Here is a 57,671-nt window from a genome sequence, read left to right as displayed (position 1 = left end):
AATGATGATGATGATGAAAACATAATAGAAAAAGTTAATTTTAAAAAAGATGAACTATTTTCAAATCAAGAATTAATATTCAGAGGTTCTGATCTACACAGAAAATTACAAAGTGTTTATAATCTATCACAAATAAAAAATATGATAGAAAATAATGAACTACCAAATTTATTCGATCAAATACCAATAGTACAGTTTGCATTCAATACCAAAAATAAAATAATTAAAAATGAATGGAGACTTGTAAAAAATTTCAAAATAAATGATAAAGATTATATGCTATTTGGAATTCCTGACAAAGTGATAATACATGAAAACAATATATATATTATAGATTATAAATATTCCAATTTAAATCAAAATATAGATAAATATAGATTTCAGATAAATTTTTATTTATACCTGCTAAAAGACTTTGGAATTCCAAAAAAAGGTTATCTTCTAAGTATTAAAGAAAATAACAAATTCATAGAAATAGATTATGACAAAAATATTGAACAAAAAATAATTGAACTAATAAAAAATAATGAATAATAATTAAGAAAAAATTAAGTGAAACCTAAGGGAAGCTTAAGTAAAAATCATTAAAATATAATAAAGCTAATAAAAATTCACAAACCCCAAAATTATCATCCAGCCAGTTAATTTCAAAAAGCCCTGCAAGTCTTTTAATTACTGGTAAAAAAGAGCAATTCTTAAGAATTGCTCTTTTTTTGCACTCTTTATGTTAATTTTATAATAAATATAAAAAAATAGTGGTAATTTCTAATTTAAAAGAATATAATTTATAATATATAAACATCATATTCAAAACATTGAGAGGAGGGATTATATTGAATGATCAAAAACCTTCAAAAAACTCAAAACCAACTGATTTAAGAAATATAATTGCCTTAATAATAACTTTGGCAGTAATTACAATAACTATAATAGTTGCAATATGTACTTTAACTCTTCCAGAAAAACCTGATTTTGATTTTATAGGACAAAGTTTATTGCCATTATGGGGTACTTGGCTTGGAACCGTACTAGCCTTTTATTTTGGAAAAGCTAATTTTGATTCAGTTGCTAAAACTTATGAAAATGTTATAAACAATTTAAGTTCAGAAGAAAAAATGGAAAAAATACCTGTAGACGATGTTATGACACCCATAAACAATATAACTCATATAGATTATGATGAAACGCAATTAAATAGAACTATATTAGAAATATTGAATGATAAATTATTTAGTGGATATAATAGATTTGTATTCTTAGAAAAAAACAACATATTCAAATATGTAATACATAGAAGTACGTTCACAAATTTTATAGCCGACAAATTGAGGGATGAAACTATTGATGTCAAAAAATTAACTCTCAAAAATTTTATCGATGAAAAAGATAAAAATGAATATATAAAAGATATGCTAGATAATTCTTATAACTTCGTTGCTTTAAATGATAATCTACTCGATGCGAAAAATGCCATGAAATCATTAAAAAATTGTGAAGATGTTTTTGTAACTAAAACAGGTAGAGGAACAGATCCTGTATTGGGACTAATCACAAATAATATAATAATAAAATTCAGCAAAATTTAAAAGGCCTTAAAGGCCTTTTTTTATTTTATTGATAATAAATTTTTTAAACTCATCATAATCAAGATTGATCAAGAAATTGTGATCAACTTTCTTTAAATCAGTATACCCCATATCTTTAAAAACAGATAATTCAAACTCAAATAGATCAAAATCTTCCCCATCTTTCTTTTTTATCTTTTCATTCTCAGTTAATTCATCCATGAGAACATTGATTCTATTGATCTTATCAATATTGACAACATCTGGATATTCTTCAATAATTTTTGAACTTATATCTTTTCCTTTTATTAAACTTTCTATATAATCTATATTTTGCATTATAAGGCTTTTATCAACAATTTTAGAATGAGTAGTTAAATAGATGACATCATCATAATCAAGTAAACATTCAAGACTACTCTTAAATCTTTTCAAATCATGATAGCCAATACAAGGAATAGGAACCTCAGCTAAATCACCTATATACATTATTCTATCTTTCTTATCAAAACAAACCGAATCTCCAATAGTATGGCCTGGCAAATAAAAAAATTCAATACTTTCAGAATCAAAAAATAACTTACTTTCGAAAGTTATATCTGGAAGTTTTAAAACAACATCACCATTTATAAAATCATAATTATATTTTAAATCATACTCTCCTTTAAATAAAATATCCTCTCTACAGGCTTCTGAAGATATTATTACAGAATTTTTGTCAAATATGCAATTACCCCATATATGATCCCAATCTGCATGAGAATTGAAAACAACTATTCTTCTATCAATAATTTCATATTTTAAATAATCTAAAACATATTTCATAGTATTAGGACCTGTTTGGGTATCGCAAATAAAAAAATAAGTCTCACCTTTTATTCCATAAACTATTGTATCAGTTAAAGTCGTTTCATATTCATTAAAATCAAATATATAACCTCGATTTCCAATTCTTTCAACATTCATTTAAAGCGCCCCCTAAAAAATATTATCATATTAATAATAACAGAAAAACTTAAAATAATATCTTTAAAATAAAATTTCTTTGATGTATAATAATATGTATATTTATTAATAGGAGTGATTTTAATGAAAGTTGAACTACTTGCACCTGCAGGTAATTTTGAATCTATGAAAGCTGCATTTTCAAATGGAGCTGATGCCGTTTATCTTGGTGGAAAATCTTTTAATGCAAGATCTTCTGCAAATAATTTTGATGATGATGAATTAAAAATGGCAATAAATTATGCCCATTTAAGAGATAAAAAAGTACATATTACATTCAATACATTAATAAATGACTTTGAAATCGATAAAGCAATAAAATATCTTGATTATATCTACTCAATAAATGCAGATGCAATAATAGTTCAAGATACAACTATAGCCTATATAATAAAAAATAGATATCCAGATCTTCCAATACATGCGAGTACTCAAATGTCTGTACACAACACTCAAACAGCTAAATTATTAAAAGAAGCCGGTTTTACAAGAATAATACCCGCTAGAGAAACATCATTAAGGGATATAGAAAATATAATAAACAATGTAGATATAGAAATAGAAACATTCATTCATGGAGCTTTATGTGTAAGTTACTCTGGTCAATGTCTAATGAGCAGTTTAATAGGTGGAAGAAGTGGAAATAGAGGAAAATGTGCCCAACCATGTAGAATGCAATATTCACTTGTAAAATTAAAAGAAGATAAAATAATAAAAGATGCTTATATACTTTCAACTCGTGACTTAAACACAATAGATAAAATACCTCAATTAATAAAAAGTGGTATAAAATCTTTTAAAATTGAAGGAAGAATGAAAAAACCACAATATGTAGCGACTGTAGTAAATGCTTATAGAAAAGCTATCGATTCATATTATGAAAACACAAATAAACTTTCAAACAAAGATATAGAGGATATCACTCAAATATTCAATAGAACCTTTACAAAAGGATATACTTTCAATGAATATGGAAATGAAATAGTAAACACAAATAGACCAGATAATAGAGGCTTAGAATTAGGCAGAACAATTTCTTATGATAGCTATAAAAAACTTTTAAAAATAAAATTAATAAGAGAATTAAATCTAAAAGATGGCATAGAAGTTATAGATCCTATAAATACAAACAAAGGAACTCGTATAGATAAAATCTATATAGATGATAAAGAAGTTCAAAATGCACAAAAAGATGAAATAGTTGAAATACCTTTCAAATTTTTTATGGACAAAAATTTAATTATAAACAAGACATACGATGAAAAACTAAATGATAAAGCAAAAAAAAGTTATGATGAAGATTTAAAAGTACCTTTAAATATAGAAATGACAATAATAAAAAATAATCCCATAGAATTAATTTTAAAATACAAAAATTTAAAAATAAATCAAAAAAGTGATTTTATAGTTGAAAAATCAGAAAAAAAACCTACTTCAAAAGAAAATATTGAAAAAAATATCTCTAAACTTGGAAACACACCTTATTTCGCAAACAGTATAATAATAAAAGGCGATGAAGATATATTCATACCAATATCTAAAATAAATGAATTGAGAAGAAATGCCATAGAAGAACTCGACAAAAAAAGATTATCTTATTCAAAAGAAATTAAAAATTTTAATCTTATAAAAAAATCAAGATCTGAAAATGCCTTAGAATTAAACATGAGCATAATAAATCCAGAACAGTTTATAAATAATGATAGAGGAAATACTTATTTATATAATTTCAAAAACTATAACTTAAAAGAAAATACAATTCCAGCATATTCCAGAATAACAGAAAATGATGAAATAGAAGAAATAAAAAAACAAAATATAAATTCAGATAAAATCATGGTTGGAAATCCAGGACTAATAAACATATTCAAAAACAAACAAATAATACTTGATTATTCTTTTAACATATTCAATAGTTATTCACACAAAATATGGAACAATGAAAACATCAAAAAAATAACTTTATCACCAGAAATGAATATTTATCAAATGCAAAGATTTGTAGAAAACACCGACATAGACTATGAAGTAATAATTTATGGAAGAATACCAGCAATGATAAGTAAATATTGTGCAATATCAAGTCAATCAGGTCCAGATAAACCAAAATGCAACTTATGTAAGGAAAGTGACTATTCTTTAATAGATAAAAAATATTATGAATTTCCAATAATAACAGACTTAAAATGTAGAATGCATGTATTAAATTCATTCCCATTAAACTTATACAATAAAATAAATGAAATGAAAGAAAAAGGCATAAAAAAATACAGATTATTCTTTACAAATGAAAAAAAATCCGAAATAGAAAAAACTTATTCATTATTCTCTGATTTAATATTCAATGAAAATTATAATTTAGAATATGAAGAAGAAATATTGGCAAGCACAACAAAAGGACATTACTTTTCTGATATATAAATCCATAAATATTTTTTGTTAATTAAAGATAAAAATAAAGGCTAAAATATGTTATAATATATTTAAGATAATATTAAAATATTATTATAATATGAGGAGCGGATAAAAATGACCTCCGGAGATGTTTTAGCCATAATGCAAGAAAGAGGCACAGAACAAAACAAAAAAATATATATAAAACATGGTTCTGGAAATAAAACTTTGGGTGTAAGTTTTAAAGATATAAAAGAAATTCAAAAAAATATAAAAAAAGACCATGAATTATCTTGGGAGCTTTGGAAAACAGAAATACCTGATGCTCAAATACTGGCAACTATGATAGCCGATCCTAAACTAATGACTGAATATCAAATAAACAAATGGATAAAAGATATAAATTATTATGTACTTGCTGATTATTTTTCATCATTAATATCAAGAACACCTTTTTGGATGAAAAAAGTAAAACAATGGACAAATTCAGAAAAAGAATATATAAGAAGATGTGGATATGGAATAATATCAAATTACTGCAAAAATTCTAAAGAAAAAGATATAGACTTTCTAAAAGCTTATTTGATAAAAATAGAAGCTGAAATACATAATTCAAAAAATCGAGCCAAAGAAATGATGAACAATGCTTTAATCTCAATCGGTTTTTTTACTCCAGAGTTAAAAAATATGGCCATTGAAGCTGCAAAAAAAATCGGCAATATCGAAATAGATCATGGTGAAACAAAATGTAAAACTTACAATGCCTTTGAATATCTTACAAAAAAAGAAAAATTTAAAAAATTTAAAAACTAAGGGTTTAAAACCCTTAGTTTTATTTTTATATTGACTTATCATATACTATGTTATAAATAGTGAAATTTAATCATTTATTAACTTCAAATATAAAAATAGCCTTGACCTTATAGTTACTATAATGTTTATAATCATATAGGAAATTAAATTAAGAAATTAAGGAGTGATTAAATGGAAAAGATTTTTGGTCAAAAATGGACTTTTACAAAATTCAGTAAATTCGTTTTTCCATCAATTCTAACACTAATATTCATAGCATTATATGGTATGGTTGATGGAATATTTATATCAAGATACGTTGGTAAAGAAGCTCTTGCGGGACTAAATATGGTATTACCGGTAGTATCTACAAGTCTTGCACTCGCATTGATGCTTTCAGCTGGAACAAACACGATAATAGCCATAAAACTTGGAGAAAAAAAAGAAAAAGAAGCCCGTGAACTTTTTACTTATTCTATTTTTCTAACTATAATAACGGGTTTTATAATGGCTGTTTTAACGATTTTATTCATAGATCAAATATTAGGTCTATTGGGGGTAAATGAAAAACTCTATGAATACAGTAAAACTTATATAATGATATATGCAATATTTTTTCCAATATATGTTCCAAAAATATTTTTTGAATATGCAACGAGAACAGATGGAAATGCAGGATATTCATTATTTTTATGTGTAATAGGTGGAGTTATAAATATAATACTCGATTATTTATTCATAGGCGTATATGGTTGGGGAATAGCTGGGGCAGCTTGGGGAACTGTTTTAGGTCTATTATTTGCTTTTATAGCAGGATTTTTATATTTTTTAAAACCCAAAATATTAAAATTATCAAAATTTAAATTTAATTTCAAATTCATAATCGAAAGTATTTACATAGGAGCTTCAAACTTTGTAAATCAATTCTCTATAAGTATTGCTACTCTCTTATTTAACAATATAGCTTTAAAATACTATGGTGAACTCGGTGTTGCTGCAATATCAATAATAATGTATATAAACTTCATGGTATTTTCTGTAATGATAGGTATGTCAACGGGTATGCAACCAGTCATAAGTTATAATTTTGGTTCTAAAAACTATGACAATATAAAAAGAGTGATAAATTTTGCAATGATAATAGGTTTCACATTTGCAATAATAAGTTTTTTATTCACTTATTTTTATAATTCATTGATAATAAACCTATTCTCAAAAGACGATCCGGCTCTAAAAAATTTAGTAGAACATGGATTTAAATTTATATCATTTGCATATTTATTTAGTGGGTTTAATATAATAAATGCTTCTACATATGCAGCTTTAAAAGAAAGTTTAAAATCCATAATAATATCTATAAACAGAAGTTTAGTATTTATAGTTATGGGATTAATAATAATGACAAATCTTTTTGAAGCAGATGGTTTATGGTTAACAACTGCCTTTGCAGAATTCATAACTTTTATAACAAGTTTATTATTCATGATAAAAGATGTTCAAAATTCTAAAATATTTAAAAACAAACAAATAATATACTCAACAAAAAAATGAGATTATCTAAAAAAGATAATCTCATTTCTCATAATTTTGAAATTGGTAATGCTTTATACTGCATAAAATCTTTTTTACCTGATTTTATAGCCTTCTTAGGACAATAAGAAATACATCTCATACAACTTTGACAATTATCCATTATTTTAGGATAATCTTCTTTTATTATATTAGAAACTGGACATATTCTTGAACATAATCCACAATTTATACATTCATTTTCATCTATATGAAGTTTTAAAAATTTTTGCATAAAATTCCATATCCATTTACTATTTGCAACAGGAATAAACATATCTGTCAAAAATTTATTCTTCGGTATATCTTTATTTTGATTTATAACTTTTTCTAAAAAATCTTTTAATTTATCTATAGCTTTTGTTTTTATACTATTATTCTTTAACTCATCTATACTTTTAGGAACTAAATTACTTGGCATTGTTATTTCTTTTATTCCTAAAATATTATATCCCTTTTTAGAAAATTCATTTTTAATATATTTTGGAACACCACTATATGGACCAGCAAGTGTAGTAAAAACAAAAAAATTAAACTTTCCAATTGGTAATTCCTCTATAAACTCTCTAACAAAAGGATATGTAGTATGAACCGCCACGGGAAAAGCTATACAATTAATATCATCTTCATTCAAAAAAGATACATCCTTTAAGTTTTCTAACTTAAATTTATTTATTGTATAATCTTTTTCTTCAAAAAAAGAAATCGTTTCATCTACCAATGTCTTAGTATTTCCAGTTCCAGAAAAATAAATTATATTCAATACTTTTTTATCCATAAATCATCTCCAAATTTTTTATACTCAAAATACCATTATTGCATAAAAATTATTATAATATTATTAAAAAAATTAGTGATAAGTAAATAATTTGTTATAATAATTATTAAAAGGGGGAATTATTTTGAAAATAAAAGTTGACAGACTTTCTTCATTTGCAGAAACAATCAATGGTGGAAACCCTGCTGGTATAGTATTAAATGCAGATAACTTTGATGAAAAAAAGATGAAGTTAATTGCTAAAAATATTGGATATTCAGAAACTGCATTTGTTTCTAATTCAAATAAAGCAGATTTTAAAATAAGATTTTTTACTCCAAAAGAAGAAGTAAATCTATGTGGCCATGCAACAATTGCTGCTTTTTCACTTTTAATAAAAGAAAAAATAATATCTCAAGGTAAATATACTCAAGAAACAAAAGATGGTATATTAGAAATTGAATGTAATAAAAACTCTGAAATCTTTATGAATCAAAATCTTCCAAATTTCCAAGAAAAATTGAATCAAGAATTAATAACAAATGCATTAAACATAGATAAAAATGAACTTTTAGAAGATATACCAATAGAGATAGTATCGACTGGATTAAATGACTTAATGATACCTATAAAATCTTTAGAGGCATTAAATCAAATAACTCCAAATATGAAAAAAATAGAAAATATTTGTAATCAAAATAATATTGCAAGCTTTCATTTATTTTGTATTCCAAAAAATGAATTTCATGCATCTTCAAGAAATTTTGCTCCACATCTTGGAATACCAGAAGAATCAGCAACTGGTACTGCAAGTGGTGCATTGGGATGTTATTTAATAAAACATAAAATATATGAAGCAAATAAACAATTATTATTTCAACAAGGTTTGAGTATGAATAAACCATCAAAAATAAAAGTAATAATAGAAAAAACAACAACAATAAATGCAGTAAAAGTAGGAGGTAAAGCTATATACTTAGATTCTATATATATGTAAAATAAATAATAAACCTCCAAAGTAGTTTTATAATTTTTATAAATTATAATCCACTCTGGAGGTATTATTTTTAAATCTTATACATCTATTATCCTATTGTTTTTTCTTCTTTTTCAAGAATATCTACAAACTCTGAATAATCTATCAAATCAACTTTAGAAGTACTTTCATCATAACCTCTACTCAAAAAATCATCTTTTAAAACATATTTTTTACCTTTTATTTCATTCACTTTTTCATCCCTTGCCCAAAAAGCTCCATTTTGAATAAATACGACAGAATCATCTGATTTTGTATTAGATATGAGAATTTTTGCAGCAGGATTATCAAGACCATGCTTTACCAATACTAGTGCCATTTAAAACACCTCACATAAAGATTACATTATCAAAAGAATGAAAAAAATCATTTAATTCTTCTTCTTTCATTATTTTTGCATTAAAATTTTCATCTATATCAGAAACACCAAATTTTTCAAAATGTTCTTCAACTCCAAAAACTTCCGTTTCATATCTTTTCACAAATCTATGAACCATACTTATAGGAAGCAACCCAAGAGTTTCAGGTTTTGTATTCTTACTTAAAGATATACTTGCTTCATCAACAAATAAAACTGATGGTTCTATATCTTCTCCATACATACCAAACGCTGTTCTGAAAGCTTCATTAGTCCAAATCGATCCAACTGGCGCCTGATAGACAACAAATAATATTTTTTTATCCATTAAACTCCACCTCACGCCATGAAATTTATAAATCTATCTGAATTATATACAAGTTCTGCTAATTCTGGAAGTCCACTTATTCTTGAACCTTTAATTATATTCTCTTTAGAAACTCCCCTATAATCCATACATATACCACAAATTTCAACATTCAATTTTTTTTCTTCGATCATAGTTTCAAGAATTCTAGGTATATCTCTATCAACTCTTATAGGTTTAACAAGTGAATTTATAGCTAAAACAGAATCACAAAATAAAAATATGCTCACGTCATGGCCTTTATCTAAGGCTGCATCTGCAATTTTTATAGCAGAATCTATATCTTCATAAGTATAAGGTTGAGCCATCACCTGTATAGTGATTTTCATATAAAAAACCTCCTGAATTAATCTCTTTCAAACATGAACCATGTCATTGTCCAGTTTCCTAAAATAAAGAATATTGATGCAACTATTGAACTTATACCAAGCATAGGCAATCCAACAAAGAAATGACCTATATTACAACCATAATCTATTGAAGCACCAAAACCCATCATAGCTCCACCAATCATAACTCTTACATATGTCATAGGATCCTTTGGCATTCTAAGTTTAAATTCTTTAGCTGCTATAGCTGAAACTGCAGAACCTAAGATTATACCTATAATAGACAATGCACCCCAATCAAGTTTAACACCTGTTAAGAAACTATTCCATAGATTAACCCATGGACCTGTAATACCAAAACCATAATTTCTTCCAGCTGCATAACTAACTATATAAGCAACACCTGAAAGAATTGCAAGTAATATAGATAAAGTTATCCAATTTATTTTAGATTCTCTATGTGTAGTTTTCGTTCCAAAAACATACCATAATAACAATGCTGCTATTATAATTGCAGGTATCCAAGGATTTATATTTAAAATAGAAGATACTGTAATACCTGTAGTTTCTGCATATAGTTCGCTCTGTCCTGTTACTTTAACATCATATGGTTTTAAAGCTTTAATTATAAAATTCAAAGAACCTTTTTTAGTAGCATAAGCAGTTAAACCATAAAAAATTGCTGCAAACCATGCAGTTGTCATACCTTCTCCAATTCTATATGTAACTCCGGAAGCACAACCGCCACCAAGAACCATACCCATACCAAATATAAATGCCCCAAGTACAGTTCCTATCCAGTTAAAAGCAGCCGGATTCATTCTTATCCAACCAAATTGTGCAAAAAAATGAAATAATATCATTGAAATTGCAACAGATAAAACAGCTATTTTAAATAAATAATTGTCTTTCATAAGTTTTATATCACGAAATGCAGAATTAAAACAAACCCTACCCCTTTGTAACAATATACCAAACAAAAAACCCATCAGTAATCCTGTCCAAGTCATTTAAAAAACCCCCTTATTATCATCCCGATTTTTTAATTTACTTTAATATAAATTTTCCATTCTGATGTTCCAGCATCTTTAACTTCTAAAACTTCATGTCCCATTTTTTTTACAGTTTCTGGAATTCTTTCTTTAGACATCGGATAGTCTATTAATACTTCAAGTATTTCTCCTGCTTTCATCTTTTTCAAAGCTCTCTTTGTTTCAACATCAGGTACAGGACAAACTTCTCCCATAACATCAAGTGTTTTAGTAACATTGTAATCTGCCATATATAACACCTCCATACTATTGTGAAATATTATGAATTTTTTCACATATTGTTTTAAATTACAATCGTGTTATGATAAACACAATTTTTTATGACTTTCAATATGATTATAAATCTATTTCCTAAACTCAAGTTTGATTATTTATTACAGTTTGGTTAAACAAGAAAAAGACTTTGATTATTAATAAAGAATTATTTTTATCATGTAAAAATCAAAATAAATTTTTCACATGATATATTAATTTTAAAAAGTTTTTAATTTTTTAAATTTTTTTGTCCTCTCAATATGAATTATAGTTTTTAATTTTAAAGTAACACTTTCTTTATCCTTTCAATTTGGTTAACTTTTGTTCATTAAAAAAAATATAAATATAAAAAAGTTAAATAAACATTTTGGAAGTTAAAAATAATATAGTAAAATTTAATATGAAAAAAATAATATGGGGGTGAATCATTTTGATAAAAGAAAGATTAAAAAACATAAGAAAACTTATGCAAGAAAATGAAATTTCAGCTTATATAGTACCAAGTTTTGATGCTCATAAAAGCGAGTATGTTGCAGAATACTGGAAATGTAGAGAATTTATAACCGGATTTACCGGATCTGCTGGTACAGCTGTTATTTTAAAAGAAAAAGCAGGTCTTTGGACTGATGGAAGATATTTTATACAAGCAGAAAAACAATTAAAAAATTCTACAATAGAACTTTTTAAAATGGGAGAACCAGATACTCCTGATTTTAAAGAATGGATTTTTGATAATCTTGAAGAAAATTCAAAAATTGGATTTGATGGCAGAACTTTTTCATTGAATGAAATAAGAGAATTAAAAAATATTCTAGATAAAAAAAACATAGAATTAATATATGATATAGATTTAATAGATAAAATTTGGAATGATAGACCAATAATTCCAAATGATCATATAATGGATCATGATATAAAATTCGCAGGAAAATCCAGAACTGAAAAGAAAAAAGAAGTTTTAGCTGAACTGAAAAAAAGAGAATGTGATTCCTTATTACTTTCTTCTTTAGATGATATAGCTTGGTTACTCAATTTAAGAGGACATGATGTAAATAATAACCCTGTTTTTTATTCTTATTGTTTTCTGAATAAAGACTCAACTATTTTATTTGTGGATAAAGAAAAAATTTCTAATGAACTAATCGAAAAATTAGAATATGATGGAATAAAAATAGATGATTACATAAAAATCTTTGATTTTGTAAAAAATTTAAAATCAAAAAAAATATTCATAGATCCTGATAAAACAAGTTATTTACTTTATATGTCTATAAATAAAAACATAAAATTACTAGAAGATATAAACATAACAACTCTGATGAAATCTAAAAAAAATGAAATAGAAATAAACAACTTAAAAAAATCTCATATTAGAGATGGTATTTATATGGTTAAATTTCTGAAATGGATAGATGAATCAGAAAAAACTGAACTTGATGAAATAAAAGCACAAGAAAAACTAATAAATTTAAGATCTAAAGATAAATATTCTAAAGGTTCAAGCTTTGATTATATATCTGCCTATAAAGAAAATGCCGCAATGATGCATTATAAAGCTACTAAAAATTCTAATAAAAAATTTGAAAACAAAGGCTTCTATCTTTTAGATTCTGGTGAACAATATCTCGATGGAACCACAGATATAACTCGTACTATTAAGATAGGAGAATTAACAGAAACAGAAAAACGTGATTATACATTGGTCTTAAAAGCAATGATAAATCTATCAATGGGGAAATTTTTATATGGATGTACAGGGACTAATCTCGATATACTCGCAAGAAGACCTATATGGGAATATGGATTGGACTATAAATGTGGAACTGGACATGGAATAGGGTTCTTTTTAAACGTTCATGAAGGCCCTCACGGTATTAGAACACAATATAATAAATACAAACTTGAAGATGGAATGATAGTTACCAATGAACCTGGTATATATATAAAAGACTCACATGGTATAAGAATTGAAAATACTCTTTTAGTCAAGAAATCTGAAAAAACTGAATTTGGACAATTTATGGAATTTGAAACAATAACAGTCTGTCCAATAGATACAAGGCCTATCATAAAAGAATTAATGTCAAAAGAAGAAATTAAATGGTTAAACGATTTCCATAAAAATGTCTATGATAAACTTGAAGAATTCTTAACAGAAGATGAGAAAGAATGGCTTAAAAATGCCACAAATCCATTATGAAAAAAATTAAAAAACAAATAGTATAATGAAAAAGATTTCATACTATCTTCTGAGATCATCTCTAAACAGCTTCAATCAAATTTAAACAAAAAGAAATAATATATTATAATACATATATAAATAACATCTGAAGAGGAGGAAGAGTTAATGATTAAAGTATACTCAGAAATCGGAAAATTGCGGAGTGTCTTACTTCATAGACCTGGAAATGAATTGGAGAACCTTGCACCAAAATACCTTTCAGATTTATTATTCGATGATATTCCATATTTAGAAAAAGCAAGAGAAGAACATGATGTATTCGCACAACTTTTGAGGGATAACGGCGTAAAAGTAAATTATATAACCCATCTTCTCTCAAATACTCTAAAAAGCAATGAATTAAAAGAACAATTTTTAAATGAATTTCTCGATCTATCGGATATAAATAATAAATATATAAGAGAAGCATTAAAAGATTATCTTTTAAATATGAACATTTCCGAAATGATCGATAAGTTAACTTCTGGGATAAGAACAAATGAATTGAAACTAAAAAAAGAAGTTTTTTCTGTGAAAGTCAGAAAATCTAACATGGATATTCCCTTTTTCTTAAATCCAATGCCAAACTTGTATTTTCAAAGAGATCCAGTGGCTATGATAGGAAAAGGTGCTACAATAAACAGGATGAGAACTCCAGCGAGAAGACGAGAATCGATGTTTATGGAATATGTTTTGAAGTATAATGAAGATTTTAAAAATACTCCTCTTTATTATGATAAAAAATTACCTTATGCTATAGAAGGTGGAGATATATTAATATTCAATGAAAAAGTATTGGCAGTTGGTATATCTCAAAGAACAGATCCAGAAGCTTTAGAAATTCTTGCAAAAAAGATTTTTGATGAATATGATGATACATTTGAAACAATACTTGGTTTTCTAATACCGGCCAAAAGAGCCTATATGCATCTCGATACTGTTTTTACACAGCTCGATTATGATAAATTTGTAGTTCATCCTGAAATGCAAGAAGTGATAAAAATATTCGGAATACAAAAAAAGGATCATGATGAATACACAATAAATGAAGAAAAAGGAACTTTAAAAGAAATTCTTGAAAAACATCTCGATGTAGATAAAATAACTCTTTTAAAATGTGGCAATGGAGATGAGATAGCTGCAGCCAGAGAACAATGGAATGATGGTTCAAATACCCTTGCAATAGAACCTGGAACTGTTATAACTTATGATAGAAATTATATAACCAATAAAGAATTAAAAAATGCTGGAATAAAAGTAATAGAATTTCCTGCAAGTGAACTTTCAAGAGGTAGAGGTGGTCCACGATGTATGAGTATGCCACTCATAAGAGATGATATATAAATAATATAAAAACCAAATATCGGGAGGGAATAATATGCCAGTAAATTTAAGAGGTAGAAGTTTTTTAACATTAAAAGATTTTACACCTGAAGAAATAAACTACATGCTCGATCTTGCTAAAGATTTAAAAGCAAAAAAAAGAATGGGGTTAAAAGGAAAACTTCTCGAAGGAAAAAACATAGTATTATTATTTGAAAAAACTTCTACAAGAACGAGATGTGCTTTTGAAGTTGCAGCTTTCGATGAAGGAGCAAATGTAACATTCCTTACAAATTCACAAATGGGAAAAAAAGAATCTATAGAAGATACTGCAAAAGTATTGGGAAGATTCTATGATGGAATAGAATTCAGAGGATTCAAACAAGAAACTGTTGATGCTCTTGCTGAGCATTCAGGAGTTCCAGTTTGGAATGGATTAACAGATTTAGATCATCCTACACAAGTATTAGCTGATTTCTTAACTGTGATGGAACATATTGATAAACCTTTAAATAAAGTAAAATTCGTATATGTTGGTGATGGAAGAAATAATATGGGAAATGCTTTAATGATTGGTGCAGCAAAAATGGGTATGGACTTTATGACAGTAAGTCCAAAAGAATTATTCCCAAATGAAGATCTTGTAAATGAAATGAAAGAAGTGGCAAAAGAAACAGGTGGAACAATAACTATAACAGATAATATAGATGATGTAAAAAATGCAGATGTAATATATACAGATGTTTGGGTTTCAATGGGAGAAGAAGATCAATTTGAAGAAAGAATAAAACTTTTAAAACCATATCAAGTAAATAAAGAAATGATGGACAAAACTGAAAACCCGGATGCAATATTTTTACATTGCCTACCATCTTTTCATGATTTAGAAACTCAAGTTGGAAAAGAAATATATGAAAAATTCGGATTAAAAGAAATGGAAGTTACAGATGAAGTATTCAGAAGCAAAGCGTCCAAAGTATTTGATGAAGCTGAAAACAGAATGCATACAATAAAAGCTGTTATGGTTGCAACTCTTATAGGTTAATGAGGGGGTTCTCTAATGGAAAAAAAATTAGCCGTTATTGCAATAGGCGGAAATGCTGTGAACCGGCCTGGTGAAGAACCTAATTCTGAAAATATGATTAAAAATATTGAAAACACAGCGAAATTTTTGGTAGAAATGATAGAAAAAAATTATGATCTCGTAATAACTCATGGAAATGGACCTCAAGTTGGCAATATTTTGATACAACAAGATATAGCAAAAGATAAAATTCCACCTTTTCCGATGGATATAAATGGAGCAATGACACAAGGATATTTAGGTTATATGATAATTCAATCTTTAAAAAATATTTTAAATGAAAAGAAAATAAATAAAGAAATAGCCTCAATTGTAACTCAAGTTGTTGTAAATAAAGATGATGATGGATTTAAAAATCCAAGTAAACCTGTAGGACCTTTTTATTCTGAAGAAGAGGGCAAATATCTTCAAAAAGAGAAAGGCTGGGATTTTAAAGAAGATGCAGGACGTGGTTGGCGAAGAGTTGTTCCATCTCCAATACCTGTTGAAATAATAGAAAACAATACAATAAAAAAATTAGTCGATTCTGATTTCCTTGTAGTCGCTTGTGGTGGTGGTGGAATTCCAATTATAAAAGAAAATAATAAATTAAAAGGTGTTGAAGCAGTTATAGATAAAGATAGAGCTTCTTCATTACTTGCAAAAAATTTAAATGCCGATGAATTTATAATTTTGACTGCTGTAGAACAAGTCGCTATAAACTTTGGGAAACCAAATCAAGAAAATTTATCCGAAATAACAGTTGAAAAAGCTGAAGAATATATGAAACAAGGTCATTTTGCTAAAGGAAGTATGTTACCAAAAATAGAAGCTTGTCTTGAATTTGTTAAATCTACTGGAAAGACAGCCTTAATAACTGATATGGAAAAACTAACTGAAGCTTTAGAAGGCAAAACTGGAACTAAAATAATAAAATGATAAAAAAAGAGATATCCTTCATACTGAGGATATCTCTTTTTTATAAATTATAATTTAAAATATTTATCTATAGAATTTTTTAACTCTTTTGAAAGTTCCAAAAGTTTTTGACTATACTCTTCAACAGATTCAATAGAAGATGTTTGCTCTTCAACAGAAGCATTTATTTCTTGTGTTTTTGCAGAATTATTTTTAGATATACTGGCAAGTGAATCTATATCTTCAATAACCTCTTGCTTCTTATTTAAAAGTTCTTCTACAAGTTCTCCATAAGATCTTATAGATTTTTCAGAATTTTTAATACTTTCATATATATTCTTATATTTATTTTCTGTTTCATTTATACTATCACTCTGTTTTTTATTATTGTCTTCTACATTGACTCTTATTTCATTCATTTTTTCTACATTCTCTATAAGTTCTTTAACAACATTCTCTATTTCTTTTGATGATTTTTGAGCTTCATCTGCAAGTGTCCTTATCTCATCTGCAACAACAGAAAAACCTCTTCCAAACTCTCCAGCTTTAGATGCTTCAATTGTAGCATTCAAAGCTAAAAGTCTTGTTTGGGCAGCTATTGAACTTATAACAGAACTAACTTTTTCAACATTTTTAGCTTTATCTGTTGCCTGTGTAATAGCCTTAAATATCTCTTCATTTGAAACTTTACTTTCATCTGTTGAACTTATGAGATCTTTTATAACCTTAAGACCTTGACTCACAGATTTAACAGCTTCATTAGAATTTTCACTGACAATAATCATTTTTTCTTTACATTCATAAATGAGATTATCTAATATTTCCATGTTTTTATTTGCTTTTTCTGAATGTTCAAGTTGCTTTGTAGTATCATAAGCTAAATTGTTTATAGTATCACTTATTTGTATAGAAGATTTTGAGATATAATCAGAAGCACCATTTAATTCTTCAGATGATTCAAGAAGAATTTCTGATGATCTATTTGAAAGTTCTATATAATCTTTAATTTTTTTCTTTAAAATTTTTAAAGAATCAGCAACTATTTTTATTTCATCATTTCTATTATAATCAAATTCAACCTTTAAATCTCCATTTGAAAGTTTTTCTATTGTATTTACCAATTTAGTAAAAGGTTTGGCTTTCTTATCTATTTTAAATAATATAAAAATATAAATAATAATAATTATTATAAATACTATTAAAAGTATATTAAAAAATAATTGTTGAATATTACCATAAAAGTCTTCATAATAAGTTCCAACATTTAAATACCAACCCCAAGGTTCATAATATTTAACGGCATTTACTTTTTCTCTTGTCTTATTTTCATTTGGATTTTTCCAAAAAAAAGTTATTATACCATCATTTTTAGGATTATTTCCTTCATTAAGGATAAGTTGTACAACATTTTTACCATTATCATCAACAATATTTGATATGTTTTCTCCTTCTTTAAAAGGATGCATCATTTCTTTACCATTTTTATCTATTGCATACATATATGCTTCAATTCCAAGTTCAAGTTTATTATTAAGTCCTCTCGTTTTGCCATCTTTTTGAACTTTATTGAGCATACTCGTTCTAAAAGTTTCTTGTGCCTGTTCTCTATCAATATACCCTTTATTGACTTGTGATTCTAAAAAATCAAGATATTCAACAGCCATATTTATTTTGTTTTTTAAAGCTGCTTCTCCAAGTTCATTTAAAACATTAGTAGCACCTCTAAATATGAGAAACAACAATATAAATATGGTTAAAATAAATATCAAAAAAATACTTGTGTATGATCTCACAAGACTTTTTTTTAAAGAATTCCTGTTCTTATTCATATTCCCCTCCATTAAGTATTATTTTAAATATCATTTATTCATTATACTGTATTTTGAATTTTATATCATCTAATTTATATATTTTTTAAGTTAAAAATAGATTCATTTATATACAATAAATGTTTTATATATATGAAATTTTAATTAAATTTATCATTTAAAATAACATTTGAAACTAATAAAATAAAAAGGGGGTTTCCCCCCTCAAAGTTAAATAGTCCATAACTTGGCTTTTTCCATCTCTGTGTACATATTATAATACCTTGCTTTGTTTTCCATTAATATATTATGATCCCCGATTTCTTCTATCTTTCCCTCATTTAAAACTATTATTTGATCAGAATCTTTTATTGTATTCAATCTATGTGCTATGACTATAACCGTTTTATTTTTTATGAGTTTATCAATAGATTTCCTTATTTCAAGCTCATTATCGGCATCGAGTGAAGCAGTCGCTTCATCCAAAAGAATTATAGGAGCATCTTTTAGTATTGCACGTGCAATTGAAATTCTTTGTTTTTCTCCACCAGAAAGAGTTGATCCTCCCTCTCCAACTATCGTATCATAACCATTTTCTAAACTTTCTATAAAATCATGACAATTAGCTATTTTAGCAGCTTCAACTATCTTTTCTTTAGTGGCTTTTTGATTTCCTATTTTTATATTATTATATATGGTATCATTTAAAAGATATACTTCTTGAAAAACCATACTTACATTTTGTAGTATATTATCCGGCTTTAATTTACTTATATCCATATCACCAATCTTTATCTTTCCCGATTGTATATCCCAAAATCTTGCTATAAGACTTGTAATTGTAGTCTTTCCAGAGCCTGAAGGTCCGATAAGTGCCGTCATTGTACCTTCTTTTGCTTTAAAACTAACATCTTTTAATATTGGATCATCTTCTTCATAAGAAAAACATACATTTTCAAATTCAATATCATAATTTTTAAATTGATGATTCTCATATTCATAAGATATCTCTTTTTCATTATAAGTTTTAATAAGCTTTTCAGATGCAAGTTTTAAATATCTAAATTCTCCATATTGTGCCGAAAAACCGCGAAGAATATAAGTCAAGGCCAAGTTCAATATAACAAAAGTAAAATAATATATATTATTTATATTTCCATTTATAAATTTTGTAGTAGAAATAATAAGCATCAAAGGAAAACTCAAATCTATCAAAGTTTGAAAAGCTAAAACATATGGAACTATTGCAACTTCTGTTCTTATACTTTCTTTCCTAAAATCTTTAAAAGATTTTTCAAGTCTTTCAAATTTTTCTCCAACCATATTATGTGATTTAAATACCTTTATACCATTCAAATATTCTACCATTCTTGATATAACCACGGCTATTATTTTCTTTTTACCTTTTCCGATCTTTGAAGCCCTTTTTCCACCATAAAACATTAAAGGTAATGATCCTAAAACTATTATCAATTGTATAAGTCCAAGACTAAAATCAATAAAAAAAGTTATTATTAAAAGATAAATACTTATTATAGAAATTTTTATTAATTCAGAAGTATTATGAGTGATAACTTTTTCAAAATCTTGAAGGTCATTAGTCATTATATTAGAAATCTCACCTATACTATTTTTATTAAAATATCCCAATGGAAGATTTCTTAAATGATCTCCCATCTTTATACGCATACTTTCTATAGCTCTCGCACCTTGAATTTGAATCCCGCTATAACCTATAGAACTAATTATAGTTCTTATTATGAAAGATATTATCATTATCCAGGTATACTCTTTTATTTTTTCTACACTGAATGTATCTTGTATTAAATCAAGAAGTACAAAGTACATAACTCCTATAAAAATGCCATAAAAAACTGAATCTATAACAAGAAGGAATATAGGCATTTTTAATTTTTTAGATTTTTTTCCTAAAAGTTGTTTTATATTGCCTAACATATTAAACCTCCTCCTCATCTTTAACTAAATCATAATCATACATATTCCATAAATGTTTATACAATCCTTCTTTATTCATTAATTGATCATGTGTTCCCATTTCTTGAATTTTTCCTTCATTAAGAACTATTATATTATCTGAATTCTTTATTGTATATAATCTATGTGCAATTATTATTCCAGTTTTATTTTTAAGTAATTCTCTGAGAGCAATTTGAATTTTACTTTCATTTTCTATATCTGAATAAGAAGTAACTTCGTCTAATACCACTATAGGAGTATTTTTCAGAATTGCTCTTGCTATAGAAATTCTTTGCTTTTCTCCTCCACTTAATTTTATGCCATTCTCGCCCAGTAAAGTATCATACTTTTCAGGCAATGACATTATAAAATCATGGATTTGAGCTTTCTTGGCTGCATTTTCTATATCTTCTTTAGAAGAATCACTTCCCATTCTTATATTTTCAAATATACTATCCTGCAACATAAAAACATCTTGAAAAACAAAAGATGTGTTATTCATAAGACTTTCAAAAGATATATCTCTTATATCAACTCCATCTATAGTGATAGAACCATCATCAACATCCCAAAACCTTCCTAAAAGCTGTCCAAGTGTAGTCTTACCAGAACCCGAAGGACCTACAAGTGCCACTGTTGTTTTTGGTTTTATTTTAAATGAAATATCCTTTATTACTTCTTCTTTATCATATTTAAACTTTATATTTTTATATTCTATTTCACCTTTTATGTCTTTATCCAATAATTTATCTCCAGAACTCTGTTCTTCTCTATCAAGAATATCTCTTACTTTTCCAGCACCTTCTAATAACATAGTAAAAGTCATACCAAATTCAAGAAGATTTTTAAAAGATGATAAAAAGTTTTTTGACATTAATATGAAAAGTATATATACAGAAACATTGACACTACCATTTAAATACATCAAACCACCTATTGGTATGATAAACAATAATCCAGAATCTATAAGAACACTAAATATTGCATATGATGGTGCTTGTTTTTTAGATAACTCACACCAATAATCTGCATATTCTTTATTTGTATTCTTATATTTTTCAAAAGTTTCTGAAGTTAAATTAAAAGCTTTCATTATATTCATTCCATTTATATACTGTATAATTGTAGAATTCAACTTACTCAATAAATTATGATAATCTATCATATTTTGTTTTGCACTCAATATCCAAAAAGTTTGTAATAAAAAACCCAATACAATTGGAATTAATAGTATAAATGCCAATTTCCAATTCAATGTAAACAAAAATATCAAAAATATTATTGGTGCAACAGCTGCTGCAGACAAATCAGGAATCTGATGTGCAATAAAATTTTCAAGTTTTTCTATATCTTCATTTATAGCTTTTTTTATATTACCGGTTGTATTAGTTGTAAAAAAACCCATATTAAGCTTTGCCATATGCTTTACAGCTTTCATTCTAAGTTCATAAAGAATCGTAAATGCCGCAATATGAGAAAATACTCCCGATGAAAGAAATAAAATAACTCTTATTATAACAAATATACAAGTTATAAATGCCAAATTTTTTATTCTTTCAAAATCAATACTAGGTTTAAAAAGTTCAAGAACAATATAATAAACGATTATATATGGAACCATAGATAAAACTGTACTTAAAACACTAAAAATTGCAGATGTATACAATTTAATTTTTTCTTTTCCAGAAATTTCAAGTAAAAACTTAAAATTTGACTTTCTTTTTTCTTTATCCTGCATTTTATCCCTCCATTTCTATATAAAATTAATATTCATTTTGTATTTTTAGATTTTTATTTTTAAGAACTTTAAATTCTTTCAAAGAGATTAACAAAGCCCAAATAACTATAATTACATCTATCAAAAAAGATCCGAAATAAATACCTCTTATTCCCATAAATTTTGGAAAAAAATACATAACAGGAATATAAAAAACAATTTGTCTTGCTATACCTATTATTGCAACAGGTTTTCCTTTATTAATAGATGGAAAAAAAGTCATACATATAAATATTATTGGAAGTATAGGTATTACGAGCATCAAAATTCTAAAGTTCATTATATTATAAGGATCAAAAATCTGTCCTGGCATCATTATATTCAATACTGAGCTGGGAATTAACATCAAAATAATCCAAAAAGGAATCATAAAACAAATACCTGCAACTGTAAAAACCTTATAAGATTTTATAACTCTTAAATTATTACCAGCTCCAAAATTTATACCTGTAACGGGTTGTAAAGCCCTCATAAGACCAAAAATTGGCGTTAATAAAAAAGTATATATTCTAAAAGCAACACCATAAAAAGCTATATCAAATAAAGTTCCATATTTAGATAATGCATTAAAAACTACAACTCCCTGTAAAACACTCATAACAGACATTATAAATGAAGGTATTCCCATAGAAAATATACTATTTATTATTTTTTTATCTCTATAAATCTTCAAAGGATTAGCTTCAAATGTGGCTTTTTTTCCTGAAAAATATAATATTCCCATTAAACTATATATAAACATACCCAAATTAGTTCCCCAAGCTGCTCCTTTAACTCCAAAACCAAAAACAACTATCAAAAAATAATTTGCTATTATATTTATTAATAATCCACTACCCATCATAACTGCAGCTGATTTCATCTTTCCTTCTGCTCTAACAACCATATTCAAAGCTAATCCATGTATCCAAAAAATAGTTCCTATTATGGTTATTCTAAAATACTCGACAGCAGGAAGTATAGCTTCCCCTTTTCCACCCATCATTTTTATAAAACTTTCAGCAAAAAACCAACCAATGATCATATATACAACGGTAGAAATTATACTTAAGTAATTGACATTACCTAATATTCTCTCCTGAGTCTTTTTATCTTTAGCTCCTATTGCTATACTCAATGCAGAACCTGCTCCCACTCCAAATAATGAACCTATACCAAGAACAATTTGAGATAATGGATAGGCTAATGAAACCCCAGCAAGTGCCGTTTCACCAACAAAACGACCAACAAAAATAGCATCGAATACAGTATTCATTCCATATAAAATCATAGCTATTATAGCCGGCAAAGACATTTTCCACATGACTTTCCAGAGATTTTCATTAAGTATCAAATTTCTCTGATAATCTTTATTATTCAAATCCTTTCACCCCTATACAAATTTTAGTTTTACCTAACTTAATGTCATACAATTATATTATCAATATAAAAAAAAATCTACTCCAAAAAATAAAAAATTCTTCATTTTAAAATGAAGAATTTTCTATTTTATACATTCTCTATATTTTTTAGGGGTTATATTCATCTCTTTTTTAAACATATTAGAAAACTTACTGGCATTATCATAACCAATTTCAGAAGCTATATAAGCTATAGTTAAATTCTTATTTTTTAATAAATCTTTAGATTTTTCAACTCTTTGTTTTTTTATAAAATCATAAAAAGTTCCTCCTGTACTTTCTTTAAAATATTTCTGAATCTTATAATTACTGAGATTAAATTTTTGAGACAAATCATTTATATAAGGAGGATCATCCAGATTTTTAAGTAATACTGAAATTATTCCAGTCATGATTGAACTTTCATAAAATTTTTTATTATTTTGAATACTAAAAAATATCTTTAAAATATCTTCTTCTAGTTTAGAAAAATTAAATATTGAATTATTATAAATATCATTAACCATATCTTTCAAAGATTTATCAGATTGTTCTATTAATAAAAAATTATCAACATAATTTTTATATGAATTAGTTATCATACCCTCTATTATTTCATCATTAAATGGAGTATTTATATTATTTTTTAACAGCTCAAAATCCATAGCTATTGAAAAACAACTAAAATTATTGTATTTCATCTTAAATTTTTTATATTTTTCAGGCATATAAAAAATACAATATTCATCTTTTCCTATTCTAGAAGAATTATCAAATCCTTCTATACCAAGTTCAAAATACCCTTCCATACAATAAGTAAATTCCAACATATTCTTACCATTTTTAAAAAAATTATAATTAAATACATTTTTTGCCATATCTACATTTTTAAATAATATGGATTCAAATCCTTTTTTATATTTTATTCTTATAAAATCACCAGAACCCATTAAATTATTTATTTTATAATATACTATATTATTTTCTATGCTATCTTTTATTATTATCTTTTCTCTTTCAAGATTTTTATAGTATTTTGAAATATTATCTTCTTCATAGAACATAAAAAGTTCCCCCATAAATTAAATTTATATTATGTAGATAAACCTACATAATATAATAATACATAATAAAATTTTCAAATAAATTAAAAAACAGTTAATTACTCATATTTCTTTTATTTTAAAGTTTTTTACAAGATAATAAGGTATAATTAGTTAAAAGTATATTTATGGGGGGAATATATATGGCTCAAAAAGAAATCTTGAAAACAGTTAAATTATGTGATTCACAAGGTAATCTAAACAATTCAGCCATAGGTTGGTCAAAAAATCCCGTTCACAAAATAAATTTAAAAGGTAGCCCTTTTAGAAAAAAGAGATGGAATTATTGGGCTATAAATAATTCAAACTTAAGTTTAACAATAGCCATAACTACATTCGAATATGCAAGTGTTGGTTTTATATATTTAATGGACTATAAAAATAATGAATTTTATGAAGATAAAGAGGTTATTCCAGGCAGTATGAATGTATATCTTCCAGACTCTCTTTTGGGAACTAATTCTTTCAATGGTAAAAAAATTACAATAGAGATGCTCCATAAAAATAAAGAAGTGATAATAAATGCAAGTTCAAAAAAATTTAAAAGTGAATTCTTTATAGAATATCCAGAAAACTATGAATCTTTAAATGTTGTAATCCCATGGAATGAAAAAAGATTTCAATATACTTCCAAACAAAATTGTCTCCCAGTTGAAGGAGCTTTATATACAAACAATCAAACTATAATATTCGAAAAAAATAGTTCCTTGGCTTCCCTTGATTTTGGAAGAGGCAAATGGCCTTATGAAACATTTTGGAATTGGGCTACATTCTCGACATATATTTCAAAAAATAAAATAGGTATAAACTTTGGTGCAAAATGGACTGATGGAACTGGTATGAATGAAAATGCCATAACTTATAATGACAAAATCTATAAAATAAATGAAGATATAAAATTTATATATGATAAAAAAAATTTAATGGCAAATTGGACTTTAAAAAATTCAAATGAAAGTATAAACCTAAAATTCACTCCATTATATATAAGAAAAGATAGAACAAAAGCTTTATTTATAAAATCTAAATTTGATCAAATTTTTGGATATTTTAATGGATATGTCCAAATAAACGACAAAAAAATAAATATAACAAAAACTTATGGTTGTGTTGAAGAACATAAAGCTAAATGGTAAGTCTTATCTAGCAAAAGAAAAGGGATTTCTTGCCAAAGAAAATTAAATAGGGAGGAACAAAATGAAAAAATATATTTCTAATATAGTATTTTTAATAATAGTATTAGCCTTTTCAAATGATTTATTGAGAGAATTATCTTATAATCTCAGTTTCAATTATGATCCTTTATTATTAACGATTTTAAGCTATACAGGAATGATATTCATATATTTAAATTTTATATGGAGTATAATAAGAAACTACAAAAAAACTGAAGATCCTATAAAAAGTTTTATATTAATTCCTTTATTAAAATTTATATCAATATACATAACTTTTTTAATACTGAGTATAATCTATAATTCAATGTTCAGTATCGATTTGATAATAGGTTTATTAAACGCTTCTATATCAATATTTATACCTGGCAGAGTAGTTTTCCCAAACATAGTAGATCTCATACTATTTATGATAATATTCTCAACAATTTCTCCTATATTGATTTCATTTATAAAATTAAATGATTCTAACAAGAAAAAAACATATGTAATTGAAGAATTCAATCAAGAAAATTACAAAAAATTAATAATGAATTTAAAAGAGATGAAAGATAATATATTCGATATGGAAGTATACAATAAATATATAGAAGTATATGATAAAATATTGATTGAAAAAGTAGATGAAACCTATAGATTTAAAAAATTATCAGAATTAAAAAATATCATGCAAGAACATTTTGATGATATGAAATTGAATTCATTGAGTTTAGATAAAAAAAAGAAAACTATAAAAAATACTATATATAAACTTGAAAAAATTTAATACAATTCAATACAAAAATATTTTATAAACAATCAAAAATCTGAGAAGTACAGTTTTAGTACTTCTCAGATTTTTTATTTGATTGCGAAAAAACTAACTTAATTAATGAAAATGAAAAATATCGTAATAAAAAGTAAAACTTAGATATACAATAAGAAATATAAATAAATCGAAATTATTAATCCTAATTTATTATAACTGTCATTCTTTGAGTTTTGAAAAATAAAGTATTTAATAGTACTATATAATAAAGATTACTTAATTGAGATATGATTCACCTATTCCTTATTTAGTTTTAAATCTTTATTTTTATTAATTTTTATTGAGAAATGATTCAGTGTTTATTTAAACATAAAAACACATAAAAAAGGGGTGTGGATTTTGTTTGCAAATGTCCTAATAAACGGAACTATTAATGGATCAATTTATGCTTTAATAGCACTTGGATTTTCGCTGACTTTTGGGGTAGCCGGCGTTGTAAACCTTTATCATGGAGCTTATTACATGGTTGCAGCATATTTAACTTATACATTTATAAGCTTAAATTTTCCTTCTTGGCTTGCAGCTATAATATCTCTTTTATTGGTTGCTGGATTAGGTGGCCTCATGATGAAAGGACCTATACTTTATTTAAGAAAAAAAGGAGAAAGCATTTATATACTCATCTTCACACTTGGTGCAGCATATTTTACTCAATATTTATTCACAATGCTATACGGTGCAAGAAGATATTCAATAATGCCTTTTTATGATAACGCTTTAAATATTATGGGTGAAACCGTTCCTGGTTCAAGAGTTTTTGCTTTCATAATTTCAATTATTACAATAATTGCCGTTATGTTATTTATAAATAAAACAAGTTTTGGAAAACAAATACTTGCAACATCTCAAGATGTTTATGCCGCTGAATTAGTTGGAATAAATACAAGTTCTGTTTTTATACTAACTTCTGCAATATCAGCACTTTTAGCTGGAATCGGAGGAATCGTAATATCTCCTTTCCTTTCAATCTCAGTTGATATGTGGCTCCCAACATTATTAAAAGCTTTTTCAATCGTTATATTAGGTGGACTTGGTAGTATAGGAGGAAGTATAGTTGCAGCATTTATTATGGCTTATATTGAAGGTATTGTCGCAATAACTTGGACTTCAAGTATGACAGAAGTTGTATTCCTTGTTCTGGTATTCATATTCCTAATATTTAAACCTACAGGAATTATGGGTAAGAAAACTATATAAAGGGTGATTTTATGAAATTTTTAAAAGATATAAGGGGAATTATAATACTATTATTTACAGCTTTTTTATTTATTTTTCCATTGATTTCAAATGATTTCTATCTCATAAACATTCTATCCGTTTCTTTCATATACATGGTTTATGCTGGAAGTTGGGATATACTCTCAGGATTCACAGGTAAAGAAAATATGGGTCATGCAGCATTTATAGCCATTGGTGGTTATATGCTTGGGTTTATATCTTCTTCTTTTGCAATAAAACCTTGGTTGTCTATTCCACTTGCAGCAATTTTTTCAATATTATTTGGAATAATTATAGGTATTCCAACTTTAAGACTTAAAGGTCCTTACTTCGCCTTAGCTTCTCTTGCAATAGCCTCCATATTTGAGAAATTGACCATTTCTTATTCAGAAGTCACAGGTGGCGAAGAAGGAATTTTTGGAATACCTTTTTTAACAGAAGGTCCAATGGGTTCTTATTATTTTATGCTCATATTTGCCGTAATATCAATAGGATTACTTTTTTATCTAGGCAAATCTAATTTTGGATTAATATTAAAATCTATAAAATCCGATGAAGAAGCTGCAAAAGCTTTAGGAATTGAAACAACAAAATATAAAGTAACTGCTTTTGCATTATCAGCAATGTTTGCAGGTATGGCTGGTACTGTGATAGGTCATTTTTATGGATATATAGGACCAGATATAGTATATCCTTTATCCTTAAACACACTTATAATGTCTGTTGTTGGAGGAATTGGTGGAATTATTCCTGCAGCTCTTGGAGGTTTTTTTATCTCTTTATTAACAGAATTATTGAGAGGTTTTGGAGAATGGAATCAAATAATATATACTGTAATATTGATGTTATCTGTACTTTTCCTTCCAAAAGGTATTTTTGTTAGCATTGGTAATCTAATAAAAAGAAAAAAAAGTATAAAACCTGTTATAGAAAAGAGCGGTGATAAAAATTGACAAATAATATTCTTGAGATAAATAATCTTTCAAAAAATTTTGGTGGATTAAAAGCAACTGATGATATTACTTTTAATGTTAAAAAGGGTGAACGCTTTGGAATTCTTGGACCAAATGGTGCTGGAAAAACAACTATTTTTAACTTAATTTCGGGATTTATAAAACCAGATAATGGAAAAATAATATTTCAAAATGAATCAATTTTTGGTATGAATCCTATAAAAGTTGCTCATAAGGGTCTTGTAAGAACTTTTCAAATAGTTAAACCTTTTAAAGAGTTAAGTGTATTCGAAAATTTAAAAGTTGCATCTTTAACTCCTAGGATGAATAAATTATTTCCAAATGAATCCGAAAAAATAGATTGGATAAAACATGTAGCTTCTATTTGCGAACTTGAAGAAGTTTTATATACAGATACAGAACAACTTCCACAAGGATATTTAAAAAAACTTGAAGTTGCAAAAGCTTTGACTGTGAAACCAGAATTAATATTACTCGATGAACCTTTTGCTGGTCTCACATCATCAGAAATAGAACCTATTTCAAATGTTATAATAAAAGCTAATGAAAAAAGTGGAACAACAATAATATTAATAGAACATAGATTAAAAGAGTTCATGCAAATAGTAAATAGAATAATAGCAATAGATTATGGTAAAAAAATAGCCGAAGGTACTCCAAAAGAAATAGTAGAAAATAAACAAGTTATTGAATCCTATCTTGGTAAAGGTGGTGGAGAAATTGCCAATGCTTGATATTAAACAGATCACTGCAGGATATGGAAAAGCAACTGTTTTAGAAAATCTTTCATTGAGTGTAATTGAAGGTCAATGTCATGCCGTACTTGGACCAAATGGTGCTGGAAAATCAACTTTATTAAAATCTATAACTGGAACTGTTCATCCAAATATTGGTCAAATTATATTCAAAGACAAAGATATCTCAAATGAAAAAACTCATAATATCGCAAGAATGGGCATATCTCTTTCTCCTGAAAATAGAAGGTTATTTAGAGATTTATCTGTAAAAGAAAATCTTGAAATTGCAACTATATACTCTATTAATAAAAATATTAAAAAAAATCTTGATTTTGTTTATCAAATATTTCCAAGATTAAAAGAAAGAATAAATCAAAAAGCAGGTACTATGAGTGGTGGAGAACAACAAATGCTTGCAATAGGAAGGGCTTTGATGTTAGAACCTGAAATATTATTATTAGATGAACCATCTATGGGACTTGCACATATAATAAAAGAACAAATATTTGAAGGTATTAAAAAAATAAAAGAAACTGGAAAAACTATTTTAATAGTAGAACAAGATGCGACAATGATACTTCCCATAGCAGATAAAATATCTATATTTGAACATGGAAACATAGTATGGGAAGGTAATCCTTCAGAACTTTCAGGAAATAATTCAATAAAAAGTGCTTATCTGGGGTTATAAGCATTATAAAATTAGGAGGGATTCTCTTTATGAAAAAAGCTTTAAGTTTAATATTCATTATAATTCTTATTGTTTCAGCATTTTCAGCAAATCCTTGGAAAATAGGTGTTCTTGGTCCTTATCAAACTGAAAATGGAGTATGGATTAAAGAATCTGTTCAAATGGCAGCAGATGAAATAAATGCACAAGGTGGAATAGTTGGAAGACCTGTAGAATTAGTATTCGTAGATGATGAAAATACTGCTGGAAAAATGATCTCAGGAATAACAAGGCTTGTAACAAGAGATAAAATAGATTTCTTAATAGGTGGAGTTGGTTCTGGACCAGTTCTTGCTGCTATGGATACAATGGCAAGATATAAAGTAATATGGCTTGGAACAGGAGCAGCATCTCCAGATATAACAAATAAAGTTGCCGAAAATTTTAATAAATACAAATATTACTTTAGAGTTGGAACACTTGATTCAATATCTCAAGGAAGATCTATCGGTGAATTCATTGCAAACTATCTCGTTCCTGAATATGGCATAAAAAAAGCTGCAATAATATCTTTAGATCTTGTTTATTCTAAAGGTATAGCTGAAAAAGCCGCTGAAATAGCTGAAAAAGCAGGTGTAGAAATAGTTTATAGAGATTATTTCCCTGCTGGAACAAATGATTTTTCGGCTACATTCAAAAGAGCTGAGGAAGCTGGTGCTCAAGTTATAATTGATGCCATAGTTACCGAAGATGGAATTCAATTCACAAAACAATGGTATGATTTAAAAGTAAATGCTGCAATAGTAGGTGCTATTGCCCCAGCACTAAAACCAGAATTTTTTAATCAAACAAATCAAAAATCAATATATGAAACATCTGCATATCCAAATGGCGGTCCAGCTCCTTTAACATCAAAAACATTAAAATGGTATGAAGATTATAAAACAAAATTTGGACATGCTCCTGGATTCATAGCATTCCCTTCATATAACACTTTATATGTTTTAAAAGAAGCACTTGAAAATACTAAAAATTTAAATGATAAAGATGAAATAATAAAAGCCATAGAAAAAGTAGAATTTCCTTTAGGTGGAGACAAAGGCGTTGCTCCTGTAATATTTACAGAAAATCATGACTTAAAATATGGTGGAAATGGAGCAAATGGTATAATATATCAATGGAACACAAAAGGTGAATGGAAAGCTGTTTGGCCTTTAGAATATAAAACAGGGGATTGGTTAGTTCCTGAATGGATAAATTGGTAAGTATATTTGAATTAAAGTGATGAAAGCCGGCAGTTGTGCCTGCCGGCTTTCATGTTATAGGTAGTAGGATCTTAAAAGTACTTACGGACGTTCTTCGCTTTTATTTTTCTTTATTGTATCATAAAACAGAGCATTATCAAACTATATTTTTATTATTTTTAAAATTCGTAATAAAAAATTAAAATGATGAAATTTTTTTCAATATAAAACACTATGTTCTTAAAAAAACATTTTTAAAATTAATATTTTTTATTAAAATTTACTATTAATACTGATACTATTACAAAAACAATTCCTAAAAATATGTTAATAGTTATACTTTCTCTAAAAATTATTACCCCGAGAATAACACTCACTATCGGTTCAAACGCACTCAATATTGAAGCTGTGGATGAACCGATTTCTTTTATACCCATTTGTAATAAAATAACTGCAAAAATGGAGCATAATAAAGCTATTATCATACCCATAAACCAAGACAAGTAATTAAAATTAAAATTTAATTCAAATTTCAAACTACCAAAACCCAAAAAAATCATCGAAAACAAAAGCAAATAGAAAGTCATAACAACACTATTCATGTTTTTTATCTTTGTATGCTCAATCACAAGCATATAATAAGAATACAAAATTCCAGAGATAATAGCTATAAAAACACCACGAATATCTATTTTAATATTTTTATTTATAGAAAGCATACTTATTCCAATAATAGCTAAAATAAGAGCAAAAACTTTATTTTTATTTACTCTTTCTTTAAAAAACAAAATATTTGCAGTCATTATACAAACAGGATATATAAAATGAAGTGTAGTGGCAACACCTGTACTTATATAGGTATATGAAGCAAAAAGAGTCAATTGTGTTAATGTATATCCAATCAAAGAAAGAAAAAATAAATTTATAAAATCTTTAAAATTTATTTTTATAGATATTTTCTTTATTAATATAAATATAGATATAAATATAAGTGCAAACATACTTCTCAAAAATACTAAACTATAATAATTTATCCCTCCCAAATAAGCTATTTTAGCAAAAATCGGCATAAATCCAAATAAAATTGCCGAAAACATGGTCATCAAAATTCCTTTATTCTTCATACTAAATCCTCTCTATTCTATAATATTAAATGATATTATATCCCTTTTAAATTTAAAGTCAAGTTAAAACATACTTTTTATTTAAGTTAAAATATAGTATAATTTAATAAATTAATTCTAATATTGTATGAATATTTTAAAAGGGGTGAATTTTATGGGATAAAAGTATATGAAGTCATAAACACAGACATATATTATAATCTTGCTTTTGAAAGTTATATATTCGAAACCATAAAAAAAGATGATTTTTCCATAATTTTTTATAAAAATACAGATTGTTTAGTAATTGGAAAACATCAAAATTTATTCTTAGAATGCAATATAAACTATACAAAAGAAAATAATATAAAAATTGCAAGGAGAGAATCTGGCGGGGGAACTGTTTTTCAAGATCTTGGCAATTTAAATTACAGCTTTATAGGATATTTAGACTTAAATGATAAAGAAAAAAATTTTGATATTTTGATGAAATCCATAAAAAACTTCAATATTTCCCTTACAAAAGATGATAAAAATAGTTTATTTTATAAAAATTTAAAAGTATCAGGAAATGCTTTTAGACTATCCAAAAATAAATTTTTACATCATGGAACATTACTCTTAAATACTAATCTTTCCAAATTAAATAATTCAATCAATATAAAAAATATAAATCATAATAAAAAATATATATATTCAAATTACTCAAAAACAACTAATTTAAAAGATATCTCGGATGATATAGATGAAACAAATATAAAAAAGCAAATATTAATAAATTCAAAATTTTATTATGGAAAAATTATATCTTATACACTTATAGAAAATAATTTGAATAATTATATGTCTAAAAAAATAAAATTATTAAAAAATTTCAACTGGATTTATAATAATTCAGAAAAGAGGGGGGAAATTAATGTATAAAAAAGCATTTATGGAAAAACTTGAAGAAATTATAGAAGAATCTAAAACGGCACTTTTGAGTACTATCGATGATAAAGGATATCCTACTTCGAGATGGATGAGTCCAATATTATTACCAGGAAAGGGCGAGTATATATATGCAATAACAGCATCTTCATTCCCAAAAACACATCAGATAAACAATTCACAAAAAATAGAATGGTTATTTCAAAAAAAGGATCTTAGAGAAATAATGAATATAAAAGGAAAAATAAATGTTATAGACAATCCTTCTATAAAAAAAGAAATTCTTGAAATAATGGGAGACAGACTTGGAGTTTTTTGGAAAATAAATGAAGATGTTTCAGATATGGTTGTCTTAGAAACAGAAATTTTATATTTCAAATACTTTAAGCCAATGAAAGGTGCATACGATATTCTCGATCTAAGGGGGGAATAATATGATAGATATAAAAAAATATGATAAAGAATTATTGATGGATATGTTAGAAAAAATGGTTTTAATAAGAAGATTTGAAGAAAAAGCTGCTCAAAGCTATGGATTAAGAAAAATAGGTGGCTTTCTTCATCTTTATATAGGAGAAGAAGCTGTTGCAGTTGGTGCCATACAAAATTTAAATCTATCAAAAGACTATGTATTAACAACATATAGAGACCATGGTCATGCATTAGCATGCGGCTTGACTCCAAATTCTTTGATGGCAGAATTATATGGAAAAATAACTGGCTGTTCAAAAGGAAAAGGTGGATCCATGCATTTTTTCGATGAAAAAAAACATTTTTATGGTGGTAATGGAATAGTTGGGGCACATATTCCAATTGCAGCAGGCGTTGGACTAAAAATAAAATATTTAAAAGAAGATGGAGTAGTACTATGCTTTTTTGGAGATGGTGCTATACATCAAGGAAGCTTCCATGAAACGTTAAATATGACTAAAATATGGGAGATCCCAGTTATTTTCATATGTGAAAATAATCAATATGGTATGGGAACAGATTTTAAACGTGTTTCTTCGATACAAGATTTCTCAATAATGGCAGGTTCTTACGGAATGTATGGTGAACAAGTCAATGGAATGAATATACTCGAAGTATATGATACAGTAAAAAAATCTATAGAAAAAGCAAAAAATGGCATTCCAGTTCTTTTAGAAGCAAAAACCTATAGATACAAAGGCCATTCTGCAAGTGATCCAGCTAAGTATAGATCAAAAGACGAATTAGAAAAATACAAATCACAAGATCCAATTTTGATATTAAAAAATGAAATGATAAAAAATAATCTGCTCAAAGAAGAAGAATTTGAGGATATAGATATAAAATGTAAAAAAATTGCAAAAGAAGCAGCTGATTATGCAGAAAAAAGTGATGAACCTGACTTAAATGAATTGTACACAGATATTCTTATTTAGGGGGGATAACATATGAAAATAACTATGAGAGAAGCCATAAGAGCCGCTATCGATGAAGAAATGGAAAAAGATACAAATATAATTCTTATGGGTGAAGAAGTTGGCCAATATAATGGAGCTTATAAAGTTTCTCAAGGACTTTTAGATAAATACACAGACAAAAGAATATTAGATACTCCTATAACAGAAGAGGGCTTTGCAGGAATAGGAATAGGTGCTGCAATGGCAGGTTTAAGACCTATTGTAGAGTTCATGACATTTAATTTTTCTATACAAGCAATGGATCAAATAATTAATAATGCTGCAAAAATGCTTTACATGTCTGGAGGACAGTTAAAAGTTCCCATCGTATTTAGAGGACCTAATGGTCCTGCAGAATTTTTGGGTTCACAGCATTCTCAAGCTTTACAAACATTTTTCTTTCATACTCCAGGTTTAAAAGTCATGGCACCATCTACTCCAGAAGATGCAAAAGGCATGTTAAAAACCGCAATCAGAGATGATAATCCAGTAATTTTCCTTGAAGGTGAAATGATGTACAGTTGGGAAGGAGAAGTACCGGAAAATGAATATCTCATTCCTTTTGGTAAAGCTATAAAAAGAACCGAAGGCTCTGATATAACTATAATATCTTATTCAAAACCTATGAAAACAGTATTAGAAACAAATGAAAAATTAAAAGAATTAAATATAAACGCAGAAATAATAGATTTAAGATCTCTAAGACCTCTTGACGAAGAAACCATCTATGAATCTGTAAAAAAAACCAACAGAGTCGTGATAGTTGATGAATCATGGCCAAATGCAAGTGTTGCCTCTCATATTGGATGGTTAATACATAAAAATGTCTTTGATTACTTAGATGCTCCTGTAGAACTCGTAACTTCAGAAGATGTTCCAATGCCTTATAATCACAAACTCGAATTACATGCACAACCAACTGTTGAAAAGATATTAAATGCTGTAAAAAAAGTAATGTACATTTAAGGGGGGATTTAAAATGGCTGAAAAAATATTTATGATAGCTCTTTCCCCAACTATGAAAAAGGGAAAAATAACTAAATGGAGAGTAAACCAAGGTGATACTATAAAAGAAGGTCAAATAATCTGTGATGTAGAAACTGATAAAACTACTATGGAATATGAATCGATGAATGAGGGAACTATATTAAAAATAATAGTAAACTCTGGTGAACGTGCTTCAGTTGGTCAAACAATTGCTATAGTTGGAGAAGAAAATGAAAATATACAGGAAATTTTAGATGAATTGAAAGATGAAATAAAAGAGAATAATAAATCTGAAAAAACAAAAACTGAAAAAATCATTGAAGAAAAAGATACAAATAACATAAACACAAAACAAAATAATGAAGATGGTTCCCATATAAAGATATCACCTCTTGCAAAAAAAATAGCAAAATTAAATAATATAGACATAAAAAAAATAAAAGGGTCTGGACCTAATGGCAGAATAATAAAAAAAGATATTGAAGAATTTAAAGACAAAAAAACAAGTTTCTTTAAAAATGATGGTGAAGATAAAATTATAGAAATATCTGATAAGAGAAGAATAATAGCTGAAAGACTTTCAGAATCTAAATTCACTTCTCCACACTATTATTTAAAAGTATCTGTAAATATGGAAAATATATTAAACACGAGAAAAGAAATGAACAAAAAAGGCGAAAAAGTTTCTTTAAACTCATATTTAATAAAAATTGCATCTCAAGCAATTTTAAAACATAAAATAATAAATTCTTCATGGAATGATGAAAATATAATCGAATACTCAAATATAGATATTGGAATTGCGGTTGCCCAAAAAGATGGTTTAATAACTCCAATAATAAGACAAACTCAATTTAAAGGAATAAAAGATATAGATACCGAATTAAAACAATTAATAGAAAAGGCAAAAGATGGAAGTTTAGAACCTGAAGAATATACAAATTCAACTTTCACAATATCTAATCTTGGAAGTTTTGGAATAGAAGAATTCACTGCTATAATAAATCCTCCAGGCTCGGCAATATTGGCAATTGGTTCTATAAACGAAAAACCAATTGTTGAAAATGGCGAAATCAAGATAAAACCTATAATGAAAATGACTTTATCCTGTGATCATAGATTAATTGATGGAGCTTCTGGAGCTGAATTTTTAAAATATTTAAAAGATATAATTGAAAATCCATTTAAAATGTTATACTAAGGAGGTTTTAAATATGGATTTTGATTTAGCTATAATAGGAGCTGGTCCTGGAGGTTATGTATCAGCAATAAGGGCTAGTCAACTCGGAATTAAAACAATAATATTCGAAAAAGATAAACCTGGTGGAGTATGTTTAAATATTGGATGTATTCCTTCAAAAAGTTTAATAAGTCAAGCAGAAAAATACAGAAATATGCTCGAATTTATAGATAAAGGAGTAAAAATGGACTTGACTTCTTTTGATTATAAAAAAGTATTTCATGAATCAAGAAAAGCATCTGAAACACTTTCAAATGGTGTCAAATATTTATTAGAAAAAAACAATATAACTTATATAAATTCTCAAGCAAAAATAACAGATAAAAATACTATAAAATATGAAAATAAAAGTATAACAGCAAAAAATATAATAATTGCAACTGGTTCTAAACCAAGAGAATTAAAAGGATTTGAATTCGATGAAGAAAAAATACTATCCTCAACAGGTATTTTAATGCAAGAAAAATTACCTAAAAGCATATTAATAATTGGAAGTGGTGCAATTGGAATGGAATTTGCATATGTCATGAAAAGTTTTGGTGTAGATGTCACAATAGCAGAAATGCTCGATAACATACTTCCATTAGAAGACGAAGACACAGCAAAAATTTTAAAAGATGCCTTTAAGAAAGATGGTATAAAAATATTAAATTCAACTATAGCAAAAAGCTATGAAAACTATGAAGATCTTTTAAAAGTTAAATTAGAAAATATAAAAGATAATTCAATATCAGAAATAAAAGTTGAAAAAATACTTGTAGCCGTTGGAAGAATCCCTATAATAGATGATTTAGGATTAGAAAATACTAAAATTAAAATAGAAAAAGGATTTATAAAGGTTAATGATTATTATCAGACAGATGAATCCAACATATATGCCATAGGAGATGTAGTTAAAACACCACAATTAGCCCATGTTGCTTCTAAAGAAGGTGAAATTGCGGTTGAACATATAAAAGGGCAAAAAAACAAATTAAATTTAAATGCCATACCTTCAGCAGTTTATTGTGAACCAGAAATAGCAAGTTTTGGATATACAGAAAAAGCTTTAAAAGAAAATGACAAAAAATATAAAAAAGCTTATTTCCCATACTATGGTGCTGGAAAAACTGTTGCAATAGGAAAAAGTGATGGGATTATAAAAATACTCTATGAACCTCAAACTCATGAAATATTAGGAGCTCATATTGCTGGATACAATGCAACTGAGATAATACATGAAATATTACTTGCAAAATCATCTGAATTATTGCCAGAAGATATAGCAAATATGATACATGCTCACCCTACTATATCTGAAGCCGTTATGGAATCTATGAGAGCCGTTGAAGGATGGGCAATACATATATAAAAAATAAGCCAAGTTTATCAACTTGGCTTATTTTTTTGAGATTTGATATGTTTTTTTATTTTTTTCATAGCCCAATCATAATGACTTGAAGTAGCACTCACAAAATAAGCCCCTAAAGTAGTACTTTTAGTCCATTTATAAACTTTTTTTGAAAAAAGTTCATCATTTGTATGGCTTTCTATCAAATCTAAAACCATTTTATGACTTTCTTTCAACATTTTTTTAGAAGAATCTAAAGATACATCTTGATATTTTTTCCATATTTCAAGATTCAAGTCGGGAAGAGTTCTCCAAGTATATCCTTTTCCTGGAACTTCTGGAATTCCTCCCTCAATTGTTCCTATTCTATGCCATCTATTAACCATTTGATGCCATTCATATAGATGAACGAGAACATCCCTTAAATTTTTATCTCTATCTTCAAATAAAAACAAAGAATTTTGCTCTTCTTCTGTCATAGTATCTATTAAACTCCAAAGTTTTGAAAATCTTTCATTTGCAGCTTCTATTAAATCAGGTTTTGTAGTTGGCCTTGACATAAAATCACCCCTTTAATATAATTATAAAATATACAATATGACATATTATGTCATGCAATATATTTATATATTATATTTATCATCTCTTTCTAAATCTTTTTTTGGTTTTAACATATCTTTCATATCCTTATTCAAAGATTCTTTAAAATTTATCTTATATTTATTTATAAATTCTTTTTGAGATTCTAATCTTTTTTTACCTCTTTTATCAATTCTTCTATAAATTCCATCAGAATTAAGAATTCTTGCTTTTTCAGTATCTTCAAGGGTAAGTTTTAAAATATCATATAATTCATCCTTTAATTCCTTTTCTTCTATAGGAAATAATATTTCAACTCTTCTATGCAAGTTTCTTGGCATCAAATCTGCACTTGAAAGATATATTTTAAAATCATTTCCATTATTAAAATAATATATTCTTGTATGTTCTAAAAATCTTCCAACTATACTTATAACTTCTATATTATCACTCAAATTTTTTATACCAGGTTTAAGGGCACAAATACCTCTGACTATCAATTTTATTTTCACATTTTTTTGAGATGCTTTATAAAGAGCATCTATAATTGGTGTTTCAAGTAATGAATTTACTTTTATTATTATACTGGCTTTAAACCCATTTTCGGCATACATAATTTCATTTTCTATTAATTTTATTATATTTTCTTGTAATCCAATTGGAGCTACCATAAATTTTTTCCATTCCGGAGGTTGAGAATAACCCGTAAGAACATTGAATAAAGCTGAAGCATCCCAACCAAAAGACTCCTTAGATGTAAAAAATCCTATATCCGTATACAATTTTGCTGTTTTATCATTATAATTTCCCGTACTCAAATGAACATATCTTTTTATACCTTCATATTCTTTTCTAACAATCAAAAGTATCTTACTATGAACTTTTAATCCAACTAATCCATAAACAACATAACATCCAGCTTTTTCGAGTTTTTTTGCCCATTCTATATTATTCTTTTCATCAAATCTTGCCTTTAATTCAACTAAAACTGTAACTTGTTTTCCATTTTTAGCAGCTTTTATAAGTGCTTCTACAATAGGAGAATCTCCACTAACTCTATATAATGTTTGTTTTATGGCTAGTACATTTTCATCTTCGGCTGCTCTTTCAATAAAATTCACTACATGTTCAAAAGATTGATAAGGATGAAAAAGCAATATATCTTTATTTTTTATAACTTTAAATATATCTTTATTAAAAAAATCTTTATGTGGTGATGGTTTAAAATTCTCATACTTCAAACAACCAAAATCATTCAATAATGCTATATTCATAAAAGCTGAAATATCTAAAGGACCATTTATCATGTATATATCTGAATTCGAAAGGTTGAGCATTGTTTTTAAAATATCTAAAAGTTTTTTATCTATTTTTTTAAACACTTCAAGTCTCACAGGCATTCCCCATTTTCTTTGTACAAGAGACTTTTCTATCTCTTGTAAAAGATCTTCTGCACCTTCCTCATCTATTGAAAGATCCGCATTTCTTGTAATTCTAAATGGAGACATATGTTTTATAACATATCCTGGAAACAAATTTTCTGCATTATTCATTATTATATCTTCAAGCAATATATAAGTTTTAGTTCCATCACTAATTTCTGTTTCATAAAATCTTGGTATTATAGATGGAACTTGTAAAATTGCTATTTTTTCATTTTCATTTTCTTTAAACAAAGAAACAGCTATATTCAAACTTTTATTTGGTAATTTTGGAAAGGGTCTACTCTGATCAATTGCCATAGGTGTTATAACAGGGAAAACAATAGTTTCATAATATTTTTTTACTTTTTTCAATTGCTCTTTTTTTAATAAATCATAATTCAAAATTCTTATTCTTTCTTTTTTTAATATTGGTAATATAGACCTATTAAGACAATCATACTGTTTTTTTATCATAGTATGTATATTCATAGATATCTCTTTCAACTGTTCCATAGGTGTTCTACCTGATATATCTCTTTTTTCATATCCAGCTTCAACTTGTTCTTTTAATCCGGCAACCCTTATCATAAAAAATTCATCTAAATTTGAAGAGGTTATAGCTAAAAATTTCAATCTTTCAAGTACTGGATTTTGTTTATCCATAGCTTCTTCTAAAACTCTATTATTAAATTCAATCCAACTAAGCTCTCTGTTAAAATAAATATTATTTTCCAATAAAATCACCTCTCAATATTTATTTAACAACTTTTTGTAAAATTATCTTCTTACCAAAAACTTCTTGAAAAAATTCACTTTTTTTGTTAAATGTCCATTCTTCAAGTGTCATATCTTCAGTCGTATAAACATTTATAATTATTTTATTTTTAGTATTTTTCAAATCTATTTCTTTAGTTTTTTTTGTGTGAGATCTATCTAAAGCATCCGCAATTCTCAATATAGAAAGCAATTTAGCTATTCTTATTCTTTCTTTATTGGTAAGAATCTTAAGAGTTTCTTCATTTATATCTATATTATTTTTTGAATGAAGTCTCGCTATATTTGACACCACTTCTATATCTTTTATATTTAAACCCGGAAGATCTGATGCCTTTATTATTTCATAAGAATAATATGCATGATTTTTTAAGTTTATAAATTTACCTATATCATGAAGTATTGAAGCTATTCTTAATAAAAATCTATCTCTTTGTTTCAACTTATGAATATTATTAATTTCATTAAAAATAATTAATGCATATTTTTCAACATTTTTAGCATGAATCTTATCAAAATGATATTTCTCTCCAAAATAATATGCAGATTTTATTACTTTTTCTTCAAAATCTTCTTCATATCTCGTATATTCATTTCTTTTTAAAATTTCATATAAGATAGAATCCATAAGACCTATATTAAAAATCTTCATATTATTAACCTTAGATATACTCAAAAGCATTTTATAAATCGCTAATGTTGCGAGTATATTTTCAGGTTTTTCATTTATAATACTATACTTTTCATTGATCTGATTAATTGTTTTATTTTTAATATCTTCAATAAAAGTGTTAAAATCATTTATTGATATTTGTTCATAATGTTTATCAATCAGTTTTGAAATCAATCTTATCTCTCTACCAGTTATAAAAAAATAATTTACATTTTCATTCTTAAAAGAATTTTGAAGTGTAACTCCAAAACTTCTTAAATATTGATCCACTACACTATAAAAACTTATAGTTTCATTATTCAATTCCTTCAATATCTGAGCTAATTTTATAGTACCAACTTTTATATTATGGTTAAACTTTATCTCACCATTTAAATAATACATTATTCCAAGAGAACCTGTTCCTATATAACTAAGTATTATATTAGCATTTTTAAAATTCTTATCATTTTCTATAATTCTTATCATCTGTTTATAAATTATTGTTTTTTCTTCATTATCATCCAATACATCTATATTAAACTTAGTTCTCGACTTTATTTGTTCAATTATAAACTTAGAATTCTTTGCTTCTCTTAAAGCAGTAGTTGCTATTACTTTTACTTTTTTTACACCATATTCTTTTAATTTATTTCTAAAATTTTTGAGTATAAAACATATTTCTTCAACTATCTCATATGAAATTCTACCCGTATTAAAACTCTCTATACCTAAATTTAAAGGCTTTTCTAACTTTTCTAACTCAATTATATTATCTTCTTTATCTAAATAAGCTATTTTCATAATTATAGCTTTAGATGCTATATTTATAACCGCCGATGTTTCATAATCCATGATCAATCCACCCTATTTTTTGCCATCTGATAAGCACCAAATATACATGCATCATCGCCAAGAGAAGCAATCTTAAACTCTGTAGATTCATAATTTTGTTTTAATGAATATTTTTTACTATATTCATTAATAGTATCCAATAATTTGTCAGAAAAACTTTCAATCAACCCTCCACCAAGAATTATTATTTGAGGATTAAATATATTCATAATATTTGCTGAAACTATACCAATATACTTAGCAACTTCATCCATAATTTCAACTACAAGTTCATCATTTTCTTCATAAGCCTTTAAAAGAATTGAACTTTTTATTATAGAATCATCAAGTATATACTCTTTTATAGAACTATCTCTACCTTTTCTTATTTGATTGGAAAGACTCTTTTGAATTGCAACTTTTGAAGCAAAACTTTCAACACATCCTCTAGACCCACATCCACAATAAGGTCCATCTGGATTTACAGTTATATGACCTATTTCAGCAGATGCCCCTATAGAACCCTTATAAATTTTTCTATCAATTATTATTCCACCACCAAATCCAGTTCCAATAAAAAATCCAACTATATTATCATATTTTGATATACTCTCCGTATTATATTCTCCATAAAGTGCTACATTTGCATCATTACCAACATATACATCAACCTTATAATTTTCTTCTAAAAATTCTTTCAAAGAAAAACCACTTAATGGTATATTTGGAGTAAATAATATTTTTCCTTCTTTTATTATTCCAGGTACTCCACAACCAATAGCTTCTATATCTGTTTCACCCTCTATCAATATATCTATAACTTTTTTTATTTGATTTTTAACCTTTTCAATACCTTTATTCGATTTTGAAGATTTTTTCTCTCTTTTTAATATCTCACCTTTTTCGTCGAATAAAGCTCCAAGTATCTTCGTTCCGCCTATATCAAGAGATAATATTTTTCCCATAAAAAACCCTCCTTAAAAGTTTTATAATTTAATTATATCACGTAACTTTTAATTACCGTTTTAATTTTTAATCTATCTTTAATTATTTTAACAAAATATACTTATCATTTTGATATAATTATAAATATAAAAAATTAAAGAGGTGATATATATGAGCACAAATCAAAATCTCATAAGAGCTTTTTTTATTGAATCAAAAAACATGAACTTATTTGATTATTTTTCGTCAAGAGCTAAAAAAGATGGTTATATATCTATAGAAAATATATTTCAAGAATTTTCTTTTCATGAAAGATCTCATGCTAAAAATTTTTTAAGATTAATAAATACATCCGATACTTTAGAAAATTTTAATTATAATCATATTCCAATTGCTTCAACACTTGAAAACTTAAAAATGATGATAGATGAAAAAGAAAAAATAATAGATCTTTACTTAAAATATTCCAAAATAGCCGATGAAGAAAAAAATCAAAAAGCCTGCGTGAAATTTAAAACAATTGTAAAAGCTCATGAATACCATATAAAAGTCCTGAAAGAACTTGTAGAAAATATAATAAATCAAGAATTTTTTTCTTCTTCCGAAAAAATATTCTGGAAATGTTTAAAATGTGGTTATATCTATGAAGGAACTAATCCACCTGAAATATGTCCTGCATGTGGTCATGATAAATCTTATTTTGTAAAAATAAAATAAAACCATTGAAATATAATATTTCAATGGTTTTATCATTATCATACCGAAAAATCTATATTATGTATCGTTCCCACTTCACCAGTTTCTTTCAAAAATATTCCAGTATTTCTTATAACTCCAAGTGTATTGTCTATAGAAGTTTTAAGCGAATAATCATTTTTACTATTCCCAAGATATATAGCTCCAACACCTGTTTCTTTAAGTGTAAACAACATATCTGTACCATTGGAGGTTTTAGCCCAAACTCTTAAATCATTAAATATTTCATCATTCTCATCTATCCAACCATTTTTATCTTGATCATAAGCACTCAATTCACTAAAACCATTTCCAGATTCAGGTCCAAAAAGCTCAGAACCATCATCTATTTTTCCATTTTCATTCTTATCAAAAGCTAAAAATCCCATTCCATCTTTTAAATATGAAATACTTTCTTTTATACCATCAGAATTTAAGTCAAATTCAAATTTTTCTTGATCAAGATCAGAAATCATAGTATCATAATTTATTACAAGCGGATCTTGAACACTTCCAACAGTAAAATTAAAACTTTCTTTTTCAAACATGGCTCTTTCCATACTCATTTCAAGATCAAAAGATATTTCTCTACCATCACTGGTTTTCACCATTCCACTGGAAGAAAAATTTAGTTTCTCATATTCATATCTTTCAAGATCATAATTATATTCAAAACCCCATTCACGATTATTAATATTCTGATATCTATTTAAATTCAAGTCATTTTTCAATTCAGAATTATTTTTTTCAAGATCTTTTAATTTATTTTTCAACTCATCAGAATCAATAACCTTAAAACTATTAAGTTTTTTTCCAGTAAATTTTTCAACCATTTCTATCAACATTTTTAACTCTATCTTAGATTTATCTTCTATATTTAAATCATCTATATCTTCATCTTTTGAAATATTCTTTATATCATTCAAAATATTTTTTATATCCTGCATTCTCTCTTTTATAGAGCTCATCAAATCTTTAGCAAAATCATTATTGGATTTTTCAGATGGCTTATTTCCTACCCAAAACAAAGACCTTTTTGTTTCTGTCTTCTTATAAATATACTCCCTATTAGAAAGCATATTCAATTTGTAATTATCTATTTTCATTTTTTCACCTCCCAAAATATTATCGGGCGGTTATTTATTAATATTATATTATTAAAGTTAATATTTTTTAAAACATATCATAATCTATACATAATGGCTTATCTGTTTTCTGATCTATTATTATATTAGAATCTATATTAAAAATTCTCTTCAAATTTTCATGATTTATTACTTCTTTTGGTGTTCCCGATTTTACTATTTCTCCATCTTTCATAGCTATTATATTAGTTGAAAATTTTGAAGCATGGTTTATATCATGAAGTACCATAACTATAGTTCTTTCATGATCTTTATTTAATCTGTCAACTATTTTTAAAACATCAAGTTGATGGGCCATATCAAGATATGTAGTTGGTTCATCCAACAATAAAATTTTAGTCTCTTGTGCTAAAGCCATTGCAAGCCAAACTTTTTGTCTTTGCCCACCAGATAAACTATCTATATTTCTATATTGAAAATCTTTTATATTAGTAACTTCCATTGCCCAATTTATTATATCCAAATCTTTTTTGTTCATAGTTGAAAATTTATTTCTATGCGGATATCTTCCATATGAAATTAATTCTCTAACCTTTAATTGCCCAGGAGCTTTTGGATTTTGAGGCAATAAAGCTATTTTTTTTGATATTTTTTTACTTTGCATTTTTCTCATATTTTCATTCTCTAAAAAAACTTTCCCAGAATCTTGTTTTAATATTCTTCCTATAGTCTTTAAAAGTGTAGATTTACCACAACCATTTGGACCTATTATAGTTGTCACTGTTCCACTTTCTATACTTATATTCAAATCTTCAAAAACAATATATTTATCATAACATGTCTTTAAATTTTCAGTCTTTATGATCATTTTTATTATCTCCCTTTTGATTTAAACATTAAAAATAAAAAATAAGGAACTCCTATTATTGAAATTACAACACCAACTGGAACTTCAGATACAGGCGAAATATTTTTTGCCACAAAATCCGATATTATGACAAGAAACATCCCTATCATTCCTGATATTTTTAACATATATTTATGTTTTATCCCGACCAAACGTCTTGAAATATGAGGCGCAATAAGTCCTACAAAACCTATACTTCCAGAAAATGCTACACATGTGCTTACTATAGCAATTGAAGATATTAAAACTTTTTTTCTTTCTTTATTGAGCTCCACACCAAGTGATATTATATTCTCATCTTCAAGTTGCATTATATCCAAAACATCTGATTTTTTAATGATATATGGTATAAAAATCAAAAACCAAGGGATCATTCCTAAAATATAATTCCAATTAGCATTATATGTACTTCCAGACAACCATGTCATAGCCATTTCATAATCATCAGGATTCATTTTCAAACTTATAAAAAGAGTATACGCACCAAAACCAGATGATAAAGCAATTCCTATTAAAATAAGTTTTTCAATGTTTAAAAAACCTCTTTTTGAAGAAAAATAAAATATTAATATTGCAGAAAATAAACCTCCAAATATTCCAAAAATTGGCATAATCATTATCCCAATCAAATTTTTAAAATTAATTATATCTTTGAAAAAAAACATAAAAGTTATAACAGATGCTCCAGCACCTGCATTAATTCCTAAAATTCCCGGATCTGCAAGTTCATTTTTAGTTACAGTTTGAACTACTGATCCAGCAATACCAAGACCAAAACCTATAAATCCACTCAATATTATTCTTGGCATTCTAAATTCAAATATTACAAGATCTCTACTCTTACTTGGATTTATCCTAAATATTGTTTCAATTACATCTTTAAAAGTCATTTCAAATGTTCCTATTTTTATACTGATCAAAACCATAAAAATACTCAAAATCAATATAATAAAAAAATTTCTTCTAAATATTCTTTTTTCTTCTATTAAAAAATCATGCATAATTTTTCTCTCCCTTTTTACCAGCTAAATACAGAAAAAAAGGAACTCCAAATAATGCAGTTACAACTCCAACAGGAGTTTCAAAAGGATAATTTAAAAATCTGCTCAAAACATCTGCTCCGGATAAGAAAAAAGCACCTATCAACCCAGAAATTGGTATTATTTTTTTATAATCATGACCCACAAAATACTTCGTTATATGAGGTATCATTAATCCTATAAAACTTATTTTTCCCGCCATAGCTACAGAAATACCACTCAAAATTATAACTGTTAAAGATATTAAAATTTTATTTTTTTTAATATTCTGTCCAAGCCCTATAGCAATCTCTTCTCCTAGTGATAAAACAGTTATAGACTCTGAAAGAATCAAAGCCATTATTATTCCTATTATTGCAAATGGAATTATCCACTTTATCATATTTGGTGTAAGTTGATTAATTCTCGAATAATACCAAAAACTTATATCTTGTGAAGTTCTAAAATATATGGAAAGACCTACAGATAAACTACTCAAAAAAGTTCCGGTTATAGCCCCTATAATAGTAAGTCTAACTGGAGTCATTCCATTTGGAATTATAGAACTCATAAAAAAAACTATAAAAGCTCCAAAAGCTGAACCCATCAATGAAAATACTATCAACAAAATATTTGAAGATGCCGGAAAAAGTATTATACAAAGAGTAACAAAAAAAGTAGAACCATCAAGTATTCCCAATATAGATGGAGAAGCTATTATATTTCTTGTCATTCCTTGCATCATAGATCCAGAAATAGCTAAAAAGGCCCCTATCATAAGGGAGCCTATTATTCTTGGTACTCTTGAATACATAATAATTTGATGATCAACATCATCAGGATTAAAGTTGAAAAAAGATTCTTTTATAACTTTTATATCTATATTCTTTGAACCCAAAATTATAGAAAGAAATGAAATTATTATTATTCCTATAATTAATAGTAAAATCAAAATTATATTTTTTCTTTTATTTTCAATCATAAAAAAATTTCTTTCCTTTCTTTTTTATTTTTTAAATATTTCAATTATTGCATCTAAAAAAGATATTTTACTATATGCTGTTCCACCTTGTGCCATTGGATTAACTATATTCACAAAAACCTTATCATCTTTTACTGCTTTTATATTTTTCCAAATTGGATTTTTTTGTAAATCTTTAAGAGCTTCTAGGCTATCTAAATTTTCATTCTTTTCAAATTGTAAAAATATAAAATCGGGATTTATTTCACTCAATTTCTCCATCGAAATCATCTCTTGTCTTTTAGTTTTCTCTATTATCTCTGGAACTTCCAAACCCAATTCAGAGTATAATGATTCATTAAAATAACTATCTTTTCCATATATCATTATATTTCCCGATCTTATTCTTATCAAAAGTGCTGTTTTATTTTTAAATACCTCTTTTAAATACTTTTGATTCTCTTGAAGTTTAAGTTTATAATCTTTTATTATTTTTTCTGCTTTTAATTCTTTACCAGTTATTTGACCCATTAAAATCAAATTATCTTCCCAATCTGCTGTATAATGAGAAACTGGTATTGTAGTCTGAATTTTTTCTAATTTATTCAAAGTTACTTCATCTGCCTTAGTAGTAGAAATTATCAAATCTGGATTCAACATCAAAATCTTTTCAAAGTTAGGACTTCTTTTATCCCCAATAGTATATGAATCTTTAGTTATTGATTCAAAAAGCTTTGGAATCTCTCCTCCAACTGTCATAACTCCATAAGGCTCATAGCCCAAAACCAATGCATCCTCAACAGCTTCAACTGCACCTGTTATTACAAGTCTTTCAACTTTTTTTGGTATTTTATATTCTTCTCCACGATATTCTATAGTTTTATAATCAGCAAATAAATTTATAAATAAAACTGAAAACATTGTGAAAATTAAAATATTCTTTTTCATCTAATCTCCCCTTTTTGTAGTCTTTTATACATATAGTAAATTTGTGAACTAAAATTAATGATATCATCTAAGACAAAAATTGTCAACATATCTAATTTTTTTAGATATGCCTAACAAACAGATAAAAAAACTCCCAAATTAGGTACAGTTTAAAAAAATAATCATCATGAAGCAATATAATTACTTCATGATGATTATTCAATTTATTAATAAACGAGCATTCGTAAATTTTAAATTGCTATTTCTCAATAAAATTTTTTATTTCAAAGAATCTCGTTAATTGTAATTAATTTAATTTTGGAATTATTTCTTGAAAATTCTATAATTTCTTCTGTAAATCCTGTTTTTGAAAAAAGATAAAAGTATTTTTCTGTGAAATTTAATAAATTACTTTTTTCAAGTAATTGTTCATATACTTCTATACCTATTTTCTTATCTTGCCATTTACACTCACCAAAAATAGCTTTTTTATCATTAAAAGCTAAAATATCAATTTCTTCTTGCCTTTTTTTTATTGAATTGTTTCCCCACCATCTTCCTATTTTTTCAAAGATAAAAGGTAATTTTATATTATAATTTTCTCTTAATAAATATTGTTGACAAACGTCTTCAAAAACAAATCCTGTATATTGATTTAAATATGGTTTAATTTTTTTATCATAAACAAAATCTATCATTCCTTGCTCAATCAAAGAAAAATTTGTAAATATAAACCTATAATAAAATTTAAACATATTATCTTTTAATTTATAAATTGATTTTCTTGAATTTATTTTTTCTGTTATTGGAATTTCTTTTTCTATCTATTTTACAAATAATATTTTAAGTTAAATATTATTTATTATAAAAAACATATAATAAATAAGACACCCCAAAGCAGAAACACCGTAAATAAAACCACTAATTAACGTCCATTTTGTTTTTGACTCTTTATCTTTCTTTTTTATATCTTCAAAATATGATCTTAACATTCCAAAATCTTGAAGTTTTTTATCTAATACAGTTAAATCAAACTTAGATGTATATTTAACCCCTCTATAATCTAATACTTCAATTACAAATGTATTATAATCACATAATTTAGTTAAAAAAACCATTGTACTTGGTTCAACAATTGAATGTATTTTACTTTGAAAAATAGTTTTTCCATTTGTTGAACCTACCCATTTACTTTTAATTATATCTTCTTGATCAAATTTATATTTTACTGGAACATAATCCACTTTAACGTTTGAAACAATATAATAATTATTTCCAATGTAATCATCAAACATAACCATTATTGAGATTTTTAAATTTTCTGTTTCTTCTATTTTTATTGCTAATTTAGGTTTTTCCGTTAATTCTCCAGTATAATCAATTGCTTCTGTATAAATATATGTTGATTTTTTTTCACTTAACAAATCAGTTGAATCAAAAGTATTCCACTCACTATGAACACATAAACTAATAAAAACAAATAAAATAATTGTTAATATTTTTTTCATATTCCATCTTCTAAAATTTAAATAATATATTTTTTATAATGTTTTCAATAGTCTTAACTCCTTCTACATTACAAGAGGTAAAAACTTTCATTATCTCTTTTTATTTTGATTTTTTCTTACATTTCCCAATTGATTTTTAAATTATTTAAAATTATTCTGTATTGCTAGTAGTTCTTCATAACCTCTGTTAAAATCAGAGTTATTTTCTTTATTAAAAAATGGTAATCCAATAAGTCTATAATTAGGATTTTCCTCTTTAATTATATTATTAAATCCATATTTTTTAGTTATTTTATTTAAAAATTCCTCTTTCCAATATTCTTTTCCACTTTTAAACAAATCACTTTTTCCTATAAATTGAGATCCTTTAGATTCTATAAATATTTGATAAAAAATTTCAGTTTTAGCTATTCCGACATTCTTTCTATCTTTTGTTTTTAAAAATAAAAGAAAATCTGGTTGAAAACCTCTCCCTTGTTCAAAATCATATATCTTGTAAACTTCTTCGTTTCTTAAAAGGTAAATTTCATCATATTTTTGTTCTAAATTTCCGATTGTATCTTTGATAAATACTATCAATTCTTTTTCTTCACTTGTTCCATGAAATGAATCTAAAACATACCAATTTTCATTTTTTAATTCTTCTGATATTCTTTCAGAACCTGCATCTTCCTCAATAGTTTTTGTTTTTGGTTCTACAAAAAACTTTTTAAAATTCCCTGCAATAAATTCACTACCAATTTTAGGTGTAATATTCTCTTTTAATTCTGTAAAAATATTTTCTAAAAATTTCAATACTAAATCTAATTTATCTCTATTATCAATATCATCATACATTGTATTTTGATTTACAATTATTTTTATATCAAAATCACCTAAAAAATCATCTTTTTGTAAATCCTCAATGCTATTTATATCTAATTCTTCTTTTAAATTATCAAATTGAAATAATGAATTTTCTTGTTTGGCTTTGATATTGATAGCTTTTTGAACTATATGTTTTTCAATATATTTGAATTTTTTAAGAATTGTTTTTGATCTTTTGTCTTGTAAGTTTATCCTTTGTGAATCTTCTTGTTTCTTAAAATTAAATTCCTGCTCTGTAAACTCTAATCCTTTGATTTTATAAGAACCAAAAAAGTCTTTTTTTATGTCTTCCAATGTCTTTTTTTTTCTATTTGGATTATCTATTTGTTTGTTATACCAAATTTTTACATTATTATAAAAATCACTATTTTTAAATTCCTCTTTAAGATCAAATGTTTTAACTATTTTATCATCTCTAATATATCCATCTTTTCTTAATTCTTCTTTTAAATGAGAAATATATCTTGAATCTTCATCATAAGTGTAATAATACAATTCTTCCAATACTCTTAATTCGTGCTTCAAATCATCATCAAATTTTCTTTTATTTTTTATTTTATCTTTATATGAAAAAGGAAAATATCTAACTCCTCTTCCAATAAGCTGTTTTTCTTTTGTCGTTGCTTCTGGAGTTTTTTTTGAGCTTCCTCCTGCGTTTTGCCCTTGATAAAGTCTGACAATATCAAAAAGATTCAAAACATCCCAACCTTCTGTAAGTCTATCAACGGTAAAAATTGCTCTAATATGATTATTTTTATCTTCCAAACTATTAAGTAATTTTTCTGTTTCTTCGTCTGTTTTTTCTTTCTTTGTTTTATTTGTTTTTGAATTTGTAATTATGGTATTCTTTTCCTGATAGTTTTGTTTAATCCAATTTGCTATCTCACTAAAATTTATATTCTCTTTTTTTATAAATTCTAAAAGTGTTTCTGTCCTGGACTTTCCCATTTCATATAGTGTGGTTTTTTTCGTTTGATAAATTTTATCTACAATATTCTTAAGAAAATCAAAATCACTACTGGAAATATTGTCTATCCAATTCAAAAACTCTTCATAATCGGATTTTGATTCTTCTATCGTTTTACTTCTAAAAAGCACTACTGGTTTGAAGTTTGCAATATCATATTTAAGTGCGATTTTGTGTCTATACCATTGAAATAGTAATGCTTGCAACACTCTTTCTTTTTTGTTCAAAGTAGAAGAAATAAGATTGATTTCTTTGGTATATCCTGCTTGTAAAAATTCTTTTAGTCCAAATTTATAAATGATTTTATCTTCGTATTTTTTAGCAATACTTTCTGTTGCTGGGATTGTTGCTGTAAATTCTAAAAGTACATTTTTATTGTCTTCTTGTTTTCCATTTTTTTTCAGAATAAGTTCAATAATAGTATGTTCCCATCCCTTTTTTTCTATTTCAGCATCTCCTGTTCTGTTGGTTATTTCTATTGGTATAAGTTCTTTTTGGTTTACATTTTTGGATTTTGTATCTGCGTTGAGATGATGAGCTTCATCTGCAAGCATCACTATATTTTTGCTATGCAAATCGTCCAAAGTGGTTTGATTTTCTTTTTGTATATGAATATCGTTATAGAGTTTTTGGATAGAGGTAAATTTGATTTCTATGCCTTGTGGATTATCTGAAAAGGCATCTACTTTTTTTATAGCAATAGTTTTATCATCAATAACAATTTTCTCTTTGAAAAGGTATTTTGTGTGAGTGTTATCTATAAAATTATTCTCTGTTTTATCAACGATATTATTTTGATTTACAAAGAAAAGAAAGTGCCTGTATCCTTGTTTGTAATAATGCAAAATAGTACTTGCCATCAAAAGCGTTTTACCTGTTCCTGTTGCCATGTTAAACATCAGGTGAGTAGGTTCGTTTGGATTTTCTCTTTCTTTGATTGCTTGATAGGTAAGAAAGTTTTCAAAAGCATTTTTTTGCCAGTCAAAAAATCTATACTTCAAATTGTTTGAAATATATTCTGGGATTTCAGGTTTTACGATTCCATAATCAAAAGCTTTTGATTTCACATCAATTACTTTTAAGTTCTCATATTTAATAGTGTTTGCCATAATTATTTCTCCCTGTTATAAAATTGGTTTGTTAAGTTTTGGTCTTCTTTATTGATTCCGAACTTCTTATCTGCCATTTCTGTTTTGTTTACATACATTTGATTATTATCAAGCATAGCGACAAACATTTTCTTTTGTTCGTCCAAACTTAATTTTTTAAATGCTTCTTCATGGATAACTTTTTCTCTAAACTCTTTGATTTTGAGATTGTAATTCAAGAAATATCTTTCATACATTTCATCAAAAAATGTGATAAGCTCGTCTAAACTTTCGCAAGCAAGGATTCTTTCTTTTGCGGTTTCGTTCCATTTGGCAAGTTCAAAGTAAATAAAATCTCCACCACCTTGCCAATTTACGGATTTTGAAATTCCTCCTTGTTCACCTTCAATAACTTTTTTCATTCTTTCACAAGCAATAGTTTCTATGTAGTCCATTTGCTCGATGCCAATATATTGTCTGCCCATTTTGTGAGCCACAGCTGCGGTTGTGCCACTTCCAAGATGATAGTCAATGACTATGTCACCTTTATTAGTGGATGTTTTTATAATTCTTTCTATTAAAGATTCTGGTTTTTGCCCTTTAAAATTCTGGTTATCTAATTCTATTGTTTCTTTTACTCTTGAAACAGAACTATCAATAGCGATAGAATTTAATTTATCCCATTTATTACAATTCCATGTGTCTTCAAGAGGGTATCTATCGTTTCTATTTTTATGATTTATAAAATATGCAAAATCATTTATTTTGTTTTCTGGAAAATCAAACTCTTTGAAAGCTGATTTTATTTCGCTGTTTGTCAATAAAGGTGCAAAATCTTTATTTTCAATATAAATTTTATTGAATAAATAACTTTCAGATTTTGAATAAAATAAAATTGTATCATGGTTTCTGATAAACTTTTTTGCTGCTGTTTTATATCCTGATAAAAATCCCATACGCCATATTATCTCAGTTCTAAAATTATCAATTCCAAATAAATCATCCATTAAAATTTTAAGGTAATGTATTCCATCTTTATCAATATTAATATAAATACTACCATCATCACTTAATAGTTTTTTAGCTATTTCTAATCTATTTTTCATAAATGTTAGCCAAGTTGATAGTTTGAAATTTGAATTGTAATTAAATGCATCAAAACTTTTTGTATCTTTGAAATAATAAGGTGGGTCAATATAAATCAGCTTCACTTTACCTGCAAATTGCTTTTTGAGAGAGTGCAAAGCCAGTAAATTATTTCCTTTGATAATCAAGTTTTCTTTAATCGTTCCATTTTCATCTCTTTTTATTTCTTTTACTTCTTGCTCTCCGTCCTTAGTAAATCTTTTCCAGTTTATGAATGCTTTATGATCAAAAAGTCTATCAATTTCATCATAAGCTAAAACTCTATTAAAAAATATCTCTTTTCTTTTTGCCTGCTTTTTATTATATTGTCCAGCCTTCCAACCTTTCTTTTCATCTGTTTTAGTTACTTTTTTGTCATATTCAAAATATGTATCATATCCTTCTTCTGTGCTTTGACCACCTTCTAAAATACAATCTTTATAAGGCCAATCTAAAACAATATCATTAGTATCTTTTAAAAATCTTTTACCATCAGTTAAGCCTATTCTATTTTTATACGCAGTAAAAGAATTATCTACCTTGTTTTCTTCTATAAAAAAACGAAAATCATTTGTTTTAAATACATATACATCTTTTATTTTCACAAAAAACTTTTCTCTTAATTTTTCTTCTTGAAGTAATAAATAAATTATTTTCTCATCAATCTTTTCTATTAAATCTAATAAAAGAGTTTGATTCAATTCGGTTTTATCTTCATTCCAAATTCTTTCATCTTTTTTTAAAACTTCTTTTATTAATTTTTTTAAATTTGTATTATTCATATTTACCTCCATTCATTTATCATTAATATAAAATTAGCTTCTCATTTAAAACATAACAAATCAATTATATAAATTTTTTTAATTTTATACAAGTTATAATCCTTATTTTTACACTAATTTTATAGATATAACTTAAAGTTTTATCCTAATTAGTATTCCATAATCTATTCCTCTTAGAAAATTAAAATCTTATTAGAACATTTGACTATATCTTATATAATTTAATAAAAAAAGACCTATCATTTAAGATTGGTCTCTTATTTCAATATTTATAAATTCTTCTAAATAAGTATAATCTTCTGTATTAATAAGTTTATCCCCATAAATTACATTTGAAAAAAAATCATCTTTTTTATCTTTTGATAAAACAATAAATACTTTTTGGGGATTATCTAATTTTTTATTATATAACAAAGTTTTAGGGATACATTTGCTTCCTTTTATAAAACCTAATATATAACTACCATCTCCAGTAACTATATCACAATATACATTATTACTACTAAATCGTTCCTGTATAAATATAGTATCTTTAAATAAATCTTGTAATTTTGGAAGTGCTTTGATTTTCTTTCTTATAGTACCTTTTATTTGTTTTGAAAGTATGGAAAAATATTTTATACTTAAAAGTTTTAGAATTCGCTTTTTCAAAAAATTTTTTCGGCTCCAAAACAGTTTTAACTCCTGTTAAATGTAGGAAGTTATCTTCATTAGCAGATAAAATATAATATTTATCAACTATAAAATCCTTTGAGACTATTAAATATTCTTTATTAATAAAAATTTTTTTAAAATTCACTGATTCACTCGTAATAACTTCTAAAAATCTTTCTTCAAAAGAAATTGACATTATATTTCTCCTTAAAAAAAAAGATGACAAATGTCATCCTTTGGTATTTTTAGCAGTTAATTTTCTGCGATTGGTATGAGTTTAATGTCTTCATCCCGACACTAGAATTATATACCTTTTATAATATAAAAGTCAAGTGGAAATTTTTTATTTTTGAATTTATTAGTTAGTTTGGTGATTTATTATGCATTACTTTATTCTTTTTTATTTTACCATTTACAATAGGGTTTTACAAATCTTAAATCTATGATTTAATGGGTGAAAATAGATAAAATTTTATATAATTTCATTTATTGTAATTAATTTAATTTTGGAATTATTTTTTGAAAATTCTATAATTTCTTCTGTAAATCCTGTTTTTGAAAAAAGATAAAAGTATTTTTCTGTGAAATTTAATAAATTACTTTTTTCAAGTAATTGTTCATATACTTCTATACCTATTTTCTTATCTTGCCATTTACACTCACCAAAAATAGCTTTTTTATCATTAAAAGCTAAAATATCAATTTCTTCTTGCCTTTTTTTTATTGAATTGTTTCCCCACCATCTTCCTATTTTTTCAAAGATAAAAGGTAATTTTATATTATAATTTTCTCTTAATAAATATTGTTGACAAACGTCTTCAAAAACAAATCCTGTATATTGATTTAAATATGGTTTAATTTTTTTATCATAAACAAAATCTATCATTCCTTGCTCAATCAAAGAAAAATTTGTAAATATAAACCTATAATAAAATTTAAACATATTG

General features: G+C 26.2%; 52 protein-coding genes (1 of these 52 running past the window's edge). 24 read left to right on the top strand and 28 right to left on the bottom strand.

From position 1 onward, the window contains the following. Nucleotides 1-534, top strand: partial view of a UvrD-helicase domain-containing protein gene (locus C7380_RS07665; RefSeq protein ID WP_109604916.1) — the end only. 2,607 nt of this gene lie to the left of the window's left edge; only the last 534 of its 3,141 coding nucleotides appear in the window; the start codon falls outside the window, past its left edge; its stop codon occupies nt 532-534. 299 nt (nt 535-833) lie between these two features. Further along, nucleotides 834-1,586, top strand: a complete 753-nt coding sequence (locus C7380_RS07660) for a hypothetical protein (protein WP_109604915.1) — start codon at nt 834-836, stop codon at nt 1,584-1,586. Nucleotides 1,587-1,592: 6 nt separating this feature from the next. Here the strand turns inward: C7380_RS07660 and C7380_RS07655 are convergent, their stop codons facing one another. After that, nucleotides 1,593-2,531, bottom strand: a complete 939-nt coding sequence (locus C7380_RS07655) for an MBL fold metallo-hydrolase (RefSeq protein ID WP_109604914.1) — start codon at nt 2,529-2,531, stop codon at nt 1,593-1,595. A gap of 123 nt (nt 2,532-2,654) precedes the next feature. On the opposite strand from C7380_RS07655, the gene C7380_RS07650 reads away from it, so the two are divergent. The 3 genes from C7380_RS07650 (at nt 2,655) to C7380_RS07640 (ending at nt 7,307) form a co-directional block, all read left to right on the top strand. Beyond that, nucleotides 2,655-4,991, top strand: coding sequence for a U32 family peptidase (locus C7380_RS07650; RefSeq protein WP_109604913.1), 2,337 nt, complete (start codon nt 2,655-2,657; stop codon nt 4,989-4,991). Nucleotides 4,992-5,099: 108 nt separating this feature from the next. Beyond that, nucleotides 5,100-5,777 (top strand): DNA alkylation repair protein, encoded by a 678-nt coding sequence (locus tag C7380_RS07645; RefSeq protein ID WP_109604912.1) that lies wholly within the window; start codon nt 5,100-5,102, stop codon nt 5,775-5,777. A 171-nt stretch (nt 5,778-5,948) separates the two neighbouring features. Then, nucleotides 5,949-7,307, top strand: coding sequence for an MATE family efflux transporter (locus C7380_RS07640; protein WP_109604911.1), 1,359 nt, complete (start codon nt 5,949-5,951; stop codon nt 7,305-7,307). A 28-nt stretch (nt 7,308-7,335) separates the two neighbouring features. Here C7380_RS07640 and C7380_RS07635 read toward each other — a convergent pair whose 3' ends face one another. After that, nucleotides 7,336-8,103 (bottom strand): EFR1 family ferrodoxin, encoded by a 768-nt coding sequence (locus tag C7380_RS07635; RefSeq protein ID WP_109604910.1) that lies wholly within the window; start codon nt 8,101-8,103, stop codon nt 7,336-7,338. A gap of 124 nt (nt 8,104-8,227) precedes the next feature. On the opposite strand from C7380_RS07635, the gene C7380_RS07630 reads away from it, so the two are divergent. Further along, nucleotides 8,228-9,079, top strand: coding sequence for a PhzF family phenazine biosynthesis protein (locus tag C7380_RS07630; protein ID WP_109604909.1), 852 nt, complete (start codon nt 8,228-8,230; stop codon nt 9,077-9,079). Nucleotides 9,080-9,167: 88 nt separating this feature from the next. On the opposite strand, the gene tusB is transcribed toward C7380_RS07630, so the two are convergent. The 5 genes from tusB to C7380_RS07605 are packed head-to-tail and all read right to left on the bottom strand — an operon-like array spanning nt 9,168 to nt 11,454. Next, nucleotides 9,168-9,437, bottom strand: coding sequence for a sulfurtransferase complex subunit TusB (gene tusB, locus C7380_RS07625; protein WP_109604908.1), 270 nt, complete (start codon nt 9,435-9,437; stop codon nt 9,168-9,170). A 10-nt stretch (nt 9,438-9,447) separates the two neighbouring features. Continuing rightward, nucleotides 9,448-9,804, bottom strand: coding sequence for an intracellular sulfur oxidation protein (locus C7380_RS07620; protein WP_109604907.1), 357 nt, complete (start codon nt 9,802-9,804; stop codon nt 9,448-9,450). Between the two features lie 11 nt (nt 9,805-9,815). Beyond that, nucleotides 9,816-10,172: a DsrE/DsrF/TusD sulfur relay family protein gene (locus C7380_RS07615; RefSeq protein WP_109604906.1), complete on the bottom strand. Its 357-nt coding sequence runs from the start codon at nt 10,170-10,172 to the stop codon at nt 9,816-9,818. A gap of 17 nt (nt 10,173-10,189) precedes the next feature. Further along, nucleotides 10,190-11,182 (bottom strand): thiosulfate transporter TsuA, encoded by a 993-nt coding sequence (tsuA, locus tag C7380_RS07610; RefSeq protein ID WP_109604905.1) that lies wholly within the window; start codon nt 11,180-11,182, stop codon nt 10,190-10,192. A gap of 32 nt (nt 11,183-11,214) precedes the next feature. Further along, nucleotides 11,215-11,454 (bottom strand): sulfurtransferase TusA family protein, encoded by a 240-nt coding sequence (locus C7380_RS07605; RefSeq protein WP_109604904.1) that lies wholly within the window; start codon nt 11,452-11,454, stop codon nt 11,215-11,217. A 455-nt stretch (nt 11,455-11,909) separates the two neighbouring features. Here C7380_RS07605 and C7380_RS07600 point away from each other — a divergent pair, with 455 nt between their 5' ends. The 4 genes from C7380_RS07600 (at nt 11,910) to arcC (ending at nt 17,025) form a co-directional block, all read left to right on the top strand. Further along, nucleotides 11,910-13,679, top strand: a complete 1,770-nt coding sequence (locus tag C7380_RS07600) for an aminopeptidase P family protein (protein WP_206050561.1) — start codon at nt 11,910-11,912, stop codon at nt 13,677-13,679. Between the two features lie 147 nt (nt 13,680-13,826). Next, a complete protein-coding gene (arcA, locus tag C7380_RS07595; protein WP_109604902.1) occupies nt 13,827-15,044 on the top strand; it encodes an arginine deiminase in 1,218 nt (405 codons plus the stop codon). Between the two features lie 34 nt (nt 15,045-15,078). Then, nucleotides 15,079-16,068, top strand: a complete 990-nt coding sequence (argF, locus tag C7380_RS07590) for an ornithine carbamoyltransferase (RefSeq protein WP_109604901.1) — start codon at nt 15,079-15,081, stop codon at nt 16,066-16,068. A 15-nt stretch (nt 16,069-16,083) separates the two neighbouring features. Then, nucleotides 16,084-17,025 carry a carbamate kinase gene (gene arcC / locus C7380_RS07585; RefSeq protein WP_109604900.1) on the top strand — a complete coding sequence of 314 codons (942 nt, stop codon included), beginning with the start codon at nt 16,084-16,086 and terminating at the stop codon, nt 17,023-17,025. A 47-nt stretch (nt 17,026-17,072) separates the two neighbouring features. On the opposite strand, the gene C7380_RS07580 is transcribed toward arcC, so the two are convergent. The 5 genes from C7380_RS07580 to C7380_RS07560 form a co-directional block, all read right to left on the bottom strand. After that, nucleotides 17,073-18,833, bottom strand: coding sequence for a methyl-accepting chemotaxis protein (locus C7380_RS07580; RefSeq protein ID WP_158274840.1), 1,761 nt, complete (start codon nt 18,831-18,833; stop codon nt 17,073-17,075). 210 nt (nt 18,834-19,043) lie between these two features. Beyond that, complete coding sequence (locus tag C7380_RS07575; protein WP_109604898.1) at nt 19,044-20,768, bottom strand: ABC transporter ATP-binding protein; 1,725 nt, start codon at nt 20,766-20,768, stop codon at nt 19,044-19,046. Nucleotide 20,769: 1 nt separating this feature from the next. Continuing rightward, nucleotides 20,770-22,527 (bottom strand): ABC transporter ATP-binding protein, encoded by a 1,758-nt coding sequence (locus C7380_RS07570; RefSeq protein WP_109604897.1) that lies wholly within the window; start codon nt 22,525-22,527, stop codon nt 20,770-20,772. A gap of 25 nt (nt 22,528-22,552) precedes the next feature. Continuing rightward, nucleotides 22,553-23,869 (bottom strand): MATE family efflux transporter, encoded by a 1,317-nt coding sequence (locus tag C7380_RS07565; RefSeq protein ID WP_109604930.1) that lies wholly within the window; start codon nt 23,867-23,869, stop codon nt 22,553-22,555. 180 nt (nt 23,870-24,049) lie between these two features. Then, nucleotides 24,050-25,009, bottom strand: coding sequence for a helix-turn-helix domain-containing protein (locus C7380_RS07560; protein WP_158274839.1), 960 nt, complete (start codon nt 25,007-25,009; stop codon nt 24,050-24,052). A gap of 182 nt (nt 25,010-25,191) precedes the next feature. Between C7380_RS07560 and C7380_RS07555 the strand changes: the two genes are divergently transcribed. The 7 genes from C7380_RS07555 (at nt 25,192) to C7380_RS07525 (ending at nt 31,895) form a co-directional block, all read left to right on the top strand. Next, complete coding sequence (locus tag C7380_RS07555) at nt 25,192-26,184, top strand: DUF2804 domain-containing protein (RefSeq protein WP_158274838.1); 993 nt, start codon at nt 25,192-25,194, stop codon at nt 26,182-26,184. Between the two features lie 61 nt (nt 26,185-26,245). Further along, nucleotides 26,246-26,989 (top strand): hypothetical protein, encoded by a 744-nt coding sequence (locus C7380_RS07550; protein WP_109604894.1) that lies wholly within the window; start codon nt 26,246-26,248, stop codon nt 26,987-26,989. A gap of 381 nt (nt 26,990-27,370) precedes the next feature. Continuing rightward, nucleotides 27,371-28,228 (top strand): branched-chain amino acid ABC transporter permease, encoded by an 858-nt coding sequence (locus C7380_RS07545; RefSeq protein ID WP_158274837.1) that lies wholly within the window; start codon nt 27,371-27,373, stop codon nt 28,226-28,228. An 11-nt stretch (nt 28,229-28,239) separates the two neighbouring features. Then, entirely contained in the window at nt 28,240-29,202 is a 963-nt protein-coding gene (locus C7380_RS07540) for a branched-chain amino acid ABC transporter permease (protein WP_109604892.1), read from the top strand. Further along, nucleotides 29,199-29,957 carry an ABC transporter ATP-binding protein gene (locus C7380_RS07535; protein WP_109604929.1) on the top strand — a complete coding sequence of 253 codons (759 nt, stop codon included), beginning with the start codon at nt 29,199-29,201 and terminating at the stop codon, nt 29,955-29,957. The genes C7380_RS07540 and C7380_RS07535 overlap by 4 nt, the downstream gene beginning before the upstream one ends. Beyond that, complete coding sequence (locus C7380_RS07530; RefSeq protein ID WP_206050559.1) at nt 29,950-30,651, top strand: ABC transporter ATP-binding protein; 702 nt, start codon at nt 29,950-29,952, stop codon at nt 30,649-30,651. Before C7380_RS07535 ends, C7380_RS07530 begins: the two co-directional genes overlap by 8 nt. A 29-nt stretch (nt 30,652-30,680) precedes the next feature. Next, on the top strand, nt 30,681-31,895 hold the full coding sequence (locus C7380_RS07525) for an ABC transporter substrate-binding protein (protein ID WP_109604890.1): 1,215 nt from the start codon (nt 30,681-30,683) through the stop codon (nt 31,893-31,895). 239 nt (nt 31,896-32,134) lie between these two features. Here C7380_RS07525 and C7380_RS07520 read toward each other — a convergent pair whose 3' ends face one another. Continuing rightward, on the bottom strand, nt 32,135-32,998 hold the full coding sequence (locus C7380_RS07520; RefSeq protein WP_109604889.1) for a DMT family transporter: 864 nt from the start codon (nt 32,996-32,998) through the stop codon (nt 32,135-32,137). 123 nt (nt 32,999-33,121) lie between these two features. On the opposite strand from C7380_RS07520, the gene C7380_RS07515 reads away from it, so the two are divergent. The 6 genes from C7380_RS07515 to lpdA are packed head-to-tail and all read left to right on the top strand — an operon-like array spanning nt 33,122 to nt 38,912. Further along, on the top strand, nt 33,122-33,901 hold the full coding sequence (locus C7380_RS07515) for a lipoate--protein ligase family protein (RefSeq protein ID WP_158274836.1): 780 nt from the start codon (nt 33,122-33,124) through the stop codon (nt 33,899-33,901). Continuing rightward, nucleotides 33,894-34,340, top strand: a complete 447-nt coding sequence (locus C7380_RS07510; RefSeq protein ID WP_109604887.1) for a pyridoxamine 5'-phosphate oxidase family protein — start codon at nt 33,894-33,896, stop codon at nt 34,338-34,340. Before C7380_RS07515 ends, C7380_RS07510 begins: the two co-directional genes overlap by 8 nt. Before the next feature lies 1 nt (nt 34,341). Further along, the gene (gene pdhA, locus C7380_RS07505; protein WP_109604886.1) at nt 34,342-35,313 is read left to right on the top strand and encodes a pyruvate dehydrogenase (acetyl-transferring) E1 component subunit alpha; all 972 of its coding nucleotides are present in this window, start codon (nt 34,342-34,344) and stop codon (nt 35,311-35,313) included. 12 nt (nt 35,314-35,325) lie between these two features. After that, a complete protein-coding gene (locus C7380_RS07500) occupies nt 35,326-36,300 on the top strand; it encodes a pyruvate dehydrogenase complex E1 component subunit beta (RefSeq protein ID WP_109604885.1) in 975 nt (324 codons plus the stop codon). 13 nt (nt 36,301-36,313) lie between these two features. Further along, nucleotides 36,314-37,522 carry a dihydrolipoamide acetyltransferase family protein gene (locus C7380_RS07495; RefSeq protein ID WP_109604884.1) on the top strand — a complete coding sequence of 403 codons (1,209 nt, stop codon included), beginning with the start codon at nt 36,314-36,316 and terminating at the stop codon, nt 37,520-37,522. Nucleotides 37,523-37,535: 13 nt separating this feature from the next. Then, nucleotides 37,536-38,912 (top strand): dihydrolipoyl dehydrogenase, encoded by a 1,377-nt coding sequence (gene lpdA, locus C7380_RS07490; RefSeq protein WP_109604883.1) that lies wholly within the window; start codon nt 37,536-37,538, stop codon nt 38,910-38,912. 17 nt (nt 38,913-38,929) lie between these two features. On the opposite strand, the gene C7380_RS07485 is transcribed toward lpdA, so the two are convergent. The 4 genes from C7380_RS07485 to C7380_RS07470 all read right to left on the bottom strand — a co-directional run bounded on the left by C7380_RS07485 (nt 38,930) and on the right by C7380_RS07470 (nt 44,119). Then, nucleotides 38,930-39,451 carry a ClbS/DfsB family four-helix bundle protein gene (locus tag C7380_RS07485; RefSeq protein WP_109604882.1) on the bottom strand — a complete coding sequence of 174 codons (522 nt, stop codon included), beginning with the start codon at nt 39,449-39,451 and terminating at the stop codon, nt 38,930-38,932. A 63-nt stretch (nt 39,452-39,514) separates the two neighbouring features. Further along, nucleotides 39,515-41,638 (bottom strand): RNA degradosome polyphosphate kinase, encoded by a 2,124-nt coding sequence (locus C7380_RS07480; protein WP_371682083.1) that lies wholly within the window; start codon nt 41,636-41,638, stop codon nt 39,515-39,517. Between the two features lie 10 nt (nt 41,639-41,648). Next, entirely contained in the window at nt 41,649-43,175 is a 1,527-nt protein-coding gene (locus tag C7380_RS07475) for a Ppx/GppA phosphatase family protein (RefSeq protein ID WP_109604880.1), read from the bottom strand. Between the two features lie 2 nt (nt 43,176-43,177). Next, the gene (locus C7380_RS07470; RefSeq protein WP_109604879.1) at nt 43,178-44,119 is read right to left on the bottom strand and encodes an ROK family protein; all 942 of its coding nucleotides are present in this window, start codon (nt 44,117-44,119) and stop codon (nt 43,178-43,180) included. A gap of 151 nt (nt 44,120-44,270) precedes the next feature. Between C7380_RS07470 and C7380_RS07465 the strand changes: the two genes are divergently transcribed. Next, nucleotides 44,271-44,816, top strand: a complete 546-nt coding sequence (locus C7380_RS07465; protein WP_109604878.1) for a rubrerythrin family protein — start codon at nt 44,271-44,273, stop codon at nt 44,814-44,816. A gap of 38 nt (nt 44,817-44,854) precedes the next feature. Here the strand turns inward: C7380_RS07465 and C7380_RS07460 are convergent, their stop codons facing one another. The 11 genes from C7380_RS07460 to C7380_RS13525 all read right to left on the bottom strand — a co-directional run. Beyond that, nucleotides 44,855-45,940 carry an SPM autocatalytic domain-containing protein gene (locus C7380_RS07460; RefSeq protein ID WP_109604877.1) on the bottom strand — a complete coding sequence of 362 codons (1,086 nt, stop codon included), beginning with the start codon at nt 45,938-45,940 and terminating at the stop codon, nt 44,855-44,857. A 67-nt stretch (nt 45,941-46,007) separates the two neighbouring features. Then, the gene (locus C7380_RS07455; RefSeq protein WP_109604876.1) at nt 46,008-46,787 is read right to left on the bottom strand and encodes an ABC transporter ATP-binding protein; all 780 of its coding nucleotides are present in this window, start codon (nt 46,785-46,787) and stop codon (nt 46,008-46,010) included. A gap of 5 nt (nt 46,788-46,792) precedes the next feature. Further along, nucleotides 46,793-47,827 (bottom strand): FecCD family ABC transporter permease, encoded by a 1,035-nt coding sequence (locus C7380_RS07450; RefSeq protein WP_109604875.1) that lies wholly within the window; start codon nt 47,825-47,827, stop codon nt 46,793-46,795. Then, entirely contained in the window at nt 47,820-48,827 is a 1,008-nt protein-coding gene (locus C7380_RS07445; protein ID WP_109604874.1) for a FecCD family ABC transporter permease, read from the bottom strand. The genes C7380_RS07450 and C7380_RS07445 overlap by 8 nt, the downstream gene beginning before the upstream one ends. A gap of 24 nt (nt 48,828-48,851) precedes the next feature. Beyond that, complete coding sequence (locus tag C7380_RS07440) at nt 48,852-49,754, bottom strand: ABC transporter substrate-binding protein (RefSeq protein WP_109604873.1); 903 nt, start codon at nt 49,752-49,754, stop codon at nt 48,852-48,854. Nucleotides 49,755-50,017: 263 nt separating this feature from the next. After that, the gene (locus C7380_RS07435; protein ID WP_109604872.1) at nt 50,018-50,488 is read right to left on the bottom strand and encodes a DUF234 domain-containing protein; all 471 of its coding nucleotides are present in this window, start codon (nt 50,486-50,488) and stop codon (nt 50,018-50,020) included. A gap of 93 nt (nt 50,489-50,581) precedes the next feature. Continuing rightward, entirely contained in the window at nt 50,582-51,241 is a 660-nt protein-coding gene (locus C7380_RS07430; protein WP_109604871.1) for a hypothetical protein, read from the bottom strand. A 141-nt stretch (nt 51,242-51,382) separates the two neighbouring features. Next, nucleotides 51,383-54,184: a DEAD/DEAH box helicase family protein gene (locus tag C7380_RS07425; protein WP_109604870.1), complete on the bottom strand. Its 2,802-nt coding sequence runs from the start codon at nt 54,182-54,184 to the stop codon at nt 51,383-51,385. 2 nt (nt 54,185-54,186) lie between these two features. Next, a complete protein-coding gene (locus C7380_RS07420; RefSeq protein ID WP_109604869.1) occupies nt 54,187-56,070 on the bottom strand; it encodes a site-specific DNA-methyltransferase in 1,884 nt (627 codons plus the stop codon). Between the two features lie 243 nt (nt 56,071-56,313). Beyond that, nucleotides 56,314-56,721, bottom strand: coding sequence for a hypothetical protein (locus C7380_RS13425; RefSeq protein WP_146192160.1), 408 nt, complete (start codon nt 56,719-56,721; stop codon nt 56,314-56,316). A 475-nt stretch (nt 56,722-57,196) separates the two neighbouring features. Beyond that, nucleotides 57,197-57,671: DUF234 domain-containing protein (locus C7380_RS13525; RefSeq protein WP_206050557.1), on the bottom strand; the 475-nt coding region annotated here is incomplete at its 5' end.

This window comes from Oceanotoga teriensis (genome assembly GCF_003148465.1).
In the GTDB taxonomy this organism is placed as follows: Bacteria; Thermotogota; Thermotogae; order Petrotogales; family Petrotogaceae; genus Oceanotoga; species Oceanotoga teriensis.
This window is presented reverse-complemented; position numbering and strand designations above follow the sequence as displayed.

Coding starts and splice junctions, on each gene's coding strand:
- C7380_RS07655 (WP_109604914.1), bottom strand. CDS start 2,531: ATGAATGTTGAAAGAATTGGAAATCGAGGTTATATATTTGATTTTAAT.
- C7380_RS07650 (WP_109604913.1), top strand. CDS start 2,655: ATGAAAGTTGAACTACTTGCACCTGCAGGTAATTTTGAATCTATGAAA.
- C7380_RS07645 (WP_109604912.1), top strand. CDS start 5,100: ATGACCTCCGGAGATGTTTTAGCCATAATGCAAGAAAGAGGCACAGAA.
- C7380_RS07640 (WP_109604911.1), top strand. CDS start 5,949: ATGGAAAAGATTTTTGGTCAAAAATGGACTTTTACAAAATTCAGTAAA.
- C7380_RS07635 (WP_109604910.1), bottom strand. CDS start 8,103: ATGGATAAAAAAGTATTGAATATAATTTATTTTTCTGGAACTGGAAAT.
- tusB (WP_109604908.1), bottom strand. CDS start 9,437: ATGGCACTAGTATTGGTAAAGCATGGTCTTGATAATCCTGCTGCAAAA.
- C7380_RS07620 (WP_109604907.1), bottom strand. CDS start 9,804: ATGGATAAAAAAATATTATTTGTTGTCTATCAGGCGCCAGTTGGATCG.
- C7380_RS07615 (WP_109604906.1), bottom strand. CDS start 10,172: ATGAAAATCACTATACAGGTGATGGCTCAACCTTATACTTATGAAGAT.
- tsuA (WP_109604905.1), bottom strand. CDS start 11,182: ATGACTTGGACAGGATTACTGATGGGTTTTTTGTTTGGTATATTGTTA.
- C7380_RS07605 (WP_109604904.1), bottom strand. CDS start 11,454: ATGGCAGATTACAATGTTACTAAAACACTTGATGTTATGGGAGAAGTT.
- arcA (WP_109604902.1), top strand. CDS start 13,827: ATGATTAAAGTATACTCAGAAATCGGAAAATTGCGGAGTGTCTTACTT.
- argF (WP_109604901.1), top strand. CDS start 15,079: ATGCCAGTAAATTTAAGAGGTAGAAGTTTTTTAACATTAAAAGATTTT.
- arcC (WP_109604900.1), top strand. CDS start 16,084: ATGGAAAAAAAATTAGCCGTTATTGCAATAGGCGGAAATGCTGTGAAC.
- C7380_RS07580 (WP_158274840.1), bottom strand. CDS start 18,833: ATGAATAAGAACAGGAATTCTTTAAAAAAAAGTCTTGTGAGATCATAC.
- C7380_RS07575 (WP_109604898.1), bottom strand. CDS start 20,768: ATGTTAGGCAATATAAAACAACTTTTAGGAAAAAAATCTAAAAAATTA.
- C7380_RS07570 (WP_109604897.1), bottom strand. CDS start 22,527: ATGCAGGATAAAGAAAAAAGAAAGTCAAATTTTAAGTTTTTACTTGAA.
- C7380_RS07565 (WP_109604930.1), bottom strand. CDS start 23,869: ATGTGGAAAATGTCTTTGCCGGCTATAATAGCTATGATTTTATATGGA.
- C7380_RS07560 (WP_158274839.1), bottom strand. CDS start 25,009: ATGTTCTATGAAGAAGATAATATTTCAAAATACTATAAAAATCTTGAA.
- C7380_RS07555 (WP_158274838.1), top strand. CDS start 25,192: ATGGCTCAAAAAGAAATCTTGAAAACAGTTAAATTATGTGATTCACAA.
- C7380_RS07550 (WP_109604894.1), top strand. CDS start 26,246: ATGAAAAAATATATTTCTAATATAGTATTTTTAATAATAGTATTAGCC.
- C7380_RS07540 (WP_109604892.1), top strand. CDS start 28,240: ATGAAATTTTTAAAAGATATAAGGGGAATTATAATACTATTATTTACA.
- C7380_RS07530 (WP_206050559.1), top strand. CDS start 29,950: ATGCTTGATATTAAACAGATCACTGCAGGATATGGAAAAGCAACTGTT.
- C7380_RS07525 (WP_109604890.1), top strand. CDS start 30,681: ATGAAAAAAGCTTTAAGTTTAATATTCATTATAATTCTTATTGTTTCA.
- C7380_RS07520 (WP_109604889.1), bottom strand. CDS start 32,998: ATGAAGAATAAAGGAATTTTGATGACCATGTTTTCGGCAATTTTATTT.
- C7380_RS07510 (WP_109604887.1), top strand. CDS start 33,894: ATGTATAAAAAAGCATTTATGGAAAAACTTGAAGAAATTATAGAAGAA.
- pdhA (WP_109604886.1), top strand. CDS start 34,342: ATGATAGATATAAAAAAATATGATAAAGAATTATTGATGGATATGTTA.
- C7380_RS07500 (WP_109604885.1), top strand. CDS start 35,326: ATGAAAATAACTATGAGAGAAGCCATAAGAGCCGCTATCGATGAAGAA.
- C7380_RS07495 (WP_109604884.1), top strand. CDS start 36,314: ATGGCTGAAAAAATATTTATGATAGCTCTTTCCCCAACTATGAAAAAG.
- lpdA (WP_109604883.1), top strand. CDS start 37,536: ATGGATTTTGATTTAGCTATAATAGGAGCTGGTCCTGGAGGTTATGTA.
- C7380_RS07485 (WP_109604882.1), bottom strand. CDS start 39,451: ATGTCAAGGCCAACTACAAAACCTGATTTAATAGAAGCTGCAAATGAA.
- C7380_RS07475 (WP_109604880.1), bottom strand. CDS start 43,175: ATGGATTATGAAACATCGGCGGTTATAAATATAGCATCTAAAGCTATA.
- C7380_RS07470 (WP_109604879.1), bottom strand. CDS start 44,119: ATGGGAAAAATATTATCTCTTGATATAGGCGGAACGAAGATACTTGGA.
- C7380_RS07465 (WP_109604878.1), top strand. CDS start 44,271: ATGAGCACAAATCAAAATCTCATAAGAGCTTTTTTTATTGAATCAAAA.
- C7380_RS07460 (WP_109604877.1), bottom strand. CDS start 45,940: ATGAAAATAGATAATTACAAATTGAATATGCTTTCTAATAGGGAGTAT.
- C7380_RS07455 (WP_109604876.1), bottom strand. CDS start 46,787: ATGATCATAAAGACTGAAAATTTAAAGACATGTTATGATAAATATATT.
- C7380_RS07450 (WP_109604875.1), bottom strand. CDS start 47,827: ATGCATGATTTTTTAATAGAAGAAAAAAGAATATTTAGAAGAAATTTT.
- C7380_RS07445 (WP_109604874.1), bottom strand. CDS start 48,827: ATGATTGAAAATAAAAGAAAAAATATAATTTTGATTTTACTATTAATT.
- C7380_RS07440 (WP_109604873.1), bottom strand. CDS start 49,754: ATGAAAAAGAATATTTTAATTTTCACAATGTTTTCAGTTTTATTTATA.
- C7380_RS07435 (WP_109604872.1), bottom strand. CDS start 50,488: ATGTTTAAATTTTATTATAGGTTTATATTTACAAATTTTTCTTTGATT.
- C7380_RS07430 (WP_109604871.1), bottom strand. CDS start 51,241: ATGAAAAAAATATTAACAATTATTTTATTTGTTTTTATTAGTTTATGT.
- C7380_RS07425 (WP_109604870.1), bottom strand. CDS start 54,184: ATGGCAAACACTATTAAATATGAGAACTTAAAAGTAATTGATGTGAAA.
- C7380_RS07420 (WP_109604869.1), bottom strand. CDS start 56,070: ATGAATAATACAAATTTAAAAAAATTAATAAAAGAAGTTTTAAAAAAA.